The 42,720-nt window shown below is 32.6% G+C and carries 31 protein-coding genes; 15 read left to right on the top strand and 16 right to left on the bottom strand.

The features are described 5' to 3' along the window. Window positions 1-324: 324 nt before the first annotated feature. The 6 genes from HXZ69_RS11325 to HXZ69_RS15315 all read right to left on the bottom strand — a co-directional run bounded on the left by HXZ69_RS11325 (window position 325) and on the right by HXZ69_RS15315 (window position 9,519). Window positions 325-1,272 (bottom strand): HipA domain-containing protein, encoded by a 948-nt coding sequence (locus HXZ69_RS11325; RefSeq protein WP_286496040.1) that lies wholly within the window; start codon window positions 1,270-1,272, stop codon window positions 325-327. Next, entirely contained in the window at window positions 1,269-1,595 is a 327-nt protein-coding gene (locus HXZ69_RS11320; protein ID WP_221857121.1) for a HipA N-terminal domain-containing protein, read from the bottom strand. Before HXZ69_RS11320 ends, HXZ69_RS11325 begins: the two co-directional genes overlap by 4 nt. Then, entirely contained in the window at window positions 1,592-1,798 is a 207-nt protein-coding gene (locus HXZ69_RS11315; protein ID WP_114999434.1) for a helix-turn-helix transcriptional regulator, read from the bottom strand. The genes HXZ69_RS11320 and HXZ69_RS11315 overlap by 4 nt, the downstream gene beginning before the upstream one ends. A gap of 1,667 nt (window positions 1,799-3,465) precedes the next feature. Beyond that, window positions 3,466-4,710, bottom strand: coding sequence for an efflux RND transporter periplasmic adaptor subunit (locus HXZ69_RS11310; protein ID WP_286496039.1), 1,245 nt, complete (start codon window positions 4,708-4,710; stop codon window positions 3,466-3,468). 1 nt (window position 4,711) lies between these two features. After that, a complete protein-coding gene (locus HXZ69_RS11305) occupies window positions 4,712-9,073 on the bottom strand; it encodes a CusA/CzcA family heavy metal efflux RND transporter (RefSeq protein WP_286496041.1) in 4,362 nt (1,453 codons plus the stop codon). A gap of 125 nt (window positions 9,074-9,198) precedes the next feature. Beyond that, window positions 9,199-9,519: a DUF6660 family protein gene (locus tag HXZ69_RS15315; protein ID WP_280061562.1), complete on the bottom strand. Its 321-nt coding sequence runs from the start codon at window positions 9,517-9,519 to the stop codon at window positions 9,199-9,201. Window positions 9,520-9,859: 340 nt separating this feature from the next. On the opposite strand from HXZ69_RS15315, the gene katG reads away from it, so the two are divergent. Beyond that, the gene (gene katG, locus HXZ69_RS11300; RefSeq protein ID WP_286496038.1) at window positions 9,860-12,079 is read left to right on the top strand and encodes a catalase/peroxidase HPI; all 2,220 of its coding nucleotides are present in this window, start codon (window positions 9,860-9,862) and stop codon (window positions 12,077-12,079) included. 140 nt (window positions 12,080-12,219) lie between these two features. Here the strand turns inward: katG and tamL are convergent, their stop codons facing one another. The 3 genes from tamL to HXZ69_RS11285 are packed head-to-tail and all read right to left on the bottom strand — an operon-like array spanning window position 12,220 to window position 20,071. Then, window positions 12,220-14,568, bottom strand: a complete 2,349-nt coding sequence (tamL, locus tag HXZ69_RS11295) for a translocation and assembly module lipoprotein TamL (RefSeq protein ID WP_286496037.1) — start codon at window positions 14,566-14,568, stop codon at window positions 12,220-12,222. Further along, entirely contained in the window at window positions 14,565-19,799 is a 5,235-nt protein-coding gene (locus tag HXZ69_RS11290; protein ID WP_502875746.1) for a translocation/assembly module TamB domain-containing protein, read from the bottom strand. Before HXZ69_RS11290 ends, tamL begins: the two co-directional genes overlap by 4 nt. Before the next feature lie 50 nt (window positions 19,800-19,849). Further along, a complete protein-coding gene (locus HXZ69_RS11285) occupies window positions 19,850-20,071 on the bottom strand; it encodes a hypothetical protein (protein ID WP_286496035.1) in 222 nt (73 codons plus the stop codon). A 139-nt stretch (window positions 20,072-20,210) separates the two neighbouring features. Here HXZ69_RS11285 and HXZ69_RS11280 point away from each other — a divergent pair, with 139 nt between their 5' ends. Continuing rightward, window positions 20,211-20,537, top strand: a complete 327-nt coding sequence (locus HXZ69_RS11280) for a hypothetical protein (protein WP_125349744.1) — start codon at window positions 20,211-20,213, stop codon at window positions 20,535-20,537. Between the two features lie 40 nt (window positions 20,538-20,577). On the opposite strand, the gene HXZ69_RS11275 is transcribed toward HXZ69_RS11280, so the two are convergent. After that, window positions 20,578-21,645: a patatin-like phospholipase family protein gene (locus tag HXZ69_RS11275; protein ID WP_286496034.1), complete on the bottom strand. Its 1,068-nt coding sequence runs from the start codon at window positions 21,643-21,645 to the stop codon at window positions 20,578-20,580. A 78-nt stretch (window positions 21,646-21,723) separates the two neighbouring features. Here HXZ69_RS11275 and HXZ69_RS11270 point away from each other — a divergent pair, with 78 nt between their 5' ends. Continuing rightward, complete coding sequence (locus HXZ69_RS11270; protein WP_286496033.1) at window positions 21,724-22,605, top strand: AraC family transcriptional regulator; 882 nt, start codon at window positions 21,724-21,726, stop codon at window positions 22,603-22,605. 410 nt (window positions 22,606-23,015) lie between these two features. Next, window positions 23,016-24,470: a cytochrome c oxidase accessory protein CcoG gene (ccoG, locus tag HXZ69_RS11265; protein WP_286496032.1), complete on the top strand. Its 1,455-nt coding sequence runs from the start codon at window positions 23,016-23,018 to the stop codon at window positions 24,468-24,470. A 47-nt stretch (window positions 24,471-24,517) separates the two neighbouring features. Here ccoG and HXZ69_RS11260 read toward each other — a convergent pair whose 3' ends face one another. Then, window positions 24,518-24,841: a HopJ type III effector protein gene (locus HXZ69_RS11260; RefSeq protein ID WP_286496031.1), complete on the bottom strand. Its 324-nt coding sequence runs from the start codon at window positions 24,839-24,841 to the stop codon at window positions 24,518-24,520. A gap of 157 nt (window positions 24,842-24,998) precedes the next feature. Between HXZ69_RS11260 and HXZ69_RS11255 the strand changes: the two genes are divergently transcribed. Next, window positions 24,999-25,319 carry a hypothetical protein gene (locus HXZ69_RS11255; RefSeq protein WP_286496030.1) on the top strand — a complete coding sequence of 107 codons (321 nt, stop codon included), beginning with the start codon at window positions 24,999-25,001 and terminating at the stop codon, window positions 25,317-25,319. Window positions 25,320-25,647: 328 nt separating this feature from the next. On the opposite strand, the gene HXZ69_RS11250 is transcribed toward HXZ69_RS11255, so the two are convergent. Then, window positions 25,648-26,136, bottom strand: coding sequence for an SPOR domain-containing protein (locus HXZ69_RS11250; RefSeq protein ID WP_286496029.1), 489 nt, complete (start codon window positions 26,134-26,136; stop codon window positions 25,648-25,650). A 415-nt stretch (window positions 26,137-26,551) separates the two neighbouring features. On the opposite strand from HXZ69_RS11250, the gene HXZ69_RS11245 reads away from it, so the two are divergent. The 6 genes from HXZ69_RS11245 to HXZ69_RS11220 are packed head-to-tail and all read left to right on the top strand — an operon-like array spanning window position 26,552 to window position 35,178. Then, the gene (locus tag HXZ69_RS11245) at window positions 26,552-27,970 is read left to right on the top strand and encodes a c-type cytochrome (RefSeq protein ID WP_286496028.1); all 1,419 of its coding nucleotides are present in this window, start codon (window positions 26,552-26,554) and stop codon (window positions 27,968-27,970) included. A 22-nt stretch (window positions 27,971-27,992) separates the two neighbouring features. Next, window positions 27,993-31,154: a TAT-variant-translocated molybdopterin oxidoreductase gene (locus tag HXZ69_RS11240; protein ID WP_038336918.1), complete on the top strand. Its 3,162-nt coding sequence runs from the start codon at window positions 27,993-27,995 to the stop codon at window positions 31,152-31,154. 34 nt (window positions 31,155-31,188) lie between these two features. Further along, window positions 31,189-32,592, top strand: a complete 1,404-nt coding sequence (gene nrfD, locus HXZ69_RS11235) for an NrfD/PsrC family molybdoenzyme membrane anchor subunit (protein WP_038336919.1) — start codon at window positions 31,189-31,191, stop codon at window positions 32,590-32,592. Beyond that, a complete protein-coding gene (locus HXZ69_RS11230) occupies window positions 32,573-33,142 on the top strand; it encodes a DUF3341 domain-containing protein (RefSeq protein ID WP_221627898.1) in 570 nt (189 codons plus the stop codon). Before nrfD ends, HXZ69_RS11230 begins: the two co-directional genes overlap by 20 nt. Continuing rightward, entirely contained in the window at window positions 33,142-33,822 is a 681-nt protein-coding gene (locus HXZ69_RS11225) for a c-type cytochrome (RefSeq protein WP_286496027.1), read from the top strand. The genes HXZ69_RS11230 and HXZ69_RS11225 overlap by 1 nt, the downstream gene beginning before the upstream one ends. Before the next feature lie 18 nt (window positions 33,823-33,840). Further along, complete coding sequence (locus HXZ69_RS11220) at window positions 33,841-35,178, top strand: hypothetical protein (protein WP_286496026.1); 1,338 nt, start codon at window positions 33,841-33,843, stop codon at window positions 35,176-35,178. Between the two features lie 80 nt (window positions 35,179-35,258). On the opposite strand, the gene HXZ69_RS11215 is transcribed toward HXZ69_RS11220, so the two are convergent. After that, the gene (locus HXZ69_RS11215) at window positions 35,259-35,570 is read right to left on the bottom strand and encodes a hypothetical protein (RefSeq protein ID WP_180906125.1); all 312 of its coding nucleotides are present in this window, start codon (window positions 35,568-35,570) and stop codon (window positions 35,259-35,261) included. 124 nt (window positions 35,571-35,694) lie between these two features. Here HXZ69_RS11215 and HXZ69_RS11210 point away from each other — a divergent pair, with 124 nt between their 5' ends. Then, a complete protein-coding gene (locus HXZ69_RS11210; protein WP_286496025.1) occupies window positions 35,695-36,000 on the top strand; it encodes a hypothetical protein in 306 nt (101 codons plus the stop codon). A gap of 58 nt (window positions 36,001-36,058) precedes the next feature. Here the strand turns inward: HXZ69_RS11210 and HXZ69_RS11205 are convergent, their stop codons facing one another. Next, window positions 36,059-36,550 carry a septal ring lytic transglycosylase RlpA family protein gene (locus HXZ69_RS11205; protein WP_286496024.1) on the bottom strand — a complete coding sequence of 164 codons (492 nt, stop codon included), beginning with the start codon at window positions 36,548-36,550 and terminating at the stop codon, window positions 36,059-36,061. A gap of 247 nt (window positions 36,551-36,797) precedes the next feature. Continuing rightward, on the bottom strand, window positions 36,798-38,744 hold the full coding sequence (gene dnaG / locus HXZ69_RS11200) for a DNA primase (RefSeq protein ID WP_286496023.1): 1,947 nt from the start codon (window positions 38,742-38,744) through the stop codon (window positions 36,798-36,800). A 163-nt stretch (window positions 38,745-38,907) separates the two neighbouring features. On the opposite strand from dnaG, the gene HXZ69_RS11195 reads away from it, so the two are divergent. From HXZ69_RS11195 to sucD, 3 genes are all read left to right on the top strand, one after another. After that, window positions 38,908-39,690 (top strand): META domain-containing protein, encoded by a 783-nt coding sequence (locus tag HXZ69_RS11195; protein ID WP_286496022.1) that lies wholly within the window; start codon window positions 38,908-38,910, stop codon window positions 39,688-39,690. 88 nt (window positions 39,691-39,778) lie between these two features. Further along, window positions 39,779-40,705, top strand: a complete 927-nt coding sequence (locus HXZ69_RS11190; protein ID WP_286496012.1) for a UDP-3-O-(3-hydroxymyristoyl)glucosamine N-acyltransferase — start codon at window positions 39,779-39,781, stop codon at window positions 40,703-40,705. 167 nt (window positions 40,706-40,872) lie between these two features. Further along, complete coding sequence (gene sucD, locus HXZ69_RS11185; RefSeq protein ID WP_038337297.1) at window positions 40,873-41,742, top strand: succinate--CoA ligase subunit alpha; 870 nt, start codon at window positions 40,873-40,875, stop codon at window positions 41,740-41,742. A gap of 49 nt (window positions 41,743-41,791) precedes the next feature. On the opposite strand, the gene HXZ69_RS11180 is transcribed toward sucD, so the two are convergent. Then, the gene (locus tag HXZ69_RS11180) at window positions 41,792-42,472 is read right to left on the bottom strand and encodes a hypothetical protein (RefSeq protein ID WP_286496011.1); all 681 of its coding nucleotides are present in this window, start codon (window positions 42,470-42,472) and stop codon (window positions 41,792-41,794) included. Between the last annotated feature and the right edge of the window lie 248 nt (window positions 42,473-42,720).

Raw genomic sequence — 42,720 nt, 5'->3', positions numbered from 1 at the left:
TTTAAACGCTGTGAGAAACAAAATTATTCATCGGATTTATGCTCTAATTAAAAATCAAACTATTTATAAAAATAACTTGGTTTTGTCATAGAAATCAGAATGACAAAATTTGTTGTTAAAAGTGACAACGAATTTGAATTAGAAAAAGGATTTTGAAAAACTATATTCATTCATTTTTTATTCATGAGTTATTATTGTTTCAAATGAATATCTATAATTAAAATAGATTAAGCTATGAATAAAAAAGTTATAGAAAGATACTGCATTTAGAATGCTCAGGGAACGGTTTTCTTGGTGGCTGAGGTTCTTGAAGTCATACTTGCTCTAATTATTAGAACTAAACAATTTATTAAATCTAGTGTTCAATGTTTCAATATACGCTTGTTTAGTATCTTTATTTAAGAAGCTAATCTCCACAAAATCGATCCATTTTAGTCTAATTTTGATGAATCTTTTGTAAATAGATTCTACTGATTTATTAGGTATTTTTAATGTTTTCGCTAACTGATTGAAATCTTCTATTTTTAATCTATTTTTTTTACCATTAATTGTTAATGCAGATTCTTCCTTATCATCGGGAATTAATAACAGTGTATTCAATAAATCGTAAGCTGGAGATAATTGGTATTCATTGAAATCATTTTCGATTAATGAATAGTTTTTAAGATGCATATCAGCATTTGCAGTCAAGTAATTAAATAAAACAATTTCAAATAATTTTTGAGCTTCAAATCCACTATTTTTAGTTAGTTGATAGATTAATTTTCCGATTTTTTCTATTGATCCTCGATATTTATGTTCCGTTAAATTTTCAGTCAATTGACAAAAGTCTTCAACAGCAATTTTATCTTGATTTTTTCGATCAAATCGCTTTGTTAAATAAGCCAATTCACCTGATTTAAGCCGAATAAGTGTGTGTGTTGCTGTTTTTATTTTTACCAATTCCGCTAAATGCATGGTTAAGTCTTCATTTTCGGGTAAGTCGATATATTCTTTTGAAGCAGGTTTTAAAATATAATTTCCTTCAAGATCCACAATTGTAAATCTCGATTGTTTATTTATATCGCTTATAAGATTTAAAGATAATTTTGGCTGTACACCTGTAACTGCAACACTTTTTACAATCAACTCTTTTGCTAATTCTTCTAATTGTTTGCTGTCAAAATCAATTGAAGGAGGATTTATTGAACCAAATATTTTTTTAGAACATTTAGAATGAAAATCAATTTCATTTTCTGCTAATTCTTTGTAACAACTAAGGCATTTTATCATAATTCTTCATTATTTGAAATGATAGAAACAGCTCCAATACAATCTTTGCAAAGGGTTAATAATAAACCAAAACGATCTTTAGAATTTAATTTCCAATTTTTTACTGCAATATTCAAAAGCCAACCTTCTGGTATTAATCCATCAAAAAAAGGAAATAAAATTTTACTTTCATAAGAATCTTGTTGTTTTGGAAGCGTTAAACTAATTGGTTTCGATTCCAAATTATTCAAATATTCTTGATCGTATTTAAAAATATAACCATTTTCATTTTCAGAAATTGTTCCTGCAAATTGATTTTTATAATAGACTAAACCTTTTCTCATTGCTCAATTTTATCAATTACACCAACTTCAGAACCAAATAAAGCTAAAACTTGATTCACTTTATCTAATCTTACAGAAGGTTTTCCTTGTTCTAGTTCACGAATAAATCTTAAACCAACTCCAGCTCTCTCAGCTAATTCAGGTTGTGTAAGTTTTAATCTTTTTCTTTTCTGTTTGATAAATTCTGCAATTGATTGATTCATACTTATACCCTTTGAGGTATAAATATAGTCATAATTTTTGTTTTATACCCAATAAGGTATAAAATTTATATAAACGTAAGTATTATACCTTTTAGGGTACGGTCATTTCTTGGTGGCTGAGGTTCTCGAAGTCACACTTTTACGATATTTTCCTTTTTAGAACTCAGGGAACGATCTTTTGGTGGCTGAATTTTTTGAAGATAAAATTCTATTCTCGATACAATTTTTCTTCATTATTATTTCGAAAAATCACTCGAACTGACGAATTTTAATTAAGACGTATAACAAATGGATATAAACTAAATTTTAACCATACTGAAAACCTTTTCTTCTTGATAGTTTGATCTTTTCCCTTCGAGAGCCTAGGAACAGGTTTTTCTTGGTGGCTGAGGTTCACGAAGCCACATTTTTACGATCTATTCCCTTCGCATGTTTGATTTTTTCCTTCTAAAACCTCAGTGACCGTACTAAAAGCGAATTTGAATATTGGAAAAGAATGACGAAAACGGTATTAAAACACACACGTTAAGAAAATGTTTGAATGAAACTTAAAAAGGTATTAGCCCGTAGGGTTTTTAAAATCTTTAGAGAAATGAGAACATATTTAGTAGAGAGTTTTACAGCCAAGTCTTTTTTCGTTAGTTTTTTTGACTATTCCCCGAAGGGCATCTGAATACCTATAATTAAAATAGATAAGCTATGAATAAAAAAATGAAAGTAATAGATTTCTCGATACCTCAAATTAACAACGAGTTGAGGTTCTGAACATAATTACGTGAATAAGAGAATAATTAGTAGTTCTTTATTTATTACTTTTTGCTTGATCAAAAAGTAATCAAAAAATCAAGACTGCGATTTTCGACGTTCAATTACCATTTTACGCACTAAAAAGATTAAATGATTCGCTATCGCTCACTAATCTTTTTTACGCTTGTTTCAATGGATTGAAGCTCGTCTGCAAATCGTAAGTCGACTCTAAAATCCGTTGATAAAAGTGATAACGAATCTGAATTAGAAAAAAGGATTAGAAAAATCCGACGATTTAGAATCGAAATGCAATTTAACTCTAAATCATTGGAATAAAAAAAGTTGGAGTGTCTGAGTGGAGCGAGTTGCCAACTTTATGTAAATAATTTAGCAAGTTGAATTACCTGAGCCATACCATGGCTCCTCCTTTTAATTTCAAATGTTTTTTTGGATGAGCTTCCCCGAAGGGTATATGAATACCGATAATTAAAATAGATAAGCTATGAATAAAAAAATGAAAGGAAGATATGACAGAAAAGAATATTCACCACATAGATACATAGAACCTGGATGTAGAAAATAAAGAGCAATAGAGAAGATAAATCTATTACACATAGTTAGTAGATCGCTATGTTTCAATTTGTTGAATTATACAATCTCTAAAAAAGTGACAAAAGATTTCTCGATACCTCGAAATGACATATTGAATGCGATTCTGAGACAAGCCCAGAATGACAGCTAGATGATAAGCTTTGATGAATATCATATGATAAAAAAGTATTTGAGATTTTTGAATTACGAATTAAATAGTTACTTATTTATTACAACTACTAAAAAGTCCAATAAACATATTGTCTATCGGACTTTTTATTGGAAGTTAGTTAGGGGAGTGCATATGACTCAATTTATTTGAATTGTTTTTAATGTCCGTGATCGCCAGAATTACTTAATTTAGCATTCACAAAAAACGCTCCTTTTACAACAATTTGTGCAGTTGGATCAATTTTATTTACGGTTGTAATAGCTGTGTAACCCATATCTGAAGAACCTTTTACAACCTCGATTTTTTCAAAGTTTATCGATGTTTCATTTTTATGTTCTTTGTTCTTTTCATTCGGATCTTTACTTTCTTCGTCTGTATGCTCTTCTACTTTTTTGTTTGTTTTGACAAAGATGTAAAATTTACCATCTGCTTCTACAATTGCTTCATTCGGAACAGCAGGTGTAGAGGAATTACTTAAGCTTACGGCTCCTGTAATATTCATTCCATTTATTAATCCACTTTTATTTCCTCGTACTTTGCTATGTACTGCTATGGTTTTACTTTCATTTTCGAAAGAAGAACCAATGCTGTAAACGACTGCTTCGTAACTGTTTCCTGGATTATTTGTTAATTCAAATTGAATGACCTGACCAACTTTCATTTTAGGTAAATCTTTCTCGAAAACTTGTAAGTCTAAGTGAATAGAACTATTATCAATGATTTCAGCGACAGGAGATGAGACATCTACATAACTTCCTATTTGCGCAATAATTTTACTTACTGTTCCACTAATTGGTGCTGTAATGACCATTCCATTTCTCAAATTTGCATTGGTTACTTTAGAAGGATTAATTCCCATCATTTGCAGTTGACGAGACAAAGATGCTTTTTGAGAACGTAATGTTTTCAATTCGGCAGAAGAATTCTGAAGGTTCTTTTTTGCACCTGCATCGTTATCAAACAATTCTTTTTGTCTTCTAAATTCTTGCTCTGCATAGGTAATTCGACTCAAAACAGTTAAGTATTGTTCTTGTGTTAGAATAAATTCTGGGTTTGAAATTGTCGCAATTACTTGTCCTTTTTTGACATATGAACCTTCCTGAATAGGTAATGTTTGTATTACTCCACCAAACATGGATGATACACTGGCCATATTACTGTTTGGAACATTCAAAAGTCCGTTTGCTTTAATCATAGCCGTTAGCTCTTTTACTTCAATAGTTCCCAGTTTTATACCAACAGCCTTCATCTGTTCTTCTGTTAGCGTAACAATTGTTTGTGGCGTTTCTTCGTGTTCAGCTTCTTTTTCTTCTGTGGGTTGTTCCGTTTTTGTTTCTTTGGTACAACTACTTAGAAATAATATGGTTAACATGCTATAGATAATGATCTTTATTTTTTTCATTTTATTGATTGATGATAGAATTAATATTGACAATAGTTTGATTGACTTGTTGTATCGATTCAAGATATTTTAATTGAATATCCGTTGCGGTTTGCAATGCAAAAAGATATTCAACATACGAGATTTCACCAGTTTTGTAACCTAATTGAGCTGCTTTTACAATTTTTTCTGCATTTGGAATAGCTTGGTTTACATAATATTCATACTGCTCCAAATCTTGCTGATATTGACTGGTTGCGTTTTCTAATTGAACTTTTAGTTGCTGTTTTTGAAAATTGGCTGTTTCTTGAATGGCTTGTTTATCATATTCCAATGCTTTGATTTTTGCTTTTGTAGCACCAAACGTTAATGGAATTGCTACACCAAGGTTTACTGAAGTAAAACGATCAAGGCCATTGTAATATCTTTCCACGCCATTTTTTTCGTGCATTCCAATCATCGATAAACTGTTTACACCAACTGAGAATTCTGGTAAACCTTCGGCTTTTACGACTTCTTTGTTTCGTTCTGTAATTTCCATCTGTTGGTAAAAAGCTTTGAGAGTAGGATTATTATCAATTGTAGAACCGTCTAAAATTCCACTCAATTTTAATGGAATATAATTCGTCTCTTTGGTAATTGTAAAACTCTCTTCGGTATTCAATAATACGTTTAGATTTTTGTACGCATTTGCTAAATACACTTTGTTTTGTTTCAACAGTAGGTTGATTTCTCCTTGTTGTGTTTCTGCCGAATTAATTTCGATTTTCTTAATATCACCCGCATTAAATCGAACCGAAGCAATTCGAATAAATTCTAAATAAAGTTTATTTAATTGTTCGAGTTGATCATGGTTATATTCAAAATATTCGATCTGATAGAAATAGGTTCTCACTTGTTTCAACAATTCGTTTGTTGTTACTTCTTTTTGTATCTTCTTGCTATTTACTTCTGATTCTAAAACTGCCTTTCGATGTTTAAAAATCGTTGGAAATGGAATACTTTGAGAAATGGATAAACCATAATCAAATTTTGGACTCGCATATTGCCCAAGTTGTGCTTCCACATTTAATTTTGGTAATTCATTTGCGGTTCCTTTTAAAGCTTCACTTGATGAAATACTTCGTTCATTTGCTTTGATTAATGGATTATTTTCAATTGCAATTTGTTGTGCTTCTTGAATATTAATTGAACGAGTTTGCGCTTGAATAGATTGTCCCATTAAAAACATTCCGATTACAAGAAATGGAAGTGTATTTTTTGAATTCAATTTTATTTTCGAAAGTTTTGAATTGAATATTAAATATAACATTGGTAATACAAATAAGGTTAAAAAAGTAGCTGTGATTAATCCTCCAATGACAACTGTTGCTAAAGGTTTTTGAACCTCGGCACCTGCGCCTGTGGAAATTGCCATTGGTAAAAATCCTAACGATGCAACTGTCGCTGTCATTAATACTGGTCGTAATCGGATATTGGTTCCTTCCATTATTCGTTTTAGAATATTTTTTTCTCCTTCTTTTTCTAATTGGTTGAATGTTCCAATTAAAACAATTCCGTTTAAAACAGCTACTCCGAACAAAGCAATAAAACCGATTCCGGCACTAATACTAAATGGCATATCGCGAATGATTAATGCAAAAATACCTCCGATTGCACTCATTGGAATTGCTGTGAAAATTAATGCAGCTTGTTTGAAGGAATGAAATGTGAAATACAATAACATAAAAATTAATAATAAGGAGATTGGTACTGCAATCATCAAACGTTGACTAGCTGCTTGTAGATTTTCGAACTGCCCTCCATAGGTGAAATAATAGCCAGAAGGCAATTTGATTTCGTTGTCTAATTTTGTCTGAATATCTTTTACAACTGATTGTACGTCGCGATCTTTTACGTTGAAACCAATTACAATTCTTCGTTTTCCTTCTTCGCGACTAATTTGTGAAGCGCCTAATTTATAACTCACATTTGCGACCTGAGAGATTGGAATTTGATTGCCAGAACTTGTAGGAATCATTAAATTGTTAATGTCATCAATGCTTTTTCGATGCACACTATCCAATCGAACAACCAAATCAAAGCGTCGTTCATTCTCGAAAACTTGTCCAGCTGTTTTTCCAGCAAATGCTGTACTCAACATATCATTTACATCTTGAATGTTTAATCCGTAATTTGCCATTCGGATTCGGTCATATTCAATATTAATCTGAGGCAAACCACTTACGCGTTCTACTTGGGGTACTGTAACACCTTCAACAGATTGAATTGCTTTTGAGGTTTTATCTGCATAATAAGACAACGAATCTAAATTCTCGCCAAAAATTTTGACTGCTACATCTTGTCGAATTCCTGTCATCAATTCATTAAAACGCATTTGAATTGGTTGATTTTTTTCAAAGAATACACCAGGAATAACCTCTAGTTTTTCCATCATTTCATCACCTAATTCTTCATAAGAAATTTTTCTTTTCCATTCGTCCTTTGGTTTTAGAACGATAATCATATCTGTTGCTTCAGGAGGCATAGGATCTGTAGGGACCTCAGCAGAACCTGTTTTGCCAACGACCATTTTTACTTCATCAAATTCTTTTAAAATTCGAGAAGCTTGCATGGATGTTTCTAAACTTTGGGTTAAGGAACTTCCTTGTGGTAAAATACAGTGAAAAGCAAAATCACCTTCTTGTAATTGTGGAATAAATTCTCCTCCCATATTCCTGAATTGAATAATTGATACTGCAAAAATTGCAACTGTAATACCAACTAACCAATATTTGATTCGGATTGCTTTTTCTAATAATGGTTCATAAACTTTATGGATTTTCACCATCATTTTATCTGAAAAAGAAGCTTTGAGAGTAGGCTTTTTTGATAAAAATAAAGCACTCATCATTGGGATGTACGTTAACGAAAGAATCAATGCACCTAGAATTGCAAAACCAACTGTTTTAGCCATTGGTGTAAACATTTTTCCTTCTACACCAACCAATGTAAGAATAGGAATGTACACAATAAGGATGATAATTTCCCCGAAAGCGGCTGAATTTCTAATTTTTGAAGCTGAAAGAAAAACCTCTTCATCCATTTCTTTTTGGGTTAATCGATGCGTTGATTTTCTAAGTCCAAGATGATGTAAAGTCGCTTCTACAATAATAACGGCTCCATCGACTATCAATCCAAAATCAATCGCTCCTAAACTCATTAAATTCGCACTTACACCAAAAACATTCATCATTCCTAATGCAAATAATAAGGATAGAGGAATTGCTGAAGCAACGATTAAACCAGCTCTTAGATTACCAAGAAAAATAACCAATACAAAAATGACAATTAATGCACCTTCGATCAGATTTTTTTCTACTGTTTTAATTGCACGATTTACTAAATTCGTTCGATCTAGGAAAGGCTCGATGACGATATCGTCTGGTAGTGATTTTTGAATTGTAGGTATTTTATCTTTAATTAGGTTAACCACTTCGTTAGAATTGGCTCCTTTTAACATCATTACAACACCTCCAACAGCATCTACTTCACCATTGTAGGTCATCGCTCCGTATCGTATGGCATGTCCTAGTCTTACATCAGCTACGTCTTTTATAAAAATAGGAACAGTTCCCGTCACATTTTTTATAGGAATTAATTTTACATCATCTAAAGAAGTTACCATTCCAATTCCTCGAATAAAGTAAGCATTTGGCTTCTTATCGATGTAAGCTCCTCCAGTATTTTGATTATTTTTTTCTAAGGCATCAAAAATATCCGATACACTAATTCCCATTGCGCGCAATCTATTCGGATCTAAAGCAACTTCGTATTCCTTCAATTCTCCACCGAAACTATTGATCTCAGCAACACCAGGCGTTCCGTTTAATTGTCTACGAACAATCCAATCTTGCATTTCGCGCAATTGTTTTGAATTGTATTTTTTCTCACTTCCCTTTTTAGGATGTAAAATATATTGATAGACTTCTCCAAGACCAGTACTCACAGGTGATAATTCGGGAATGCCAACACCTTGCGGAATGTCTTCTTGTGCTTCTTTTAATTTTTCGTTGACTAATTGACGCGCAAAATAAATATCTACATCTTCTTTAAACACTACCGTAATCACAGATAAACCAAAACGAGAAATACTTCTTGTTTCTTCGATATCAGGAATATTCGCAATACTTTGCTCAATTGGAAAAGTGACCAATTGTTCTACTTCTTGACCAGCTAGAGTAGGGCTGACCGTAATAATTTGGACTTGATTGTTGGTAATATCGGGTACCGCATCTATTGGCAATTTTGTTGCGCTCCATACGCCCCAGATAATCCACAATACAGTCATAATTCCAATAACAATTTTGTTTTGGATACTAAATTTTATGATTTTATCTAACACAGATAATTTGATTAATTGTATTAACATTACCCACTTATTATCAAAATAAATGAGCACAGAAAAGTGTTGACTTCAATTTTATATCAATTGAAATCAATGTGTAGACGAAAAAAGAAATCGTCTCGTTAAGCAATATTTATTTTAGGAGGTTGCCAGATATCGGCATACAATTGGTTTTGAATTGTATTCTTTTTGAATTGTATTTTCTTGGAAGTATTTGGTTCAAAAACTTTAGGAGTTTTTAGTAATCGTGTAAATTTCATTGATGAAATTGTAATTTGACAACAATTACAAACGCACAAAGGACTACATTGATCTTTATGATCTGAATTATCTTTCTCACTATGCACCATAGAAACTTGCGTTCTATTAGTATTTGTGTCTTGACATGGCACAAATGATAGAACATTAACATATAATGCAATTATGAGAATTATAAATTTCATTGTTACAAATGTATAAACATTTTTTTGACTATAATAATTTTACGATGTTAAGATATATTGAAGTTAAGATTGAAAATTTCTATGCATTGATATTATGTGAAATGTAGTTTTATCTTGATACAGATATAAACTTAAAAGCTAGAGGATTCTCGAAATCTCTTTACTCATTAAAAATAAACGAATCAATTTTTATAATATAATTAATAACTATTTAATTTACATTCTATATAAAATAAATTGATTGATTGATAAAACAATTTGATTTTTAATTGATAAGACAAATTACTATATTTATGATATTTACAAAACAAAAATTATTAAACATAAAAAAATAGTATTCATGGAGAATCAAGGAGGTGATATTTCAAAATGCCCTTTCCACAATGGTACAATGTCAAAACCAGTGGCAGGAGAAGGAACACAAAATCAAGATTGGTGGCCAAATCAATTAAAAGTTGATATTTTACGTCAACATTCAAATAAATCGAACCCAATGGGGGAAGATTTTAATTACGCCGAAGAATTTAAAAAATTAGATTTAGAAGCGGTTAAAGCTGATTTAAAAGCTTTGATGACTGATTCTCAAGATTGGTGGCCAGCAGATTTTGGGCATTATGGCCCATTTTTCATTCGTATGGCATGGCATAGTGCAGGTACATACCGTGTGCAAGATGGTCGTGGTGGAGCAGGTGAAGGACAACAACGTTTTGCGCCGCTTAACTCATGGCCAGACAACGTTTCGTTGGACAAAGCGCGTCGTTTAATTTGGCCTATCAAACAAAAATATGGTAATAAAATTTCATGGGCAGATTTAATTATCTTAACAGGAAATGTAGCCTTAGAGTCGATGGGATTCAAAACGTTAGGTTTTGCTGGTGGTCGTGCTGATGTTTGGGAACCAAATATGGATGTATATTGGGGTTCTGAAAAAATTTGGTTAGAAGAGAGTGGTGGTCCAAATAGCCGTTATTCTGGTGATCGTGATTTAGAGAATCCGTTGGCTGCGGTACAAATGGGATTGATTTATGTGAATCCAGAAGGTCCAGATGGTAATCCAGATCCTTTGGCTTCGTCACGCGATATTCGTGATACGTTTGCGCGTATGGCAATGAATGATGAAGAAACATTGGCGTTGATTGCTGGTGGTCACACTTTCGGAAAAACGCATGGTGCGGCTTCGGCTGATCATGTTGGCCCAGATCCTGAAGCTTCTGATTTGGAAATGCAAGGTTTGGGTTGGAAAAACTCGTACGGAACAGGAAATGCAGGTGACACAATTACATCAGGTATTGAAGTAACTTGGACAAGTAAACCAACAGAATGGTCAAATTTATTTTTAAGTTATTTATTTGGTTTCGAATGGGAATTAACAAAATCTCCTGCAGGTGCTCATCAATGGGTAGCAAAAGATGTAGGCGAAATTATTCCACATGCGCATGATGCTTCAAAAAAATTAAGACCAACGATGTTGACTTCGGATATTGCGTTACGTATGGATCCAGCTTACGAAAAAATTGGACGTCGTTTCTTGCAACATCCAGAAGAATTTGAAGATGCTTTCCGTAAGGCATGGTTCAAGTTGACACACCGTGATATGGGACCACTTTCTCGTTATTTAGGTGCAGATGTTCCGAAAGAAGTGTTCACTTGGCAAGATCCAATTCCAGCTGTTACACATGAATTAATTGATGAGGTTGATATCGCTGATTTGAAATCTAAAATTTTAGCTTCAGGATTATCTGTTTCAGAATTAGTTTCTACAGCTTGGGCTTCGGCTTCGTCTTTCCGTGGATCGGATAAACGTGGAGGAGCAAATGGTGCGCGTATTCGTTTGGAACCAATGAAAAATTGGGAAGGGAATAATCCAATTCAATTGAATAAAGTCTTAACAGTTTTAGAAAATATTCAACAAGAATTTAATTCAGCGAATTCTTCAAAACAAGTTTCGATTGCGGATTTAATTGTCTTAGGAGGAAATGCAGCGATTGAAAAAGCAGCAAAAGATGCCGGAAAAACAATTACTGTTCCGTTTGCAGCAGGTCGTGGAGATGCAACGCAAGAGGATACAGAAGTTGAATCTATAGCGTACTTAGAAACAATTGCAGATGGGGTTAAAAACTACCGCAAAAACACAAGAAGATCTGTTTCGACAGAAGAATTGGTGATTGATAAAGCACAATTGTTAACGTTGACTGCACCAGAATTAACTGTTTTAGTTGGTGGAATGCGTGCGATGAATGCGAATTATGATGGTTCGAAACATGGTATTTTCACAGATCGTCCAGGTCAGTTGACAAATGATTTCTTTGTGAATTTATTGGACATGGGTACTGTTTGGAAAGCGACAGATGAAACGAAAGAAATCTATATGGGATCTGATCGTAAAACTGGAGCACCAAAATGGACAGGAACTCGTGCGGATTTAGTATTCGGTTCAAATTCTGAATTACGTGCCGTAGCAGAAGTTTATGCTCAAGCTGATGCGCAAGATAAATTTGTACATGATTTCGTGGCCGCTTGGAACAAAGTGATGAACGCAGATCGTTTTGATTTGAAATAAATATATCATTAAATAAAAAAAACGGATTCTAATTTAGAATCCGTTTTTTTATTTTTGCTTTACGCTTTACGCTTTACGCTTTACGCTTTACGCTTTACGCTTTACGCTTTACGCTTTACGCTTTACGCTTTACGCTTTGCTTAGAATGGATAGCCAATGGCGATGTTCAAGATCAAGTTGTCTTTTCGCCATGCTTTGTCTCCAAAATCTATTTTATCAAATGTCCAACGGTCATTCTTTTCGTAATAAGGCACTCGAAGTGGAGTTGCTAAATCTAATCTTAAAATTAAGATATTAAAATCAAGACGTAATCCTAAACCAGCTCCAACTGCTATTTCGCTCATAAAATCTTTTGAGAATTTTGCACCTGGACGTGTTTCATCTTCGTTGATTAACCAAATATTTCCTGCATCAACAAATAACGCAAGGTTAAGAAAACTGAATAATTTCTGTCTAAATTCTGCATTTAGTTCCAATTTAATATCACCTGATTGATCAAAAAAGAAATTTGCATTTTGATTACGTGGATCATAACTTCCTGGTCCTAATGTTCGTGCTCTAAATGCGCGAATACTGTTACTTCCTCCTACAAAAAATTGTTTGGAATAAGGAACAAATTCAGAGTTTCCATATGGATAGGCTATTCCTCCAATGAATCGTGTGGCTATTGATGATTTTTCTGAAAATTTGTGATAGAAACGGAAGTCATGTTCCATTTTTGCATATTGACTAAATGGTATTTTGAAAATTTCTTTTTCCTTGTCTTTTTTCGCATTCGCACCTGTTATTAATCCTGTTAAATTTCCAGCCAAATCAACTAAACCTCGGTAATAGAATGTGCTTTTTCGAGGTAACATTGTTGTGGTATAAGTATACGAATACTGTGGTCCAAAAATTAATTGTTTGTCGACAACGCGTTTCAAACTTGGGTTGATGATATTTCCAATTGAATCGTAGATTTTGCTGTTGTATTCATCTGTCACTTTTTCTGGAAAGACTAAAGTTGCACTAAAAATCTTTAAATTATGTTCTTTTTGCGCATTCTCTTTCCAAACGTAACCAAAAGAAGTATTGAAATTGTGAAGCGTATATAATCTCGATCTGTTTTGATATTCGTAACCAATCTCAATATTGGTTCTCGGTACAAACGCACTTGATGAATGAAATTTGAAAGGCGCTACAATTCTCGGAATAGAAAGTTGCGTATTAAAACCAGCTCTAAAAATATTATTTGCATCTTTTTGTCCGCCCAATTGCATATCAAATGCACCATATAACGCCATTTTAAGCTGTTCTGCACCTTTGAAAATGTTTCGATGTGTCCAATTTAAATTTAACTCACCACCACCATAATTCGCCGAGTTTGTTCGTCCTAAAACTTCTAATCTCAACGACTGAAATTCGCGTGGTGTTAAGGTATAATACACATCAAATTTATGGTTAACCGAATCAGAAATCACGAAATCATTTTTCACAAATTTGAATACCCCCAAATTAATTAATCGATTAAGGGTTAAATTATGATCTGCTCGGTTGTAAATCTCTCCCGTTTTAAAATATAACGCACGATCAAAAACTTTTGGTTTGAAACTATTTTTTGGATCAACCATGTAAAAACCATTTTGCTCGTATTTTGCTAAGGAATCATTGTTCATCGGCATTTTATAGATACCTTTTCGTGCGTCTCGAATGTTATAATCTGGGAAAACAATTACTTTGTCAATACTATATTGTTGTTTTGCTTGTTCTGGCGTTTTGTCTTTTAACTTGACAAATAGTTCGACATCTTGCTTATTCGTAACCGTACTATCCGCTTGCACAATGATGTTATCAGGATGAAAATAATAATAACCATTTTCTTTCAGACGCGCATCTATTCGTTCTCGTTCAGCTTTGATTACATCCAAATCGAAAGGTTGTTTATCTTTCAGTAACGTATTTGCTTGCGTTTTTTTAATTTCCTTGTTGACCGCCAAAGTGGTATCTTTTGGGAAATTAACTTGGTTGATGTAATAACGTTTGCGCGGTTGCAAGACATAATGCACTTCCGCTTTTTTGTTTTTACTTATTGTATCACCCTGTGCTTTGGCATTGAAATATCCTTTGTTTTCAGAATAATTAACTAAAATATCTTTATTGAATTCGATGTCGACATCACCCAATAAAACAGGTTTCTGTCCCACTTTATATTTCAACCAATATTTCAATCCTTTTTGCTTTTTAGGTTCGCTCGTGATGTTATAAATGTACAAACGAGGACGAAGTCCAAAAAAACTTGAATTAGGTTTTGGAATGATATTTTTTTCGAGATTATCTTTTAATTCTGCTTTGTCAGTTTTGCTTAACGAATCGCCTTCTATCGTTAATTTAGAGCCCGTGTAAAGCATTTCACCTTCTTTCAGAAAACGTGTATTGCTACAAGAAGAAACACCTAGAACAGAAACTGAGCATGCAATAATTTTAATATACGTTAAGGTTGATTTTTTCATGGTTTCACTTCTTGATTTTGTGTTTTTCTATTTGCTCTGTTCGCTCTATTTTTTCTTCTTTTCTCGAAAATTTCTTTGAATTTGTCGTAATCTAATGTGATGATAAATCCAACGCCTGTTTCTACAATTTGTCCTTGTAATGCGACTTGGTACTCATCTTTTCGATAAGCTCTCAACATGTATCGACCATCACGCGATAAACTATAATCGATCGTGATATCACCCGCAATATTGGTCATGTTTTCATTTTCTCGTGCGTCACCATCTAAACCAAAATTACTTCCAACCGAAACTTTCAATCGGTCGTTTAACAAACGTTTGCTCACGGCAACATTCAGGTCTGTTCGTGTATTTTTAGATCCCGAAGAATAATCGTCTTGCGTATCTAATCCCAAATCGATATCAATTCCTTGGATTAAATCATCCGCCAAATTATTCAACTGTTGCGACAAAATATTACTTACACTTTGTAGCGCCATTGTTTCTGCGGATACACTTGTTTTGCTTTCGAACGGATTCTCTCCAATAAAACGATTCAGCAACAACAATGCAAATACTTGTTTGTTCATTTCGGCTTCATCATTTTTCAACTGATCCAATTTCGATTGTGTATTTTCGATCACCGCAGTTGCAATAGACGGATTATCTTTATCCATCGAAATATTGAATTTAATATCAGGTTTTAATAATTCACCTTTCAAAATTAACTCGGTATTGAACGGAATTCGTTGTTTATACATGTTCATTTCAGAAGAAGAATAGCCCGAAATTTGTTGTTCGATTAAATCAATAGGAGCGGCTTTTGTTTTGTAAATCGCCGTAATGTCTAAATTGGCTGTAGTTGGCTCGCCAGTCCATGTAATGGTACTTCCTTTCTGAATATCAAAACGACGTTTTAACAAGCTCACCGAAAGTTCGTACGCACCTTTTTCTACTTGATAAACGCCAACCAAAGTCATTTTTCCTGAAGGATCCATTCCGCCTGTTAATTCGGCTTCACCTTGTATTTCTACAAAATCTCCGTTGGCTTTGTCGATGATAATAGATGTTTTGGCTTCTTTGCTGATTTCAATATTGACACTTACATCTAAACCTTTTATTTTAGATTCGGCTTTTAATTCGTCTGTTTTAATCGTTTCTTGAAGCGCCATTTGATCTTGATCAATGAATTCGACAATTCCTTCGCGCTCTTGTAAAGAAGGCGATGATTGTGGCAAAACAAATGTGAAATTCGTGTCATCAGTTACCGTTAAACTTCCGTTTACTTTCGGTAAATCTAAGTCACCTTTTATCGTTAAGTTTGCATTAACCGCTAACTTTCCGTACATGATGGCGTCGTTCGATTTTTCTGAATTTACGACATTGAAATCTCGTGCATTTGCTGTTAAATTGAAGGCGAAATCACGATACGTTTCGGTTAAAATTTCTCCTCTTATCGTTAATGAATTGCCTTCGTTGTCATTGATTTTGAATCGATTGAACTCAATTCCTTTGTTCGTGAAATCAATTGCATCATCAATTTTTCTGAAATTACTTCCTGTTTCAGCAATCGTTAAACCAACTTGATTAAATTTCACTTGACCTAAAATGCTCGGTTTATCCATTGTTCCAGCGATTTTTAGATTTCCAGAAATATAACCTTCTGTGTCTTTGATTTGATTCATTGCAAATCCTTGCACCGATTTCATTTCTAATCGATTGATATCTAAAGCTAAATCAAGCGCACTTTCTTTGGTATTATAATCTCCAAAAATCTTCATGTTGTTGCTGTTTCCATCTAAGGTAATATCAGCGTTAATCATGGTTGGAGAAGTGTTTTGTACTTTTGCTATAATATTTCCAATAGGATTTCCGAAAGCTTTTAAATCTGAAACGGTCAAATCAGCATTGAAGGTCATTTCTTTGTTTAAATCTCTAATTTGAGCTGTTCCATTGATTATTCCTTCGGCAGGTAAATCATCTTTTTTAATGATTTCTGCAATGGTTTCAATTTTGAAATCTTTGATGGTAATATTCAGCGGACTTGTTCCTTTTTCCGATTCAGATTGCAATAAAATTTGACTTCCATTGTTCATCAAACTGAAATTATTCGCCACAATTCCATCTTTTCTCAACTGAATTAAATTTCCTTCACCAACTTGCCATTGATCGTAGTTTAAGACCAATCCATTCGGATTAAGACTAATTTCCGTGATATCGTTTAGCGTTTTTAGATTTCCAGCCACCAAAAATTGTGTTGCATCTTTCGCATCCTTTGTCGAAACGTTATAATTGATCACATTATTTGTAATATCACCATTCAAATCAATTTTTTGTAATTGAAAACTTTCACTTTTTAATGCATCCACATTCAACGAATACAACAAGGATTCATCTTGGTTGGATAGTTTTATCAATCCATTGTTAATCGTATTTGTTCCGTACGTTAAATTCGGAATTTTTCCATCAACATTGATTTGTTTTGAATCGGCATTATAAGTTGCGTCAAGTGTTATGGTTTCGAAGCTTTTCAAATCGGGAACAAATCTTCGAATCAACTCATCATCTTTAATTTTTGCATTCAAAGTAAAGAATTGATGAGGTTCTATTTTTTCGTCTTTATTTGGTTTCTGAAATTCATAATATTGGTTAATTGTTGAAGTTATCGAACCAAAAATTTGTGTCAATTTAAATTTTCCTTTCATATCCAAATCGGCCAATTGTGAAGTCAAACTAATTTGATTTGAATCAGCAGTTGAAGTCGCAATCAAGCTTACTTCTTGCATTGGAAAAATATCTTTTGTATTGGATAATGCAAAGTTTTTTAGATATAAAGAACCATTTAAATAATCTGGATTTAAATCAGCGAAATTGGCATCAATTTCTCCTGCAACAATCATCGGTTCGTTGTAAAAACCAAGTTTTTGAACATCTAATTTGACAATATTTCCGTTCAATTTTACATCAGATAAATCCTTTTTGTACACACCAGAAGCCGTCAAATTAAGATTCGCGTTTGGATCTTTTGATAAAATATGTGCATCAAATACTCCATGATTCACTTTTGCATCGAGTGTAATATTTTGATAAGTATATTTATTGTAATAAGCTGATGAAACGGTTCCTGAAAGTTTTGTAACCATTTTTTCTGGGTTGAAACTTGTTCCAATAGCATTAATTTTTCCTGTTATTTTGCCTAAATCCTTGTTGCTAATAAGCGTTCCAATATCCAAATTTTGTAGGTCTGCTTTGACATTATATTTCTCGGCATCCTTTTTTTGCATGTCCACAATTGCATCAATTTTCGCATTTCCCAACGTAGAATTTATTGCCAATTGTGTATTGATGATTTCGGTTGTTCCTTTCGCTTTTCCTTTGACAGAAAGCTTTGAAGGAATTCTAATGTTAGTTGGAATAGTATTTTTCGGAATTAAATTGTATATCGTTTTAGAAGATGTTGAGAAGTTTTTGATGTTCAAATCATAAAATAAATTCTTTGGATTCATCGCATTTTTCACTCTTCCAGAAGCCGAAAGTTGCAAATCATCTAAACCAGAAACTTGGAGATTATTAATCAATAAATCGTTTACTTTTCCTTTTACATTGGTGTTAACACTCAGAATGGCGTTTGGATATTTGTCGAAAGGCGTCGTATTTCTAAGCGTTGGAGCAAGATTTAAAATATCTGCCAAACCAATTTTTGAGTTTTTGATATTCGCATTAACCAAAACATTTTCTGGATGAGAAGTTAACTCATTAATCGTATTGTAGTGCAAAATAACTTCGTCACGAAGAACAGTTCTTGGTGTTTGTAAATAGAGGTTTTTCAGATACGCTTGTGTGTCTGCGTACAAGAAATTTGTTGTTAATTTCTGAATATTCAATCCTCTTGATTCTTTTATTTCAGCACTTTTTACTTGTCCAGCAAATGTGTTATTTTTCATTTCGAAATCGCGCAAATCAAGATTTAATTTAGAAAAATCCAAATGATTAAAATCCATTCCTTGAGCCGTTCGACGTTCAGCAGTATTGTTGTATTTTACTTTTACATTTTCTAATTTCGTTTCGTTCAAAACCAAATTCATTGGGGTTGAAGAAGTAGACGAATTCGAAGTAGAATTCTTTGAAGAAAGGAATAAATTCGCTTCGATATCAGCGTCTTTCAACAAAATATTTTCGATGTCGAAAATTGAATTTTCAAGATCAAGTTTATTGACTTTCGTTTCAAATTCGTTTAGGTTAATTTTGGCAAAAGTTTTCGAATTTTCGTCACCATAATTAACTTTGATATCATTCAAATTAATCTTACTCAACCCAATTTGCAATGGAGTTTGTTTTGCAGTTGGATCAATTTTATCCACATTATTTTCTTGGATTTTATTAACCATTTTTTGATTAAAATCAACCAACAAACCATTCACTAAAATATCATCAACCGCATAAGAATTTTGTTGTAAATCAAGTTTTTTAACACGCGTTTTGAAATCTTTGAATTTGACTTTAGCAAACATTCCAGAAATATCATCGCCATAATCGATATCAAAATTGGTTAAATTAAATCCGTTCAATTCAATTTTCATTGGCTTTTGATCATTCAAAGAATCGACTTTTTCTTCTACTTTTTTCGCAACTTCTTTTACAATATCTTGTTTCAATTTTAGCTTTAAACCGTCTAAATTGATATCGCTAATTCCATACGAATTTTGTTCTAAATCGAATTTTTTGACACGCGTATCAAATGAATTTAGATGAAGTTTGATGTTATTTGCCGCTTGCTGATCATTGAACGAAACATAAATATCATTCAGTTTTATTTTATCTAACGAAATGATAAATGGCTTTGAAGGACTTTCGTCTTTTTCGTCTGTTACAAAAGCATTGATAATATAATCGAAATTGAATTTCCCATCTGGTTTACGTATAACATTGGCATGAACGCCACTCAAATCAATAGATTTTATATCTGCTTTACTTTTGGTTAATTGCCAAATATCCAAACCAACATCAAACTTTTTGACCGATAAAAGCGTGTCAACATCTTGTCCTTGTAAGTAGAGATTTTCCATCACCAAACTATTTGGAAAATCGACATAAACACGGTCTAATTGTACTTTTGTATGTATTTTATTTTCGAGGTAATTGACTAATTTATTTTTTACAAAATTTTGTACAGTAGGTAACTGTAAACTAAAAATTGCAATTGTCACCAATAAAAATATTGATAAAAGTGTAAGAGAGAAGTATTTGAGTATTTTTTTTACATTGAATTTCAATTGGTTAGATTTTATTTGTTTTATTGGAATTAAGATACAAATTTTCTACAAGGATAATACCAAAAATGTACTTTTTCATACATCGTTTTACCATTTTTGGAAACGATTACAACTCCATTAAAAGGAAATGAATGTTTTGAACGGATAATTTTTTCGAAGTCGAGTTTTAATTGTGCGTTTTTTTGCGCAAAAATTGGTTGACAAATAAGATAAATTAATCCTAAAGTCAAGATTTTTAGAAGAGTTTTCATTTTTATGTTTTGGTTAATGTAAAAGTAAAATATAATCTGTTTTGAAATTGATAATATTTTAAAATTCTCTTAAAACTTTTTAATTTTCATTGGTAAAACCAATATTCTTTTATTAAATTTGAGTCAAACAATTGAAGCTATGAGAAGAATTTTTTTTGAAAAAGATAGCCACAAAGACTACTTATTTGTTATAATTGATCACGAAAGAGAATTGGATCAAATTTATAAAGTAGATAATTTTACTGACGAAACTGGACGTGAATATGTGTACACCTTGATTGGAGAACGCAAAAAACTGAATGCAGATTTGTTGAAACCACATGTTGTTGCGCTAGAGAATGGGAGTTACACGAATTACAATGGAGAGGGAATTGTAACAGATTGTCATGCGTGTTTAGAAAGTATTGTGGATAATAGAGGATTGAATAGAGAACAAGAAATATTTGTTTATGTTCGAAATAAATAGAAATTACAAAAGGCTTTGAAATTTTACTCAAAGCCTTTTTTTATGAGATTTCAATTTGATTGAAAATTAATTTTTGAACGACTTCATCCAAATGTTCTTTGTGTTTTGCGACATAATCATTGGCAACGTCCAATAATGTTTTAATGTTGCTGTTGGAAACATTTCCTAAATCCAATGCAGATTCTGGAATTTCAGGATTAAATCGATAATAATTTTGTTGATATTTTGGCTTCAATAAAGCGAACATGCTTCTCATTTCCTGATCGACCATATCAACGCCAGTCGAAATAAAAATGTCTACCAAAGGATCTACCCATTTCGATTTTGAAATTCCTGTTAAATGTTCGTGTTTATATGATTTTGCACGTGAACCATTTCCGAGAGAAATGATAATAAATTCTTGTAAAGGTGCTGTTCCATTATATTTTAATTCATCTTTGAAATATTTATTAAAATTTATTTTTTGCGTTTCGATAAAGCCAACAAAAGTTGGATTGTTTGCAAAAACACCACCATCAATGCAACTAAATTCTTGATCAGCGAATGATTTTATTTTTGCAGGTTCAAAATAAGTTGGCGCAGCTGATGAAGCACGGCAAATATCTTTTACATAGAAATTTCGGAAAGGAGAGATTCCATCAATCGAATTGAAAATTTTTGGTTTTTGATGCTCAGTATCATAAGAAACTATCGCGCAAGGACGAATCAAATCTTTTAACTCTGTATCTCCAAAAACGATTTTTAATTGCTCTTCCAATACAAGTGTTGGTAAATTATCTTTTAGCACACTCAACGGATTATTGAGAATTGTCCAAAATGTTTTTGAGAAGATATTTTTCCCTTCACCTAAATAAATATTCAGTGCATCTGTGATCGAGTGTTTTGCTCTTTTTGGATTTTCGGTAGAAGGAGATAATAACAAAGAAGCGATTAAAGCGCCAGTACTTGTACCTGCAATAAAATCGACATAATCGCCTATTTTGGCATTTTCGTCATGAATTTCCTTTAATTTATCTTCGATGTATTTTAAAATGACACAAGATATAATTCCTCTAATTCCGCCTCCATCCAAAGAAAGTAAGACAATTTTTTTCTCTTTAAATTCCATTTTTGATGTTCTATTGTTTAAAGTTAAACTTTTCCTTTTAAATATTCTTTATTTTTACACTTGATAATTTGTTTCAAAATGACCAAAAAACTTTTCCCAACATACGATATCTGTAATCTGAATACCGAAAAAAATAGCAATGAGTTGTTTTCCATCGATCATTTTAGAGGTTATGTTGATAGTAATCCTCATTTGCAGGAAGTTCACAGTCATAATTATTACCATTTGGTCTATTTTACAGAAGGTAGTGGCGAACATTTGATCGATTTTGAAAAGTTTGAGGCTAAATCTGGGACAATGTATTTTATGAAACCTGGACAGGTGCACCAATGGTATTTTAAGGAAAAATATGATGGGTTTGTAGTGAATTTTTTCGATAATTTTTTTGATTGGATTGGAATTAATTCTTCCATTTTACAGAAATTTAGATTTTTACAATCTATTTTGGTGAAAGATCATGTGGTTGAAATTTCGCCAGATTTACAAGAAAAAATTGCAAGTTATTTTGAAGAAATGATAAATGAAAATCAAAAAAATAATCAATTCTCGAATTTAAAAATTGGTTTTCATTTGATGAGTTTATTCATTGATATTGAACGAAGTTTAGAAGCGGTAAAAATTAAAACAAGTGATTATCAATCGGTATTGTTGAATAATTTTCAGGAGCTTATCGATCAAAATTTTAAGAACAAAAAACTACCAAAAGAATATGCCGAATTGTTGTACATCACGCCCAATCATTTGAATGCGCTTTGTAAAGATATTTTGGGTAATTCGGCAGGAGAGTTGATCAGAAGTCGTGTGGTATTAGAAGCAAAACGTTTGCTAGTTAATAAAGAAATTTCGGTGACTGAAATAGCTTATTTACTTAATTTTCAGGATGCATCTTATTTTGTGAAATTCTTTAAGAAATATACTGAATTTACGCCAGAACAATTTCGAAAACAATATTACGCTTAGATTAATTATTATTATATCGAATAGGAATATTAAAATAGATTTTTAAAGGATTTTCGTTAATTAATTAAAGCAGGTTTTATTTTGGATAATCTTTCTTCAACATCATGACTCAATTTCATGTTAAAACATTCTACGTAATTATCTGTTTTTTCTTCACATCTTGGATAAATTGCGAACTGAGTCACATTTTTATTGTGTATATTTTTTGTAAAAAAGTAAAAGTACAAATAGAAAATACTAGTAGCTTTAGTAAGTTTTTCATAATAGGTGGTTTATGTTTTTATTTGGTAAATATTTATAAATTAATGATTTATATCAATCCGTAAATATTACCATAAATACCATAAATAGTGCCAAGCTCTAACCTGATTGTAACGGTAAATTTGCATAGATATTAAGTAGTAAGGTATATGAGTGATATAAAACAAGATTCAACGCAACTTGGTTTTGAAAAAGAGAATGAGCAATTCAGAACAGAGGTCGCAACAATGGATAAAAAAGGAACTCGAAAATGGGTGTATGCGAAGAAACCTTCTGGGAGATACACTAATTATCGTACAATTGTTTCTTCGGTTCTATTGCTTTTATTAGTTGGGTTACCCTTTATAAAATTAACAAATGGAAATCCTATTTTTAAATTTGATGTGTTCAATACGAATTTCATTCTTTTTGGTTATCCATTTTTTACAACAGATTTTTTCTTACTTGCTTTCGGGATGATTGTAAGTGTGGTTTTTATTATATTATTTACGACTGTTTATGGACGATTGTTTTGTGGATGGTTATGTCCGCAAACAATTTTTATGGAAAGTGTTTTTCGTAAAATTGAGTATTGGATAGAAGGTGATAGAAGCAAACAAATTCGTTTGGATAAACAAGATTGGAACGAAGAAAAAATTTTGAAAAGAGGAGGAAAGTGGACGATATTTTACATTATTTCGTTTTTCTTTTCGAATATATTTTTGGCATATATCATCGGAATGGATGAATTGATCAAAGTAATTACCGAAGGTCCATCAGAGCATGGAGGTTTATTATTGGGAACATTTATTTTTAGTATTTTTTTCTATTTTGTTTTCGCTTGGTTTCGTGAGCAGGTTTGTACGTTGGTATGTCCTTACGGAAGATTTCAAGGAGTTTTGATTGATAAAAAAACAATTCAAGTTTCGTATGATTTCAAAAGAGGTGAAAATACAAACGGACGCTCTAAATTTAGAAAAGGTGAAGATCGTGTTGCTGCAGGAAAAGGAGATTGTATCGATTGTGGTCAATGTGTGGCGGTTTGTCCTACGGGAATTGATATCAGAAATGGTTCTCAGTTAGAATGTATCAATTGTACAGTTTGTATGGATGCTTGTGATGATATTATGACGAAGATTAATTTGCCAACAGGATTAATAAAATATGCTTCCGAAGAAAATATCGAACAAGGAAAATCATTTAAGATTACTGCAAGATTAATTGCTTTTACATTTGTATTGGTTGCAATGATAGGAGCAATGACGGTGTTTATGTTAAATAGAAGTGATGTCGAAGTGAAGTTTCTACAAGTTCCAGGAAAAGATTATGTCGTAGAAGGTGATTATATTATTAATACAATGCAATACAGTTTGATGAATAAAACCAACGAACCATATAAATTAGTTGTTCGTGTAAATGGTTTTAAAGGTGGAAAAACTGTTTTGTTAGTAGAACCAAATCAATATATACAAATAGATGAAGGAAAATTAAAGCAAGGTTTAATAGATATTAAAATTCCTAAAAGAGAACTGAAATCTTACAAAGTTCCAGTTATTTTAGAATTAAAAGATTTGAAGGGAAAAACCATCGATCATTATACGATTAGTTTTATGGCTCCTTTTTAGTTGAATTAAAAACGTCTTACATTTTGTAAGACGTTTTTTTTTTGAGTTTATTTTTTTGTCAACACTTCGTTTTCAAATGTCACACCTTTCCATCCGTTTTGCATAAATTGACGAATATTATTGTGATCAGTTCCTTCTGGCGAATCTAATACAGCTTGATAATGTTCTGCAAATAATTTTAAGGTATCATCTTCAGAGAAATTATTCAATTTTGCAAAAGCAAAAACCTTCGCACTTCCTTGATTTTGATCTACAGCATTTTCCTGATTTCCATTTACAAATGCAGACGCTGTATAAGTATAATTTTCTTCGATATGGGCGATAACATCAGCAAAATTTGCTTCGTTTTGGTTTAATTTTTCTAAAATCATTTTATCTTTTTGTCAAAAATAAGAACTTATTTCGAATACAATAAATCATTAAGTATGTTAATTTTTTTATGTCGTTAAATAGTTAACGTATGTTTAACAACTTTCTGTCTATTAATTAATTAGATTTATAATTATTAACAAAATAAAAATAAATTTTATGTTCGAAAGAAGGCAATTTAATTATGAAACGTCAAGTGTTGCGCTACGCGAGCTTGCAGAAAAAGGATATCAAGAAGATTTTAATTTATTAGAAAGTGATTTGATTGATCATCCGCACGATTTTAAGATTATTTACATTTATCGTTACGAAGGAAATTCGAGTCCCGAAGATGAATCGAGTGTTTATGGAATCGAGAAAATTTCGACTGGAGAAAAAGGTGTTTTAGTTGCAGGTAATTTAGGATTTGTACAAACTAATTTAGCATCGATACTTATCCAATTAGAAATTGAGGGCAGAGGTAGAATTCTGAACAACTAAAAATAAAAGCATGAATCAACTACTAAATATTACCATTAAAATATAAAAAAGCGTTATCAATTTTCTTGGTAACGCTTTTTTATATTTTTTCGAATAAATTTGAACTTTCTAAAGAAAGTTAATCGTTTTCTGTTTTTAATAATAGTCTATATTCAGAAAAACGATGTTCGCGAATAGGTCTTATAAAAGGTTCTGTTTTGAAATATAAAACTAAACATGGAGAAATATTTTTATATTTTTCTAGAAACTCAAACAAAACTAATTCACCATTCTTTATTCGCTGTTTTATTTTGTTGTGATAAGGATACATTTTCCTTTTTATAAAATATTACTTCGCTTTTCTACATAAAACCTTGAACGGAATAGAAAATGCACTATTATATTTTGATTTCAAACGACGAATATCTCTCGAAGCAGATGCTCTTGTAAAATAATCTCCAACTAAAACGCGATAGTCTGGTGAGAAATAAGCTGTTTGCGATGATAAGTCAGGATAAGAACGTGCAAATTCATTTCTTACCTTCTCTGCATCTTTTCTATCTTTCGAATAATAAATCTGAATTTTGAAACCATTAACCTGTGGTGTACCTGCGCAAGGATCATTAGATTGTATAACTGTTTTTTTCTCTGTCGGTTTCTTTACAGTAGTGGTATAACTACAAACAGCATCTTCTTTTGCTTTTAATACATTATTTATTCTACTATCAATTTCCATATTCAATGTACCATTGTTGATAATTTGAACGGTATCAATTTTATCTTGAGCAAACACGCAAGAAGAAAATGTAATAAGGAATAAAAAGATAAATTTTTTCATAAGATGAAATTAATTTGTGCAAATATACTTTTTACAATTAAGTTATTAAATTTTATAGACTTTTATTTTCTTACAACGAATATTGTTCCAATTTTTTTTTACTAACAAATATTTGATTGTTGTTTCATAAAATTGATTGGCAGATTGTAATAAAAACAATAATGATTATTTTTTTAAATTATGTTAAATAGTAATTTTTCTTGTTCTAAATCTTTTCTATCAAATCAAATAGATAATATTTATACAGCGATATTTTTTAATAATTAATTTAGAAACGTTTTAAATTAAGCTCAATGACAAAGTTCAGTATGTAAACTTTATGATTTTATTAAGTATTGAAGCTATTTTTGCTGTTAGTTAAGTGTTCAAATAAAAACGAGTTAAAAGAAACAACGAACTGAGATTATTTAAGTAAATGAAGGCAAGATTTCTAAAAAGAATACGTTTATGGAGCTGCGCGATAATACTATCGACGTTCTCCTTAGCAAATGCCCAAGATGCAGGTAAAGGTTACGAATTATTCGAAGCCAACTGTACTGCATGTCACCAGATTGATGGTAAATTAATTGGGCCGGAATTACGTAATGTTGAGAAACGCGTACAAGATGAAGCTGGACTTGGAAAAGAGTGGTTACACTCTTGGATTAAGGACAACAAAGCTTTACGTGCGTCTGGAGATGCGTATGCAAACAAAATTTTCGCTGAGTACAATAACACTGAAATGTTAGCTTTCCCTAACTTATCTGACGGTGATATTGATAATATTCTAGCGTATACTGCCGATCCTGATGGTGGTAAAAAGGCTTTTGATGATGCAAAAGCTGCAAAAAAGAAAGAAGCTGCTGCTGCTAAAGCTGCTGCTGACGGAAACGGAGGTGGTGCTGGAACAGGAGTTATCGCAGTTGGATTTGTTGTATTAGCAGCATTATTATTGTGGATTTTGGTTCGCGTTAATGCATTAGTTAAAGCAACTGCAACTGATGATTTAGATTCTAAAGAAGAAAAAGCTGCTTTTTCTTTCGCAAACTTCTTCCAAAAATACCAAAAAGTTGGTGGTGTGTTAATCGCAGTATTAGCATTCTTTGCATTGTACAACGTGTATTGGGGATTAATGGGAGTTGGTGTTGATAAAGGTTACGAGCCAGAACAACCAATTTATTTCTCTCACAAAGTTCACGCAGGTGTACAAGGTATCGACTGTCAGTACTGTCACAGTTCTGCTAAATACGGTAAAGTGTCTGGAATTCCTTCACCAAACGTATGTATGAACTGTCACAAAACAATCAAAGAATACAAAGGAGATTACTTCGAAGAAGATTTAATCACTTCTGGTAAATTCGCTGATGAGGAAGCAGTTAAGAATTTCTATACAGGAGAAATCCAAAAAATGTATAAAGCTATTGGATGGAATCCAGAAACGAACAAATACGATGGTCCACAAAAACCAATCGAATGGGTACGTATCCACAATATGCCAGATTTCGTATTCTTTAGCCACGCACAACACGTTGTAGCAGGAGAGAAAGCGATTAAGAAAGCAATTAAAGATGGAACTATTCCAAATGCTAAAGAATTGAACATTGGATCAGGAGACCAAGTTTGTTTTGCATGTCATGGACGTGTTGATGAAATGAACGAAGTAAAAATGGCGAATGATTTCACAATGGGATGGTGTATCGAGTGTCACAGAACTACTGAGGTAGATATGGACAACGAGTATAACAAAGAATATTACGCAGAACTACACGAAAAACTGAAAAAACAGTACGGTGACGCAACTAAGATTACAGTTGATGCTATCGGAGGTTTAGAGTGTGGTAAATGTCATTATTAATATAAAAAAGAGAGGAGTATAAATGGCTTCGAAGAAAAATTACTGGAAAAGTTTTGAGGAGTTAACTGACAATACATTAAATGAAAAGTTAACTACCAACGAATTTGCAGAAGAAATTCCTGTAGATAATTTCTTAGGGAATGATAACGCCATGGAGAATAGTCAAACTTCACGACGTGACTTTTTGAAGATTTTAGGGTTCAGTACAGCTGCTGTTACTTTAGCAGCCTGTGAAGCTCCAATCGTAAAATCTGTTCCTTATGTAGTGAAACCAGAAAACATTATGCCTGGTGTACCTACTTATTATGCATCTACAATTTTTGATGGATACGATTACGCGAACGTATTAGTACGTACAAGAGAAGGTCGTCCTATTAGAATTGATGCAAACAAAGGCGCAAAATATTATGGTTCTACAAATGCACGTGTTCAGGCATCTGTATTATCATTATACGATTCTGATAAAATAAAATCACCTTTAACAAACGCAGGTGAAAACTTCAAAGCAACATCTTGGAAAGAGCTTGATGCCCGTGTAACAAAAGCATTAGCATCAGTAGGAGGGAAAAAAGTAGTTATTTTAACTTCATCTTTACCTTCACCAACAACTAAAAAGTTGATTGCTGAGTTTGCAACAAAATATCCAACAACTCAACACGTTGTTTATGATGCAATTTCTTCTACGAATGCATTAGACGCAGCGCAAGAAGTTTATGGAAAAAGAGAATTGCCATTCTACGATCTTAAGAATGCTGAATTAGTTGTTTCTTTCAACGCAGATTTCTTAGGTGATTATAATGGTGGTGGAATGGAAGGTGATTATGGTATTGCTCGTAAACCAGGAGCAAAAATGATGCGTCACATCCAAGTAGAATCTGTTTTATCTTTAACAGGAGCAAATGCTGATACACGTTATCCATTAAAACCAACTGATACTGAAAAAGTATTGGCTGAAGTTTATAATAAATTAGCAGGTGGTTCAGCTTCATCTAAAGAAGCATTAGCTATTGCTGCTGAATTAACAGCAAAAGGTTCTAAAGCGGTTGTTATGGCTGATGGTTCGAAAGAAGCATACGCAATTGCATACGCAATTAACCAATTGTTAGGATCAGCTGCAGTTTCTGATAAAGCTGTTTTATTAAAAGAGTCTAACGACGCTGTATTTAATCAATTTGTTGCAGAAGCTAAAGCTGGACAAGTTGGAGTTTTATTAAACTTCCAAACAAATCCAATTTACAATGCTAAAAATGCAAAAGAAATTGAAGCAGCTTTCAAAAACATTGGACTTAAAGTTGGTTTAGTTGAAAAATTAGACGAAACTGCATCAGTAATGGACGTTATTGCTCCAGTTACTCACGGTTTAGAGTCTTGGAATGATTTCAACCCATTAACAGGTGTTTATTCATTACAACAACCAACAATTCCACGTGTATTTGATTCTCGTCAATTCCAAGATTCATTAATCGCATGGATGACAGGAGTAACTAAAGTAACAGAAGTAGAAGATCCAAATGATCCAATTATGGTGATGGCGGTTTCTGCAACTAGACAAAAAGTTTCTCCATATTACTTATATGTAAAACAAAACTGGGAATCAGCTATTTTACCAAAATTAGGTGTAGATTTCAACAAAGCATTATACAATGGTTATAATGAAGCGACTGAAACTTCTACATTTACTGCTAACACTGGTGTTGCTGCAGCTGCTGCTACAAAATTAGCTGCTGGTAAAGCGACAGAATGGGAGATTCAATTCTATTCTAAAGCTGGTTTAGGAGATGGTACACAAGCAAACAATCCTTGGTTACAAGAATTACCAGATCCAATTACACGTAACTCTTGGGATAACTATTTAACAGTTAATCCAAATGATGCGGAAAAATTAGGAATCAAAATTCAAGATAACTACAACGTTACAAACGGAAGAATGCAATTTGACGGTGAGTATGTAAACTTAACTGTTAATGGAGTAGTTTTAGAAAATGTTCCAGTATTCATCCAACCAGGTCAAGCAATCGGAACTGTAGGTTTAGCTTTCGGTTACGGTCGTACAAAAGCTGGTAAAGTTGCAAATAATGTAGGGGTTAACGCTTTCGCATTATACACTGGTAATGTAGGTGCATCTAACGTTAAGATCGAAAAATCTTCTCGTTCAGATAAACACGAATTTGCTAACATGCAACAACAACCAACATTGATGGGACGTTACGAAATCGCAAGAGAAGTTTCTTTAGCAGATTTCATCAACACAGATCGTCAAGAATGGAATCCAGTTGCGAAGATGCCAACATGGAGAGGAGATTCTCCAGTAGGTGAAGTAGATTTATGGGCTAGTTTTGATCGTTCAACAGGACCTCACTTCAATTTAACAATTGATATGAACTCTTGTACAGGATGTGGAGCGTGTGTGATTGCTTGTCAAGCAGAAAACAACGTACCAACTGTTGGTAAAGAGCAAATGCGTATGTCGAGAGATATGTATTGGTTAAGAATTGACCGTTACTACTCTGATGTTACTTACCAAGATAAAGACGGAAAATTAACTCAAAAAGTTGCGTTAGAATCTGATCCAGATAACGAACCACAACAATATACACGTTTAATTAAGCCAGAGGCTGAAAATCCAGATGTGATTTTCCAACCATTAATGTGTCAACACTGTAACCACGCTCCTTGTGAGACTGTGTGTCCAGTAGGTGCAACATCTCATGGTCGTCAAGGTCAAAACATGATGGCCTATAACCGTTGTGTTGGTACTCGTTATTGTGCAAATAACTGTCCTTATAAAGTACGTCGTTTCAACTGGTTTAACTGGGCGAACAATGATAAATACGACTTCCACATGAACAATGATTTAGGTCGTATGGTACTTAATCCAGATGTTGTTGTACGTACACGAGGAGTAATTGAGAAATGTTCATTCTGTATCCAACAAACTCAAGCTGCAATCTTAAAAGCTAAGAAAGAGAACAGAGTAGTTAAAGACGAAGAGTTTATGGCTGCTGCTGCTTGTGCTGCTGCTTGTGGAACAGGTGCGATGAAATTTGGTGATATCAATGATGATAAATCTGAAGTAAGAGCAGCATCGAAAGATAAACGTTCTTATGTTTTATTAGAAGAAATTGGTACAAAACCAAACGTTATCTATCAAGTAAAAGTTAGAAACAGAAAAGAACAAGCTTAATTAAATTAGTAAAGAATTAATAAGGTAAACAAATATGTCACATTACGAATCACAGGTAAGAGAACCCCTTATTTTAGGACATAAAACCTACCACGATATCACAGTAGACATTGCTCGTCCAATTGAGACGCCAGCAAGTAAATTGTGGTGGACATGTTTCAGTATAGCAATGGTTGCATTCATCTTTGGTGTTGGAGCAATTGCTTATACAGTAGGAACTGGTATTGGTGTATGGGGATTGAATAGAACGATTAACTGGGGTTGGGATATCACCAACTTCGTATGGTGGGTAGGTATCGGTCACGCTGGTACGTTAATCTCAGCCGTTTTATTATTATTCCGTCAAAAATGGAGAATGTCGGTTAACCGTTCTGCGGAAGCCATGACAATCTTCGCCGTTGTACAGGCAGCGTTATTCCCTGTAATTCACATGGGTCGTCCATGGTTAATGTACTGGGTTTTCCCAATTCCTAACCAATTTGGATCTTTATGGCCTAACTTTAACTCACCATTATTATGGGACGTATTCGCGATTTCTACGTATTTCTCTGTATCAACAGTTTTCTGGTTGATGGGATTAATTCCTGACTTCGCTATGGTACGTGACCGTGCAACAAAACCATTCGCTAAGAAAATCTACGGAATCTTATCATTCGGATGGGGTGGTGGAGCAAAACACTGGCAACGTTTCGAAGAGTTATCTTTGGTATTAGCTGGTTTATGTACACCGTTAGTATTCTCGGTACACACGATTGTATCTTTTGACTTCGCAACGTCGGTAATCAAAGGATGGCACTCAACAGTATATCCTCCATATTTCGTTGCTGGAGCTATTTTCTCTGGTTTCGCGATGGTACAAACATTATTAAGTGTAATGCGTAAAGTTTTACACTACGAAGATTATATCACACGTAAACACATCGAGTACATGAATATTGTAATCGTTGTAACAGGTGGTATGGTTGCAGTAGCATACTTAACAGAGTTATGGATCGCTTGGTATTCAGGATCTCGTTACGAAGACTTTACATACTTCTCTCCAGGAGCAGCAACAGGACCTTATTGGTGGGCATTCTGGGCGTTAATTATCTGTAACGTTTTAGTACCAGGATTATTATGGATTCGTCCAATCAGAAGAAACTTCTTCTGGACATTCGTTATCTCTATCGTAGTTAACATCGGTATGTGGTTCGAGCGTTTTGATATTATCGTTATCAACTTATCTCGTGACTATTTACCATCGAGCTGGACAATGTTTATGCCTTCATGGGTAGACGTAGGTATCTTCTTAGGTACTATGGGATTCTTTTCTGTGTTATACTTATTGTACGCACGTACATTCCCAGTTATTTCACAATCTGAGTTAAAAACTATTTTGAAATCATCAGGCGAAAGCTATAAAAAACATCATACTGAAGATGAGCATCACGAACACTAAAATCGTTTATGGTCTTTACGGAGACGATGATGATTTATTAAAAGCAGTAAAATCTATTCGTAAACAAGGTATTACGATAGATGAAGTATATACACCTTTCCCTGTACACGGTTTAGATAAAGCTTTAGGATTAAAGAAAACTCGTATTTCTGACCTTGCTTTCTTCTACGGTGCATTTGGTACAACGTTAGCATCTTTGATGACATGGTTTATTATGAACCATGACTGGGCTCAAGATATTGGAGGGAAACCATCTTTTTCTTGGGGTGAGAATATGCCAGCTTTCGTTCCTATTATGTTCGAGTTGACAGTATTCTGTGCAGCGCACTTTATGTCATTAACATACTTAGTGCGTAACAAAATGTACCCAGGTGCTAAAGCTAAAAACCCAGATCCACGTACAACAGATGATAAATTCTTAATCGAAATCAGAACAGCTGATGTTGAGAAAATCAAAAATGTATTTGTAGAAACTGGTGCTGAAGAAGTAACTGTAAAAGGTGATGTAGTCGTAGAACCAAGTGTTAACAATTTAGTACAAGAAGCATAATGAAAAAGATAGCATTACTTATAGGATTAGGAAGTATTATTATCACTTCTTGTTCTGATAAAAAACGTCACGCAAGTATCGTATATATGCCAGATATGTATTATCCTACGGCATATGATCCTTATGAAAAGGCAACTTTTGGTTACCCTCATGACGAAGAAAACTCTGAAGTTCCTGTATTAAGTAAAAATCATAATATGTCTGCATTAGAATCTGTAGAAGGTGCTGTTGCAAGAACAGATGGTGATATTTTACCATGGACTTTCAAAAACAATAACGCTGGTTATGCACAAGCAAAAGCAGTAACTGTTTCTCCTTTGAATGCGGCTAACAAAGCTGCAGACTTAGAAAGAGGTAAGTTATTGTTTGGACAAAATTGTGCAGTTTGTCACGGTGAAGCTGGTGATGGACAAGGTTCAATTGTAAAATCTAAAGCTTATTCAGGTGTTCCTAATTATAGCGAAAGAGATGTTACAGTAGGTTCTGTTTATCATGTAATTATGTACGGAAAAAATGCGATGGGTTCTTACGCATCTCAATTGACTCCTGCAGACCGTTGGAGAGTTGCTGAATATGTAATGAGTTTGAAAGGTGCTACTACAGCTGCCGCTGCTCCTGCTGGAGACGCAACTGCTGAAGCAAAACCTGCAACAGAAATTGAAACAGCAACTAATAAATAATAAAATAAGTTAATTATTATGCAATATACATTTTCCCCAAGATTAAAAAATGCATCACTTATCTTAGCTGTTATAGGTGTTGTACTTTACGGGATAGGATTTTTCTTACATCAACAAGATGTTGCTAATTCAACTGAATATATTAACGGTTTGATTGAAGCTCACCCAACTCAATTTTTTGGTGACTACATTTCAGATTCTTATGCATCTATGAACACAGATCATGCTGGACACATGGAGCATTTGACAAATTTATTGAAAAACAGACCTTGGGCTGCTTTCTATGTACCAGCTTATTTATCGTTTGGTATTGCGGCATCTGCGTTGTTTTTCTTATGTATTCAATTCGTAGCTAACGCTGGTTGGTCTATGGTAGTATCTCGTGTTATGGAGGCTATCGCGTCATTTTTACCAGTTGGTTCTGTACTTGTAGCTATCATCGTTTTAGGATCTTATTTTCATATGAATCACTTATTCCACTGGATGGATGCTGATTTAATAAATCCTGATAGCGAGAAGTATGATATCTACATGGCAAACAAAGCTCAACTTTGGTTAAGCCCTAACTTCTGGTTAATACGTTGTGTTATTTACTTAGTAGTATTATCTTTAATGTTACCAGTAATTAAAAACGCAACACGCAAATTAGATGAGACAAACGGAGACTTAAAAGTGTACGCTCAATTGTACAAAAAATCAGTAATTTACTTAGTGATTTTCGCAATTTGTTCTGCAGCATTTGCTTGGGATTTCGTGATGTCTTTAGATCCACACTGGTTCTCTTCATTATTTATGTGGTACGGAATGGTTTCATACTTAGTTTCTGCGGTTTCTATTATGGCAATTATTTCTATCTACTTAAAAAGAAAGAACGCTTTACCATTATTCAATGATAACCACTTACACGATTTAACAAAATTCATGTTCGGTTTCTCATTATTATGGTCATACTTATGGTTCTGTCAATTCATGTTACAATGGTACGCAAACATTCCTGAGGAAGCTCAATACTTCCAACAACGTATGGCGCAATACCCATTATATTTCTGGATGTTGATTATTAACTTAGTAGCTCCATTCTTGATTTTAATTTCTTCAAGCATGAAACGTCGTTATCAAATCGTTTTCGCGATGGGATTTGTTATCATTTTTGGACACTACTGGGATTTCTACAACCAAATTATGCCAGCAGCTGTTGGACCATTCCACAACTTTGGTTTAATGGAAATTGGAGCATTAGTTGGAATCGGAGGATTATTTACATTCGTAGTTATGAATGCAGTTTCTAAATTAAACCTAGAAGCAAAAGGTCACCCTTACTTCCACGAATCAAAAATTTATGAATATCCTTTCTAATTAGAAAGATGTTATAAAACCTAAAAAGCTCGATGCATTTGCATCGAGCTTTTTTATTTGATTAATAATTTGTAATATTTTTATTCTTGAATTGTTCTACGTTTTATTTCCAAATCAACCAAGAAATGATCGACATCGTCATCTGTTGATAAATTTCCAACCACGTAAACACCTTTATCTCCGTTTTGATTATTGATTATACCATAAACCGAAGATTCGTCATCAGGATCAGACATTCCTTCGTAACGATAAATACACACGATATCAAAGATTTCAGGAGCTTGTTTTAATTGATCTTTTTCGATATTATAGTCAATCGTAAAACCATTTTCTTTTAGTTCGTCTAAGGCTTCGTTTGTTGTTTTGTAGCGGTATTGGATTTTTTCTTTCATAATTTTAATAGTTTAATTATTGAGTCTCAAATACTATTCCAATCAGTATATTCATTAAAATATAGTAAAGTCTTTTTTGGTAAGGTTATTGTTTTATTTCAAAGTGAATATAATGAATATGATTATGAAACTAATACTATTAAAAAAAATTAACTTGATTGCAGTTTTTGCTCTTGCTGCTTTATTTTTGGTTTCGTGTGATGGATCTACAACTATATATGGATTAGAGCATCAGCATAAACACAAAAAGAAGTATAAGAAATATCCGAAGTACGAAGTAAGATATGATGACCATCGTAGCTTACCACCAGGTCAACACAAAAAAGTACACGGTGATAAATCTTCAAAAAGATATGCACCAGGTCAACAAAAGAAAAATAATGGGAAATATTATAAAAAGAAAGGGCATAATAAACATCATAATGATTAAAAAAGAAAAGGATTGAACATTGTTCAATCCTTTTCTTTTTTAATATCTAAAAATTGTTTTATTCTACAACTTCCATTTCTACGTTTAATGTTCCCGCATTAATAGAACCTATAGAAGTAAACGCTGCTTTACTCAAATCCAATAAACGAGATTTTGTATGAGGTCCTCTATCGTTTATTTTTACAACAACAGATTTTCCGTTATTTATATTGGTTACTTTGACTTTTGTACCGAATGGTAAAGTTTTGTGGGCTGCAGTTAAGTTATTTTTGTTATATAACTCGCCACTAGAAGTTTTTTTACCGTGAAATTTATCAGCATACCATGATACAATTCCACTTACTTTTTTTCCAGCTTTTTCAACAATTTCCGAAATCGCAGTGTTATCTGTTTTATTAAAATCTGAAAATTTATTGATTAAATTAAGTTTCAAATTTTTAGTTATAGTAACTGGTAACGGATTTTCTATTGAAAAGTTTGATTTTCCTTTAGCTTGAGCCATTGGGATAATCATCAGCATTACTAATAATGTTAAAATATTCTTTGTCATTCTTTAGTTCTTTCTGAATCTTTATCTAAAATAAGCATAATTGATTTTGTTTGTACATGCATAGTTTTTTCTAATGTTTTTTAGAAATGAAAAGAGACTTAAATGTATATGTTTAGTAGCTTTAGAAAGAAATGTTAACTATAAGTTAAAAATATAGTTACTTATTAAAATTTTTAAGAATTATTTACAAATATTGTCTAAATAATTATTAATCAATTTATTAACTTTTTAACAAGTAAATGTTAAATTAAATGACGCGATTAAGATGTTGATTTAAGATATTTTTTAATCCAGTAAAACGCATAATTTGTTGAAGAATTTGACTCGTTTCTTCAATTGATAATTCAGGATTTTTTGTTTGATGCATCAATTCTTTAATCATATTATCTATGTAAATAATTTTGAAGCGAAGTAAAACATCAAATAAATCTTTGTGCACAAATTCTTCTTTTTTCTTAATATTGATGCCTTGTTTTACTGTCCAGTTTTCGCTTAAACTATGCTTTTCTAACATCATTTCCGAAGCAAGCTGTACAATTTCTGGATTGGTTAATCGAGAAAAATAAGTTCCTGTTCGCAATTCATCATTTTCCAAACCAACTTTCACTTCTTCTAAAATAGATTGATAAAGCGGATTACTCAAACTCAGTTCGTTTTCATCAAATTGAGAAATGATTTCTTGGTTAACTGTTGTTTTATATAGCTCGTTGTTCTCGTTCTTCAAATCAACTTCCAAATCACCAAATTGCATAATCAACTTAATAATTTCATTTTCTACAGTTTGTTGAACATTGATGACTTCCTTTGTAGACGGAACAACCGAAATAGCAGTTTTTTTTGTTCGCGCATTATCGATAATATGAGAAGACGAAGAAGTTGATTTATCGCCAGAATTTTGCAATTGAGCCAATTCTTTGAACAAAACTTCTTCTCGAATTTCCATAATTTTAGAAGTTTCTGCAATGTAAACTTCTTGCTTGATAATATTTGGAATAAGTGAAATCGATTTGACAATTTCTCTAATTAATTCAGCTTTTTTGATAGGATCATTCTTCGCATCTTCCAACAAAACATTTGCCTTGAAACGAATAAAATCGGAGGCATTTTCTTTTATATACGCTTCGATTTCTGTTGTCGAATGTTTTTTGGAAAACGAATCTGGATCTTCGCCTTCTGGTAACAAAAGAATTTTGACATTCATTTCTTGTTCCAAAATCATATCAATTCCACGGAAAGATGCTTTGATCCCAGCATTATCACCATCGTACATCACAATGATGTTCTCTGTCAAACGTTTTATCAAACGAATTTGTTCATTTGTAAGCGCTGTTCCAGAACTCGCTACTACATTTTGAATTCCTGCTTGATGCAACGACAAAACATCTGTATAACCTTCGACCAAAAAACATTGATCGGCTTTTGTAATGTGTTGTTTTGCCTGAAATAATCCGTAAAGCGTTTTACTTTTATGGTAAATTTTATTTTCGGGAGAGTTTAAATATTTAGCAGCTTTGGCATCATTTCGCAAAATTCTTCCACCAAAACCTAATGTACGTCCCGAAAAACTATAAATAGGAAACATAACACGTTCGCGAAACTTGTCATATTTCTTATTATCTTCTTTGAAAGTTGCTAAACCAGCTTCTTCAATTAATTCTTTCGAATAACCATTTTTTAAGGCATATTCAGCAAAGGCATCCCATTGTTTTGGTGAATAACCAAGTTCAAATTTGTCGATAGTTTCTTTGGTAAAGCCACGTTCGCGGAAATAACTTAATCCAATCAAATTTCCTTCTTCCGAATTATGCAATTGATTAGTAAAGAATTTCTTCGCAAAATCAGTCAAGATATATAAACTTTCGCGGTCTTTTTCCTCTTGTTGTTGCTCAAAAGTATATTCAGCATCTTCTTCAATCTCGATGTTATAACGTTTTGCCAACCATCGCAACGCTTCTGGATAAGTAAATTGTTCAACTTCCATCAAAAAAGTCACAACATTTCCACCTCTTCCAGAAGAAAAATCTTTCCAGATTTGTTTGGCAGGTGAAACAACAAAAGAAGGTGTTTTTTCGTTCCCAAAAGGCGAGAGTCCTTTTAAGCTAGAACCTGCACGTTTTAAGTTTACAAAATCACCAACAACTTCTTCTACACGAGCTGTTTCGAAAATTATATCTATCGTTCTTTGAGAAATCAAATTGAATTATTTTTTAGAATTATGTAAACAAATTAATTCTCAAAATTAAAACAAATTCTTTACTTGGCTTCATCTTTTCAAAACCTTTGTAGAAATGTATTTTAACATTTTTGAGATTTGGTATGATATTCGTTTATTAGACTGAAACTTGAAATTAAATTTTATGAAATCAACAATTTTAAAAATATCTTTTTCAGCAATTTTAGCAACAGGATTCTTAACATCTTGTTCTACTGTTAATAACGTGATAGGTAATACTGAAAACACAAATAACAACTCTATTTTAGGAAAATGGGAGTTGAGCCAAATCAATTTTATGAAGGCAGGTTCTATTGCAGAAGCTTATCCAATGGGAACTCCTTACCTTAATTTTATTTCGAATAGTATGTTAAATGTTTCGGATGGTTGTAACACTTTGAATGGAGGAGTTACAATTTCTGGAAATGAAATTACATTTGGTAATATGATGTCTACGATGAAAGCTTGTCAAAATGTAGAAGATTCTAATTTCAGTTCAAAATTAAACGGAAAATTAAAATACTCTATTTCAGATAATAAATTATTATTAATTCAAGGAGATATTGTCATCATGACTTTTGTTCGTCCTGGTAATTTAGCAGGTTCTTGGGAATTAGAAGAATTTATTGGTAAAGATAGAAGTGCCAAAACATTAGATGATCGTTTCCCAAATCAAAAACCTAGATTAACATTTCAAAATAACAAGGTTTCTGGTAATGATGGATGTAATAATTTGATAGGTGCTTATGTAGCAGTTGGTAATTCATTGACAGTAAAAAACATCGCCACTACGCGAATGGCTTGTCAAGGTGTAGATTATGATGCTTTTGGAGAGCGTTTTAATAATGTAAATAAATACGAAATTGTAGACGGAAAATTAGTTTTGTTTGCAAATGATGTTAAAACAATGGTTTTCAAGAAAAAATAATGAAATTCAATTTATAAATCATTAAAGCTGTCATTTTTTGACAGCTTTTTTATTTTTATATTTGTAGACTTTTTAAAAGGAGAGAAAGATGAAATTTCCACAAACACATCAATTAAAAGATATAGCATCAATTATCGATGCGAAATTTATTGGAGACGAAAATTTTCCAGTAGAAGGAATCAATGAAATTCACCGTGTAGAAGCGGGAGATATAGTTTTTGTTGATCATCCAAAATATTATGATAAAGCGTTACAATCGAATGCTACAATCGTTTTGATTAACAAAGAAGTTGATTGTCCAGAAGGAAAAGCTTTGTTGATTTCTGATGATCCTTTCCGTGATTTTGTCAAAATTGGACAACATTTTATGGCGTTTGAAACTTCTACAAAACAAATTTCTGATTCAGCAGAAATAGGTGAAGGAACAGTTATTCAGCCAGGGGCATTTATTGGAAATCATGTTAAAATTGGAAAAAATTGTGTGATTCATTCTAATGTTTCAATCAATGATTATGCAATTATCGGAGATAATGTAATTATTCGTTCGGGAACAGTTTTAGGAGCTGATGCATTTTATTACAAAAACCGCGAAACAGGTTTTGATCGTTTAAAATCTGTCGGAAATGTTATCATCGAAAATAATGTAGAAATTGGTGCGAATTGTACGATAGATAGAGGAGTTTCTGCGTCTACAATTATTGGAGAAGGAACAATTATGGATAACTTAATTCAGATTGGTCATGATACAATTATAGGTAAAAAATGTTTGATTGCTTCGCAAGTTGGAATTGCTGGTTGTGTAAATGTAGAAGACGAAGTTTCTATTTGGGGACAAGTTGGGATTACAAGTGGTATAACAATCGGTACAAAAGCGGTGTTATTAGCACAAGCAGGAGTTAGTAAATCTTTGGAAGGTGGAAAAACATATTTTGGTTATCCAGCAGAAGAGGCTCGTGGCTTGTATAAAAAAATGGCTGTCACAGAGATAATGGTTCGCGATTACAAGAGAAAATAAAATTCTTTATAGAATATATTTGCAGCCGACCATTTGGTCGGCTTTTTTTTATGATAAATATCTTATACTTTTTTGTCCTGTTCTAATAAAGACTTAGTGTATTTTTTACATTGAATATTTTTTAAAATGCAAAACTCCTTTTATATTTGTGTAAATTAAAAATCACAATGTCTGTATTAGTAAACAAAGATTCAAAAATAATCGTTCAAGGTTTCACAGGGAAAGAAGGAACTTTTCATGCTGAGCAAATGATTGAATATGGAACACAAGTAGTAGGTGGTGTAACTCCAGGAAAAGGAGGACAAACTCACCTAGGATTACCAATTTTTAACACAGTAAAAGATGCTGTTGATCAAGCAGGAGCAGACGTTTCTATTATTTTCGTTCCACCAGCATTCGCTGCTGACGCTGTAATGGAAGCTGCAGAAGCAGGTATCAAAGTAATTATTTGTATTACAGAAGGTATTCCAGTAGAAGATATGGTAAAAGTACAAGCTTATGTTGACCAAAGAGATGTAACATTAATCGGACCTAACTGTCCTGGTGTTATTACTTCTGAGGAAGCTAAAGTTGGTATTATGCCAGGTTTCATTTTCAAAAAAGGTAAAGTTGGTATCGTTTCTAAATCAGGAACTTTAACTTACGAAGCTGCAGACCAAGTTGTAAAAGCTGGTTACGGAATTTCTACAGCAATCGGAATTGGTGGAGACCCAATTATTGGAACTACAACGAAAGAAGCTGTTGAATTATTTATGAATGACCCTGAAACTGAGTGTATCGTAATGATTGGTGAAATTGGTGGACAATTAGAAGCTGAGGCTGCTCGTTGGATTAAAGCAAATGGAACTAAACCAGTTGTAGGATTTATCGCAGGACAAACTGCACCAAAAGGTCGTACAATGGGACACGCTGGAGCTATCGTTGGTGGAGCTGATGATACAGCACAAGCTAAAATGGCAATTATGGAAGAATGTGGAATCCATGTTGTTGCATCTCCTGCTGATATCGGAGCTACAGTTGCAAAAGTTTTAGGATAAGAATATTCTTAATCAAAATAGTAAGGAACTCAAATTTGAGTTCCTTTTTTTATTTTAAAATTCTTGTTATGCAATAAATATTATATGTAATCAATACAATCAATAATACTCCTAAACACATTAGTAATAAATCAAATCGCCCTTGAAATTTATTTGAAAAATCGATTTGTATTAACTCTTTATTTTGATATTTTAAAGCTTGTATTGATATTATTTTCTTATTATTTAAATGAGAATAAAAATAAGGTTGTGCCATTTTTTTGATTTTGTAATCATTATCCTCTTTAAAAATTTCGAATTCAATCAAATTATTTTGATGATTTGTTTTAACAAATTCATATCCATTAATTTTATTGAAATTTTCATATTGTAAATTGAAATTTATTTGAGGATATTCTTTTAATTTAAAGATTAAATATTCTTTTCGATTTTTCCTTTTTCCACTAAAATCTATTTCTGGCTGATAAGCCATATGACCTTTAATGGTTTTGTATTCTTGTATTTTATCAGAATGATAATTTTCTATGCTAAAAGATAAAATAAATATTATTAAAGAGGAGAAAATCAATGATGTAATTATAATGTATTCTTTTTCTACAAAACTTATTTCAAAGTCTTCATTCTTTTTTATTTCAGGATAATTAGTTTTTAAATAAGATAGAATCTCATCAAACACATATTTATTATGAACTTCTTTAATACGACAAACTATTTTATTATCAGCATACAATTGAATTAATTGTCCATTAGACTTCCTTTTATAAGAATCTTTATATTCACCATTTGTAATACTATAGCTTGTGAAATCTATCGCTTTCTTATATACTAAATTAGTATAAATAAGTCTGTTGTTATTAAATTCATAAGACTCTTTACTATTACTAATTATAAAATAAAGTTGAATGTGTAATCTTCCCTAAAAAACGGAACGTTTAAAAATATAGTTTATTAACTTAGGGATAATTATGAAACAAAGCA

Source organism: Empedobacter sp. R132-2 (genome assembly GCF_030324375.1).
Classification (GTDB): domain Bacteria; phylum Bacteroidota; class Bacteroidia; order Flavobacteriales; family Weeksellaceae; genus Empedobacter; species Empedobacter falsenii_B.
The sequence above is the reverse complement of the archived record's forward strand: the minus strand, read 5'-3'. Positions and strand labels throughout refer to the sequence as shown.

Bases quoted from the DNA above. Each gene is read 5' to 3' on its own strand.
- HXZ69_RS11285 (WP_286496035.1), bottom strand. From the start codon at position 20,071: ATGAAAACTCTTCTAAAAATCTTGACTTTAGGATTAATTTATCTTATT.
- nrfD (WP_038336919.1), top strand. From the start codon at position 31,189: ATGTCACATTACGAATCACAGGTAAGAGAACCCCTTATTTTAGGACAT.
- HXZ69_RS11230 (WP_221627898.1), top strand. From the start codon at position 32,573: ATGAGCATCACGAACACTAAAATCGTTTATGGTCTTTACGGAGACGAT.
- HXZ69_RS11245 (WP_286496028.1), top strand. From the start codon at position 26,552: ATGAAGGCAAGATTTCTAAAAAGAATACGTTTATGGAGCTGCGCGATA.
- HXZ69_RS11260 (WP_286496031.1), bottom strand. From the start codon at position 24,841: ATGATTTTAGAAAAATTAAACCAAAACGAAGCAAATTTTGCTGATGTT.
- HXZ69_RS11190 (WP_286496012.1), top strand. From the start codon at position 39,779: ATGAAATTTCCACAAACACATCAATTAAAAGATATAGCATCAATTATC.
- HXZ69_RS11255 (WP_286496030.1), top strand. From the start codon at position 24,999: ATGTTCGAAAGAAGGCAATTTAATTATGAAACGTCAAGTGTTGCGCTA.
- HXZ69_RS11310 (WP_286496039.1), bottom strand. From the start codon at position 4,710: ATGAAAAAAATAAAGATCATTATCTATAGCATGTTAACCATATTATTT.
- HXZ69_RS11320 (WP_221857121.1), bottom strand. From the start codon at position 1,595: ATGAGAAAAGGTTTAGTCTATTATAAAAATCAATTTGCAGGAACAATT.
- HXZ69_RS15315 (WP_280061562.1), bottom strand. From the start codon at position 9,519: ATGAAATTTATAATTCTCATAATTGCATTATATGTTAATGTTCTATCA.
- tamL (WP_286496037.1), bottom strand. From the start codon at position 14,568: ATGAAAAAATCAACCTTAACGTATATTAAAATTATTGCATGCTCAGTT.
- HXZ69_RS11195 (WP_286496022.1), top strand. From the start codon at position 38,908: ATGAAATCAACAATTTTAAAAATATCTTTTTCAGCAATTTTAGCAACA.
- HXZ69_RS11270 (WP_286496033.1), top strand. From the start codon at position 21,724: ATGACCAAAAAACTTTTCCCAACATACGATATCTGTAATCTGAATACC.
- sucD (WP_038337297.1), top strand. From the start codon at position 40,873: ATGTCTGTATTAGTAAACAAAGATTCAAAAATAATCGTTCAAGGTTTC.
- HXZ69_RS11250 (WP_286496029.1), bottom strand. From the start codon at position 26,136: ATGAAAAAATTTATCTTTTTATTCCTTATTACATTTTCTTCTTGCGTG.
- HXZ69_RS11205 (WP_286496024.1), bottom strand. From the start codon at position 36,550: ATGACAAAGAATATTTTAACATTATTAGTAATGCTGATGATTATCCCA.
- HXZ69_RS11210 (WP_286496025.1), top strand. From the start codon at position 35,695: ATGAAACTAATACTATTAAAAAAAATTAACTTGATTGCAGTTTTTGCT.
- HXZ69_RS11215 (WP_180906125.1), bottom strand. From the start codon at position 35,570: ATGAAAGAAAAAATCCAATACCGCTACAAAACAACAAACGAAGCCTTA.
- ccoG (WP_286496032.1), top strand. From the start codon at position 23,016: ATGAGTGATATAAAACAAGATTCAACGCAACTTGGTTTTGAAAAAGAG.
- HXZ69_RS11280 (WP_125349744.1), top strand. From the start codon at position 20,211: ATGAGAAGAATTTTTTTTGAAAAAGATAGCCACAAAGACTACTTATTT.
- katG (WP_286496038.1), top strand. From the start codon at position 9,860: ATGGAGAATCAAGGAGGTGATATTTCAAAATGCCCTTTCCACAATGGT.
- HXZ69_RS11225 (WP_286496027.1), top strand. From the start codon at position 33,142: ATGAAAAAGATAGCATTACTTATAGGATTAGGAAGTATTATTATCACT.
- HXZ69_RS11240 (WP_038336918.1), top strand. From the start codon at position 27,993: ATGGCTTCGAAGAAAAATTACTGGAAAAGTTTTGAGGAGTTAACTGAC.
- HXZ69_RS11325 (WP_286496040.1), bottom strand. From the start codon at position 1,272: ATGATAAAATGCCTTAGTTGTTACAAAGAATTAGCAGAAAATGAAATT.
- HXZ69_RS11275 (WP_286496034.1), bottom strand. From the start codon at position 21,645: ATGGAATTTAAAGAGAAAAAAATTGTCTTACTTTCTTTGGATGGAGGC.
- HXZ69_RS11315 (WP_114999434.1), bottom strand. From the start codon at position 1,798: ATGAATCAATCAATTGCAGAATTTATCAAACAGAAAAGAAAAAGATTA.
- HXZ69_RS11220 (WP_286496026.1), top strand. From the start codon at position 33,841: ATGCAATATACATTTTCCCCAAGATTAAAAAATGCATCACTTATCTTA.